This window comes from Bifidobacterium sp. CP2, assembly GCF_018555635.1.
Taxonomy (GTDB): domain Bacteria; phylum Actinomycetota; class Actinomycetes; order Actinomycetales; family Bifidobacteriaceae; genus Bifidobacterium; species Bifidobacterium saguinibicoloris.
In genome coordinates this window covers 1-57,671 of record NZ_JAFEJX010000005.1, presented here as the reverse complement: position 1 = coordinate 57,671, position 57,671 = coordinate 1, and the positions used below count along the sequence as shown (strand labels likewise).

Below are 57,671 nucleotides of genomic sequence, written 5' to 3'. Positions count from 1 at the left end.
GGCGCCGCGGTTGAGATCGCGCTGCATGGCCGACTTGTGGCTCCACACCTTGGTCCACAGCTCGTCCACCGCTTCCTGTTCGAAGCCCATGTCCACTCCTCCCATCGGCCTGCGGCGTTCGTCTCCCGACGCCATGACCGGACCTTCGCATCCGCCGCACCACACAGTACGACGCAAGAATATCTCACACTGGATAATATCTCGCACTATAAACAATCATCGGGCGACCAAAACGCGAGCGGGGCGGCCTCCCGCAAGGGAGACCGCCCCGTTCAGGCGATGCCGTCACGCATCAGTCGCGACGGCGACGCAGCGCGACCGCCGCACCGGCGGCCACCGCGAGCGCCACCGCGGCCATGGCCACGACGGTCACGGACGCACCGGTCCTGGACAGTCCGGTGCCGGGCTTCTTGGCCGCGGGCTTCGCACCGGGCTTGCCGCCCTGCTCGTTGCCGGGCTTCTCCGGCTGCGGCGCGGGCGCGGGCTCGGCGGCCTTCTTCACCGTCACGTCGAACGTGGCGGTGGCGCCGCGGTAGGAGACCAGCACGGTCTTCCTGCCGGCGGTGGCGGAGTCGAAGCCTTCGCCCACGGCCAGCTGCGGGTCGTCGAGGCTGACGGACTTCACCGTCTCCTTGCCGTCCTTGGTCCAGACGGCGTCCACCTTGAGGCCCTTGAGGTCGAGCTTGTCGCCGATCTCGTACGTGGTCTTCGCGGGCGCGGTGACGCGCAGCGTGAGCTTCGGCAGGGCGCCGTAGTCCACGACGTACGTGCGGGCCTTGCCGCCGTCGTTCGGGGTCACGGTGATGGTGGCCTTGCCGCCGTTCTCCGCGCTTGCCTGCTCGACCTTGACGTCGGCCGCGTTGTCGGCGGCGTAGGCGTCGATGTGCGGGTAGGTTTCGGCGTCCGCGGCGAGCGTGCCGTGGAACGTGCCGTCCTCGGGCAGCTTGTCCGGGTCGAAGCCGTCGAGGCGCACGCCGTCGGCGCGCAGTTCGCCGAGCGCGCTGTCCGTGGTGGGCAGCAGCTTGCCGGTGGGCGAGATGAGCTCGATCTCGGAGACGGAGATGTACGGGTGGGCGTCGCCCACGGTGTTCACGATGTTGAACCAGTTGCCGGTGATCGGCTTGTCGACCTTGATGACCGCGACCGGCGCCTCGTCGGCGGTGTCGGGCAGGCTCACCGCGCTGCCGAACGGCACGTAGGCGCTGCCGTTCCAATAGTTCACGGACACGCTGGCCGGCCACGTGGCGGAGCCGGCGTCCTTGTAGTAGTAGACGCGGATCTCGCTGACGGTCTGGTCGGTGGTGAAGCCGAACGTGGCGGTCGGGGTCTGGGCCTTCTGGGAGGCGTCGGCCTTCCACGTGGTCCAGCCCTTGTCGGTGAGGTCGCCGTTGATGGTCTTGGACGTGTCGGTCGTGTCGGTGTCGGTGTACGTCGGCCCGAAGGTGTCGGAGGCGACGTTGCGCGTCTGCTCGTCCTCGACGTACACGGTGAGGCGCACGTGGATGTCCGGGTACGCGGTCAGCGCGCCGGGCACCTGGATCGCGTCGCCGGACTTGGCCTTGGCGAGACGGTCGGCGAGGTCGGACGGCCACTGCCAGGTGACGGCGGACCTGATCGCCTCGGACATGCCGACGTGCGCGTCGACCTCGGCGGGCGCGGCGGCCTTGACGGACGCCTCGTCGGAACCGGTCTTCACGGTGACGGACGCCGGGTCGGCCACGGTGAGGTCGCCCACGTGCACGGTGGCCTTCACGTCCAGCTTGTTGCCGTACAGGTCGGTGGCCGTGGCGGTGGCGGTGTACGCGCCCTTGGCGGCGGTGTTCACGCCGCTGACGTCCCACTGGCCTTCGATGGCGGCCGGATCGCCGGCGCCCCACGTGTAGTACGGGGTCACCGTGGTGCCGAGGGCCTTGCGCACGTCGTCCGCGGAGGCGCCGACGGGCACCTGGACGCGCACGTCACGCACGCCGCTGGGCGTGGTGGAGCGCAGGGTCCAGCCCTGGCCGGTCATGCCCTTGGACAGGTCCAGCGTGGGCGTGCTGCCGGCGGCGTTGCTGTTCGCGGTGAGGGTCTTCGCGGCGGCCGCGTTGACGAGGTTGAAGTGCGTGCCGTCCTCGGTGTTGAGGATCCAGATGGCCGATTGGTCCTGCTTCGCCTGGTCGACGCTTTCGGAGACGAGCTTCACGTTCACACTGTTCGCGTTGACCACGCCGGTGTCCGCGCCGGCGTCGGCGTCGGACGTGTCGGCGGCGAGCACACGGCCGTCGGCGGTCTCGATGACGTAGCGCTTGACGGTGGGACGGGCGGCCTCGGCGGGCAGCTCGTGGAACGTGAGGTTCTGCTTGGCGGCGTCGTCGCCGGTGGCGGCGAGGTCCTGCAGGGTCACGTTGCCGTCGGCGTCCGTGGAGACGGTCTTGCCGGACCACTGGTTGACGAGCGCGTACGTGCTGCCGTCCGTGACGGACGGGGCGTTCTCGGACACGCCGGTCACGCCGTGCAGCTGCACGGAGGCGATGGAGCGGGCGGGCACGGTCATCGTGGCGGTCTTGTGCTTGGCGTCGATCGTCACGGAGCCGGCGGGCTGCTTGACGTCGCTGGACTTGTTCATCGTGTCCGGGGTGGCCGCGAACGCGCCCTTGTCCACGTCGTCCTTGGCGGATTCGGTGGTGAGGTACAGGTCGCCGGAGGCGTCGGCCGCGATGTCCTTGTAGTTGGACAGGTCGATGACGAAGGTCTGCGGCTTGTTCGAGCTGTTGGTGTGCACCACGGTCTGGGTCTTGCCGTCCTTGGACTGGGCGGAGAAGTTGGTGCCGGTGTCGCTGTTGGCGAGGATGGTGTCGCCTTCGCCGATGAACTGCGTGTAGGCGCGCATGCTGTTGTACTTCGAGTTGACGAGCACGGAGCACGGCTGGAGGCCCTCGGTCTTGCCGCCGTTGTTGTCCACGCGGCGCTTGGAGTACAGGTTGCCGTCCGCGTCGGTCACGTTACAGTCGAAGTCGATGAAGATGGTGCCCCAGTTGGTGTTCTCGCCGCCGGGGTTGAGCGTGTTGCCGTCCGCGTCGGTGGTGCCCTTCTCCATGTTGTAGAGGTCCTCGACGACCTGCCAGAAGTTGAAGTCCTGGGACTGCAGCTTGTAGACGTAGCCGTTGATCATGGAGGTGAAGCCGAGGGCGTTGTCGAAGCCGAACGGGTTGAAGCCGCCGTTCTGCCAGGAGCCGTCCACCTCGCTCATCGAGAGCTTCTTGCCGTCGCGCTGGGCCACGTCGCGCACGTTGCGCTCGTTGTAGGTCTGGTCGCCGCCGTAGCCGTGCACGTTGTACTGGCCCACCTTGGCGCGGTCCTCGGAGGTGTAGTTGTTGTACGTCTCCATGAACTGGTCGCGGAACTGGGCGTCGGTGGCGGAGATGACGGTGCCGTCGTTGCCCTGCAGGGCCTTGGACAGCGATTCCACGGCGCGCTGCTGCATGCGGCCGCCGTTGGCGTCCGAAGTGGAGACGTGCATGCCCTCCTGGGGCTTCTTCACCGCGTTGGAGTACGGGGTGATGGACAGGTCGGCGCCGTCGTAGTCGCCGGTGGCCATGTAGCGGTTGATGAGCTGCGCGTCGGCCGAGGAGGCATCCTTGGTGAAGTCGGTGGCGTTCTGCCACGGGGTGATCCACGAGCCGGACTCGGATTCGTTGAACGGCTCGACGGTGTTGAAGTTGACGCCGTACTTGTCCTCGAGGTGCTTGGTGACCTTGGCCATGTAGACGCCGAACTTCTCCGGATCCTTGAGGTTGTTGTCCCAGGAGGAGTTGCGGCCGCCGGCCACGTAGCCGCTTTCGGTCATGAAGTAGGGCGCTGAGTTGGCGAACGCCTCCCAGTGGGTGATGTCGCCGGTCTTGACGCCCTCCTGGATCCACCATTCCTGCGACTCGACCTTCTTGGCGGCCTCGCTGTCCTTGGAGGCGTCGCCCCACACGTAGGAGCTGTCGCTGTTCGGGTCGTAGATGGCGTCGAGCTTGTCGCGGTCGGCCTGCTTGGTGGTGACGGCGTTGCCGTCCGCATCCTTGTACAGCCCCTTGGATCCGTCCGCATCCGGGGCCCAGTAGCCGGGCACGGCGGCGCCCTGACGCATGAACGGATAGCCGTAGGCCACGTCGAGGCGTTGCCGCCGCCCACGTTGTAGCGGGCCTTGTTGAGATTGAGGCCGTTGGAGCCGAAGATGCTGTCGTAGAAGTCCTGACGGAGCTTGGCGCCGTTGGCGTTGGCCTTGGCGTTGAGCTCGGCGTCGGCGGGCTTGCCGTCGGCGGTGTAGTTCTGCTGGTTGCCGTAGGCGCCGGTGGCGTTGGCGAACCATGCCAGCGAGGTGCCCCAGCCTTCGAACGGGCCGTTCTGGTACCAGGGGTTGATGGTGACCGTGGAGACGTCGGCGCCGCCGGCCGCATAGGCCGTGCTGGCGAGTCCCCCTCCGAGCAGTGTGGCCGCGGCGGCTATGGCCGCCACGGATTTGCCGATGGTGTTCACTGGTGTTCCCTCCTTGTTCGCCCGTCTCCGGGCGATTCCTTCCGGGCCGACCCTCCTTGATCGGCCCCGTTCCGGCTGCCCGTTGACGGTGCCGCGCGGGGCTCTTCCGGACGACCTTGTCACCAGCCGTCCGTTGCCGGATGGTCGTTCAGGCTGCTCTCCGTCGGATGCGCCCCATTCCGGTCTCCCGTCATGAAGCCGACCTCCAAGGCGATCCTCGTCGGACGCGTCGCCTCACGGCGGCCCAACCGGCGGATGGCATCACGTCAGCCACCGGCTGGAGACCGCGTTCCGGCCCCGTCGCCCCGGTGGTCGAGCCCGGCTGCACCGTCACTGCGCAACCGGTTGTCATCCAGCGTGACAGCCTCCCCGACATGGACTCCCCACGTCGGGCGTCGAAATGTCCACTTATGGTAGCGTTAACATCCCAACACCAGACATTTTAGCTGGGAACCGCCTGCAACACACCTTGACAAAATGCGAAAGAATCTGCGAAAACGGCGTTGTTACAGGGTACACCGCGAAACCAGAAACCGCCGGACTCCATCATCCGGACATTGCGCGAGCACTGAACGAACAGCGCCCACATGGTGATATCGCAATCATCCATGACATGTCACCGTCCGATATGCGGACGCCGAGAACAGCCGCCCCGCGTCGCGAACAGACATCTCCGCGAAACAACCGGTCACGGTCCAGCCGCCACGCGTCGCAGAAGACCCCCTCAGCGAAACAAGTCGGCAGAAAACCACCGCGCCGCCTCACCAACCAATGTCCCAGCGAAACGGATTAGCGCAACCCCACCCAACCGCATCACAAACCACCTACTCAGCGAAGCAACCCGCCAGCAACCCGCCGAACCGCATCGCGGAACAGCCATCCAGCAACACAACCCGTCGGCACCACACCAAACTGCTTCACCAACCGGCGTCCCCGCGAAACAACCGGTCACGGTCCAGCCGAACCACGTCGCCCATACCCCTCCCAGCGAAACGGTCCGTCATGACCCGACCGAACCGCGTCGCGGAACAGCCACCCAGCAACGCAACCCGGCGCACCTCCATCGGACCGCTTCGCGGAACACCTTCCCAGCGAAACGAATCGACACATCCCAACCCAACCGCATCGCAAACACCGTCGCAACCGCCGGCGGCCGCTACGGCAGCAGGGCGAGCTCCTCCGACGTAAGCCGCAGATCGACCGCGGCGAAGGAATCACGGATCTCCCTCGGATTGCGCGCGCTGGGGATGGTGAACAACCGACCGTACCGGCTCAACTCCCACGCGAGCACCACACGCTGATAGGAGACGCCGCGGACGGCGGCCACCCGCTTGAACGGCTCGTAGGCTCGCATGTCGAACGGGTCGAGGAACCCGCCGAGCGGCGACCAGCAGACGAAATCGAGGCCGAGCGCCGCGCAATGCGCCATCGTGCCTTCCGGATCGGGGTGGGACGGCGAGAACTGGTTCTGCACGGCGACCAATCCGTCGCCGAGGATGTCGCGCGCCATGTCGATCTGCGCGTCGTTCACACGGGAGACGCCCGCATATCGGATCACACCCTCGTCGAGGAGGGTCTTCAATGCCCCCACCGTATCCTCGTACGGCACGTTCGGGTCGGGACCGTGCGCGTACAGCAGGTCGAGCGCGTCCACGCCAAGACGCAGGGCGGACTCCTTCGCGTCGCGGATCATCGTCTCGGGACGGGCATCGGCCATCCAGCCGTATCGGCTGCCCACGGCCTGCAGATGTTGACGGCGGGGAGCGGCTGCGGGCACACCGGCGCCAGCGTCCGCACCGACGCCAGCATCCGAACCGGTATCGGAGGAACCGCCGCCGACGGCCAAACCGTCAGCGGCCGCGATGCCGGGGGCTTCCGCACCGGCATGTCCCGCACCGGCTTCCGATGTCTCCTCCCCCACCTCGATGGTGCGGCGATAGCCGGTCTTCGTGGCGACGAGCACCTCGTCGCGCGGGCCGTCCCAGCTGGCGAGCGCGTCGCGCACCAGCAGTTCGCCGTATCCGAAATCGGCGGGGACGCCGGTGCCGTCCATACCGGGAGCGGTGGGCAGATAGTACGACCACGCGGTGTCGAGGTAACGCACGCCGGCATCGAGCGCCGCGCGGATCGTGCCGATGGCGGTGTCGCGATCCGGCCGGCCTTCGATGGCGAGCGCCATCGTGCCCATGCCGAGGCGAGGCACGCGCGGCTTGCCCGCGAACGGTACGACGGTGGGATGCTGATTGCTGCTGGGTGCCTGTGCTTCCATGCCTCCAGTATCCACTGTGCCCGGAATGAAAGATCACGCCTCACACACGCTCCGGGACGCGCAGCCTTGGGCCGGAACGCAGAACCGGGGCTCCCACGCACTCCGGGGCCACTCCAAACCACGGAACGTGCCACCGGAACACAGAATCGGCCCCCACAACCATTCCGGACCACACGCCTCCGGACCGGAACACGAGAACAGACCTTTCACGCACTCCGGGGCCACGGAACGTGCCACCGGAACGTGAAAACGGACCTCCACATCATTCCGGACCAACCACCCATGGGCCGGAACGCGAAAACAGGCCTCACACGCACTCCGGGCTCACGAACCATGCCACCGGAACGCGAAATCGCACCTCCACATCATTCCGGACCACACGGTCGTGGGCTGGAACGCGAGAACGGGGCCCACACACACTCCGGGGCCACGGAACGTGCCACCGGAACGGCAGAATCACACCTCCCGACCACTCCGGACCACACACCCACGGGCCGGAACGCAGAACCGGGGCTCCCACGCACTCCGGGGCCACCCCGAACCACAAACCATGCCACCGGAACGCGAAATCGCACCTCCACATCATTCCGGACCAACCACCCATGGGCCGGAACGCGAAAACAGGCCCCACACGCACTCCAGGGCCACGCACAACGGCAGACCCACACAACACACACAACAGCAGCCTCACACAACAGCAACCCCGCCCGCAACAACGGCGAGGGCCGCCGCCTCCGAACGAATCGGAGACGACGGCCCTTCAACCGTGCCGGATGCGGAAAGGAGATGTCGCACCCGACGTTTCACTGCGGCGGCGGTCCGCCGTCAGACGCGGCGGTCACGCAATCATGCGGAACCGTCACGCCTTGCGCTTGCGGGCGATGGTCACCGCGCCGGCCGCGGCCGCAAGCAGCGCGACCACACCGGCGACGCCGGCGACGGACGCGCCGGTCCTGGACAACGCGCCCGGAGCACCTGAACCAGCGCCCACGCCGGCGCCCGGCTTCTTGCCGGACGGCTTGGTTTCGGGCTTAGACTCCGGCTTGCCGCCGTTGTCCGTACCCTCGCCCTTGCCGCCATCGCCCGTCCCCTCACCAGAGCCGGAGCCCTTGGCCACGACGGTCACGTCGAACGTGGCGGTCACGCCGCGGTAGGAGACGGTGACGGTCTTCGTGCCCGAAGCGGCGGAGTCGAAGCCGGTGAACGCGAGGTCCTTGTCGTCGGAGGCGATGAACTTGCGCGCGGTCTCCTTGTCGCCGACCTTGTACACGGCGGTCACCTTGACGCCGGTCGGGTCGAACGCGTCGCCCTCCTGATAGGTGGTCTTGGTGACGTCCACGTCGAGCGCGGCGAGCTTCGGCAGTTCGCCGAACGTCACCGTGTACGTCTTGACGGTGCCGTCTTCGGCGATGACGGTCACGGTGGCCTTGCCGCCGTTGTCCACGTCGGCCTGTTCGACCGTGACCTTCGCCTTGTCCGCGTCGGCGGCCTTGGCTTCGACCTTCGGGTAGGCGGTGGCGTCGCCGGCGAGCAGCGCGGAGCCGTCATACTCGGTGGTGCCGGCGGTGAAGCCGGGCACGGTCGTGCCGTCGACGGTCAGGTCGGCGAGGTCGGCGTTGCTTGAGGGCGCGGGCGTGGCGTTTTCACGCTCGGCGATCTTCACTTCGGCGACCTTCGCGTAGTCGTTGCCGTCCGCGTAGGTGAGGTTGAGGCGCACGCCCTTGACGGCGGGCAGGTTGCTCAGGTCCACCTCGGTGGAGGCCCCGGCGGCGGTGTCCACGGTCACGGCCGGCACCTGGGCGTCGGACGCATCCACCCACGCGTCGGACGCGTCACCGGACGTGCCGTCGGACGCGGCGTCGGCGGGCAGGTAGGAGACGGTGAAGCTCTTCGGCGCGGCCTCGCCCTTGGCCTTGTCGACGGTGAACGTGAGCGTGCCGAGCTGGTAGGCCTTGCCGCCGAACGTGTAGCTGAGCCACGGCGTGGTGTCGCCGGTGCCCCAGTTGGACCAGTTGGTGGCGGGGTCATTGTCGCAGGTGAGGCTCGGCAGCGAGGCGGAGGCCCAGCTGCTGGCCGGCTCGTACTTGGAGGCCGCTGCGGTGGAGCAGTAGAGGCGCGCCAGGTCGCTTTCGACGGTCACGGTCACCGTGGCGGTGATCGTGGGGTCGGCGGCGAGTTTGACGGTGACGTCCTGCTTGCCGAGCTTGGCGGTGTCGAAGCCTTCGAGCGTGTATTCGCTCGGGTCGAGCACGCGGGTCCTGCCGTTGGCGAGCGTGGCGGTGACGGTCACATCCTTGGTGTCGAGGCTCTGGCCCTTGGCGATGGTGCCGGCGGGGCCTTCGGCCTTGATGGATTTGACGGCGGCGGTCTGCGCGCCGAACGCGGTGCCGTTGAACGCGACGGTGAGCGGTCCGACGTTGCTGTTGGAGGTGGCGAACACGCCGGCGTCGAGTCCGGTGGCGTCGGCGCCGGTGAGGGTCACCGTGGCGACGTCGTTCCATGCGGCGTCGGCGGCCGCGTCACCGGCGCGCCAGTAGCCCTTGATGGTGTCGGCGCCGGTGCGTTCCAGCTTGAGCTGGACGCTGTGGGTGGCGTCGAAGCCGTTGTCGGCGGCGACGTGCGTGGTTTCGGTGTCGATGTAGCCGTCGCCGTTGGAGTCGTATTGCATGTAGATGCCGCTCGGACTGGCGAGGAGGGTCGCGTAGCCCTTGCCGCCGTTGGCGGAGCCGAGGCTGTTGCGCACGATGAGGCCGGCGCGCGGATCGCCGTTGCCGCCCAGGTCGAGCGGCTTGACGGTGGTGACGAGCGTGTCGCCGGTTTCGAGCGCGTCGGGCTGGTAGACGGTGCTGCCTTCGTTGCGGTCGGTCCACACGCCGCGATCGGCGTTGGCGGTGACGGTGAAGTCGTAGGCGCCGTTGGAGGCGGCGACCTTGCAGGCGCTGCCGCCCTTCCAGTGGGCTTCCTTCCACGCGCCGGAGACGGGGGTGGAGCAGGAGACGGTGATCTGGCGGCGGAACGTGCGTCCGGGGTTGAAGTTCGCGTCCTCGGCGAGGGTTCCGGTGAGGGTGTAGGTGCCGGGCACGTTGAACGCGTAGGTGTTCGCCTTGCCGTCGACGGCGGTGCCGCCTTCGACGTTCCACGTCACCTTGGTCTTGGCGGTCGTGGCGTCCGACGCCTTGCCTTCGGTCACGTCGACTTCGGCGGGCAGGGTGACGGTGCCGCCGGTGGAGACGCTTTCGGGCAGGTCGTCGTTCACCTTCCAGTAGACGACGCTCCCCTTGGTTCCGCCGTGGTTGTCCCAGTAGTCGAGGCCCCATCCGTTGGGCAGGTCCTCCTGCGCCGGGTTGTGCATTTCGATGGTCTCGTTCTCGCCGATGGTGAGCGGCAGCCAGACGTACGTGGAGTCGGCCTTGCCGTCGTCCCAGCGGTCGCCGAGGTAGATGAAGTGGCCTTTGGCCTGGTCGACGGCGAGCACGCTGGCGGTCTGCGATCCGAACGTGGTGCCGCGGGCGTCGTTCACCGAAAGCAGGCCATCGGAGCCTTCGGGCATACTGTTGAACCATGTGGTCTCGTTGGCGTCGTTCTTTTCGACGCCGCGGATCCACGTGCCGAGCATGGAGCTGGCGGTGTAGTAGGTCTGCTTGTTGGGGCTCCAGCCGGTGGTGCCGGAGGCGATGACGTTGTAGCGTCCGTCATATTGGAAGACGGCCGACGCCTCGAGGCTGCCGTTCTGGCTGATGATCTGGAAGTCCTCGCCGCGCACGGGCGCGCCGGGCTTGCCGTCGGCCAGGATGTACGGGTATTGGCCGTCGGCGGAGTATTGCTTCTTGCCTTCGGACTGGTCCTCGGTGGTGGTCTTGACCACGTTGGTGTAGTCGTCGTTGAGTTTGGCGACGTACAGCGAGTGGTTGGCCTCGGTGGAGTACACCACGTAGGCGTTCCGGTCCTTGGGGTCGACGAAGACGGTCATGTCACGGCTGTCGCCGTTCTCACCCCAGTCGGGATTACCGGCCGCCTGCTTCCAGTTGTTCTGGTTGGGCAGGCGGTAGGCGCCCACCATGGTGAAGGGGCCTGCCGGATTGTCCGAGACGGCCACGCCGGCGAGGGCGCGCGCGTAGTTGGAGCCGCCGGGCGTGGTGCTGCCGTCGGAGTGCCACCAGAGCACGTATTGCTTGTTCTTCTCGTTGTAGATAATCTTCGGACGTTCGAAGATCGCCTGGACGCTGTCCTTCACGCCGTCGCCGTCCTGGTCAGGGTTGGTGTTGAGGTAGGGGAAGATGGCGTCCGCCTTGGCGGTGTCGACGCTGCCGTCCGACTTGGTGAGATGGTACGCCTTGTCGAAGTAGGCGAAGTCCTTGTTGGTCTTGTCCGTCAGCTGAGCCTTGCTGGTGACGGCCTTGAGGGCGACGCCGAGGTCGGTCCAGTTGTAGAGGTCCTTGGACATGTAGGCGTGGACGCCGGGGCTGTTGTCGTAGCCGTTGGAGCGGTCTTCGCCGTACCAGTAGTAGGCGTCACCCACCTTGACGACCTGTCCGCCGTGCGCCTGGATGTGGGTGCCGCCGTTGTCGTCGGCGTTCTTGGCGTACCAGTAGGGCTGGAAGTAGGTGTTTGAGCCGGTGCCGGGATCGGCCGTGGGCTGGAAGCTGGTGTAGGTGGGCACCTGATCGATGGTGGGCAGATAGTCGACGCCCGCCGCGGTGGCACCCGTGGCGGCCAGTCCGCATGTCAGGAGCGTCGCCGCCGCGGCGATGGCCGCGAGCAACGCCCCTGCCCGATGTGGTTGTGGTTGTGTCATTGCTGTGTGATTCCTTCCTTGATGGGTGGAGGGACCTGCATCCGTTGCATGACGTCGCATCACTGCTTACAGGCGTCCGTCGCCGACATGTCCCTCCGTTCGGGCCGTCCTTCTCGGCCCGCATCATATTCGCGATGTTATCGCAAACATAATGTTGCCCTTCATTCTACCATCAAAACCCTCATCGGTAACCACGAAATATGCGTGTCAACGCAAACAGGGCTGCTGCCCCAACCGCATCAGCCAACCGCATCAGCCGGTCTGCGCATCGGCAATGCACAACACGCGGCACACTCCAACCACAGCCGATGCCACCGGAACACAGAATCGGGCCTCCTGATCACTCCGGGACGCGCGACCTTGGGCCGCAACGCGGCACCGAGGCTCTCACACACTCCGGGCTCACGAACCGTGCCACCGGAACGCGGAATCGGAGCACACCCACACTCCGGACCAAGCGCCCATGGACCGGAACGAAAAATCGGACCACCAACACGTTCCGGAGCCGCACACGGAACCGAACCGTGCCACCGGAACGCGAGAACAGGCCTTCCAGCCGCTCCGGACCACGCGGTCGTGGACCGGAACACGAAAACAGACCTCACACACACTCCGGGGCCACGAACCACGCCACCGGAACGCGGAATCGGAGCACACCCACACTCCGGACCAATCTCCCATGGACCGGAACGCGAGAACAGGCCTTCCAGCCGCTCCGGGACGCGCGGCCTTGGGCTGGAACGCGAGAACGGGGCCCACACACACTCCGGGGCCACTCCGAGCCACGAACCCTGCCACCGGAACACAAAACCGGGCCGTCCACAGACTCCGGACCACACGGTCGTGGACCGGAACACGAAAACAGACCCCACACACACTCCGGGGCCACGAACCGTGCCACCGGAACGCGAGAACAGGCCTTCCAGCCGCTCCGGGACGCGCGGCCTTGGGCTGGAACGCGAGAACGGGGCCCACACACACTCCGGGGCCACTCCAAACCACGAACCACGCCACCGGAACGCGAAATCGCACCTCCACGCCACTCCGGACCACACGGACCTGGGCCGGAACACGAAAAACAGGCCTCACACGCACTCCGGGCTCACGAACCACGCCACCGGAACGCGAAATCGCACCTCCACATCATTCCGGACCAACCACCCATGGACCGGAACGCGAAAACAGGCCCCACACGCACTCCGGGTCCACGAACCGTGCCACCGGAACACGGAATCAAGCCTCACAGATGTTCCGGACCAATCGACCTCGGGCCGGAACTCAGAACCGGACCTCTCACACACTCCGGACCAATCGCCCACGGGCCGGAACACGGAACCACACCTCACCCACACTCCGGGCCCTCACACAACAGCAGACCCACCCCGCACAAACGGCGAGGGCCGCCGCCTCCGAACGAATCGGAGACGACGGCCCTTCAACCGTGCCGGATGCGGAAAGGAGATGTCGCACCCGACGATTCATTGCAGCGGTCCGATCGGACACCCCTCCGCCATGCGAGAGCATCGCGGACCGGGCGGCTCAGCTGCGGCGCTTGCGCAGCATGAGCGCGGTGGCGCCGGCGAGCGTCATGACCGCGGCCACGGCGGCGAACGCCGCCACGGCGGAACCGGTCTTGGACAGCACGCCGCTGCCGGAGCCGGGCTTCTTGCCGTCGCCCTTGTCGCCGGAACCGTTGCCGTTGCCCTCACCCGGACCAGGCTGCTGCTCGGGGCCGGGCGCGACGGACGTGGCCTTGACGGTCACGTCGAACGTGGCGGACACGCCGCGGTAGGAGACGGTGACGGTCTTCTTGCCGGCGGTGGTGGAGTCGAAGCCGGAGACGACGTAGCCGTCAGCGCCGCCGTCCGTTCCGTCCGAACCATCCGTGGCCTGGGCGAGCTTCTCCTCGTGGACCGTCTTGTCGCCGATCTTGTAGACGGCGGTGACCGTGAGACCCTTGAGGTCGAGCTTGTCGCCGATCTCGTACGTGGTCTTCGCAGGCCCGGTCACCTTGAGGGCGGCGAGCGCGGCGGCGTTGTACGTGACCGTGTAGGTCTTCGTGGCGGTGCCGTCGGCGGAGGTCACGTCGATGACGTCCTTGCCGCCGAGCGCGCCGTCCTTGACCGCCTCGCCGGTCACCTTGACGGTGGCGGCGTTGTCCGCGGCGAAGGCCTGGAGCACCGGGTTGGTTTCGGCGTCGTACGGCAGGTCGACGGTGTAGTCGGTCTTGGCCGGGTCGAAGCCGTCGATGGTCTCGCCGTCGAGGCGCAGGTCGCCGAGCGTGGCGTCGGCAGCCGGCTTCGCGGTGAGGACGGTGTCGTCCTTGGCGAACACCTGGATCTCGGCCACGTTGATGTACACCTTGGTGTCCTGCAGCGTGTTGGTGAGGCGGATGGCCTTGGCCGTGACCGGGGTGTCGAGGACGAAGTCGACGGTCGGGGTGTCGGCGTCGGTGGAGCTGTCGTTGTCGGCGGCGGAGGGCTGCGTGTACCAGCCGGTCTTGGTGTCGACGGTCTTCCACGTGCCGTTCTCGTCCTGGTATTCGAGCGTCTGGCTCTTCGGCCAGGAGGCGCGGCCGTCACGGTAGAAGAAGGTCTTCACTTCGGTGATGGTGCGGGCCTTGTCGAAGGTGAACGTGGCGACGGGGTCGATGGTGGAGGCGGTGGATGCCCACGTGCTCCAGCCCTTGTCCTTGGTTTTGCCGTCGATGGCGTTGGAGGAGGAGTTGCCCTCCTGGAAGTTCACGCTGAAGTTCGTGCCGCTTGCGGCCGCGATGTTCTTGACGCCGCCGACGACCGGGACCACGTAGGCCTCGAGTTCGGTGGCGACCATGTAGTCGTTGCCTTGCGTGTTGACGATGCGCACCTGGGTGGCCTTGAGGGAGCCGCCTTCGGGCGTGAACGTGACGGTCTGGCCGGCTTCGGGCTTGACTTCGGAGCCGAACTGCTTCCACGTGGTGCCGTCGGTGGTGTATTCCGCCTTGGCGGAGGCCGGGACGTGGTCGCCGTAGGTGATGGTGAGTCCGGCGACCTCACGCTCGGAACCGAAGTTCACGGTGGCGGTGGGTTGGACCGACCAGTCGTTCTTCGAGTTCCACGTGATCCACGCTTCGGCGGACGTGTCGCCGTCGGTGAGCTTCTTCCACTGGTCGCCCTTGTTGTATTCCGTCTGCTGGCCGGTGACGGTCAGGTTGGAGGCGGAGTCGGCCACGTTCTCCGGGTTGGCTCCGGTGACGTACAGGGTGGCCTTGGCGGGGAGGCCGGCGGCGGTGCCTTCGATGGCGATGGCGTCGCCTGCCTTGGCGTCCTTGAGTTTGGCCTCAAGGCCGGCGAAGTCCCACTTGACGCTGGCGGCGTCCACCTGGAAGGCGGGCGATGCCTTGACGTGCGCGTACACCTTGGCGGCGTTGATGGCCGTTTCGGCGGTGGCGGCGTCGGATCCGACGAGCACGGTGGCGGACACGGGGTCGGTCACGGTGTAGGGGCCGACGTACACCTTGGCGGTGACGGGGTATTCGTTGCCGAACAGGTCCTTGGCGGTGCCGGTGGCCTCGTAGGTGCCTTCGACGGCGACGTCCACCTTGGAGGTGTCCCAATCGGAGACGGAGGCCTGGCCTTCGCCCCACGCGTAGTAGAGGGTCGCCTCATCGGGCAGGGTGGGCGCGGCGCCGACGGCGGTCTGCACGTTGACGGCCTTGGCGCCGGTGGGCGTGCCGTCGCGCAGGGTCCACGTCTGGTTGGCGGACGGGGTTTCGCCGCTTGCCGAGGTGTACAGGCCCACCTTGGTCCCGGCCTTGGTGCCGGAGCCGTCGACGTCGAGGTTCTGCTTGGCGGCCGCGTTGAGCAGCTGGTAGGTTGCGCCGTCGGACGTGTTGAGGATCCACTTGGCGGCCGGGTCGCTCTTGGCGTCTTCGACCGATTCGTCGCTGAACGCGTTGGTGCCGTTCTTGGAGACGAGCACCTTTCCTTCGCCGTTGGTGATGACGTACGCCTTGAGGTCGGGGCGTTCGGTACCGGTCTGGTCGATCTGGGTGAACGTCCAGGCCTGCTTCTTCGCGTCGGCGAGGGTTTCGGCGGTGTCCGCGATGGAGAGGGCGGAGTCGCCGGAGGCGGTGGCGGTCAGCGTCTTGCCGGACTGGGTGCCGACGAGCTGGTACGTCTTGCCGGACTGCACGCCGGCGTCCTTGGCGATGCCGCTGACGCCCTTGAGCTAGATGGAGGCGATGGAGCGGGCCGGGACCGTCACGGTGGCGGTCTTGGCGGCCTTGTCGATGACGACGGCGCCCGCGGCCTGCTTGACGTTGCTGGTCTTGGCGAAGACTTCCGGCGTGGCGGCGTCGACTCCGGCGCTCTTGTCGGCGTCGGAGGTTTCGGTGGTGAGGTACAGGTCGCCGGAGGCGTCGTCGGCGATCTCGCCGTACTTGGAGAGGTCGATGACGAACGTCTGGGCGGTCTTGCCGGAGTTGCGGTGCACGATGGTCTGCGTCTCGGCGCCGTCGGCGCCGGTGGAGGTGGCGGTCATCGTGTTGTATTCGTCGTTGTTGGCGACGATCTTGTCACCGGCGTGGATGAAGCGCGTGATGGCCTTGACGCCGTTGTACTTCGCGTTGGCGATGACGGTGCAGGGCTGGAGGCCGTCGGTCTTGCCGCCGTTGTTGTTGACGCGGCGCTCGGAGTAGAGTTTGCCGTCGGCGCCGGCCACGGTGCAGTCGAAGTCCATGAGCACGGTGCCCCAGTTGGTGTTCTCGCCGGCCGGGTTGACGTTGGAGCCTTCCTGCATGTTGTAGAGGTCTTCGACGACCTGCCAGAAGGTGAAGTCCTTGGACTGCAGGCGGGTCACGTTGGCGCTGATGTAGCTCATCATGCCGAGCGCGTTATCGAAGCCGTACGGGTTGTAGGAGCCGGACTGCCAAGAGCCGTCGACCTCGCTCATGGAGAGCTTCTTGCCGTCGGCCTGGGCGATGTCGCGGGCGCGCAGCTGATTGCCGGTGGAGTAGGCGTGCACGTTGTACTGGCCTACGAGGTCCTTGACGTCCTGCGGATACTGGTTGTACGACTTGACGAAGTCGGAAGAGTTGGTGGCGTCGGTGGCGGAGATGATGGTGTCCGCATTGCCCTTGAGCGCCTCGGACAGGGCCTTGATGGTGGCCTGCTGCTCGGCGTTGTTGACGTGCATGCCCTCCTGCGGCTTCTTCAGCGCGTTGGAGTACGGCGTGACGGTCTTGTCCTTGTCGGAGTAGTACTTGTCCCAGTAGTTGTTGATGAGCTGAGCGTGGGGCTTGATGTCGGCGTTGCTCTCATCGGTGTAGTCGGAGGCCTTCTTGCTCGGAGTGCCCCAGTAGCTGGTCTCGGATTCGTTGAACGGTTCGACGGTGTCGACGTTCGTGCCGAGGCTTTCGAGGTGTTCGACGTTCTTGGCCATGTACTGGGCGAACTTCTCCGGGTTGGCGAGGTTGTTGCTGCCGGAGTTGTAGCCGCCGGTGGCGTAGCCGCTGTTGGTGAGGAACCACGGCGCGGAGTTGGCGAACGCCTCGACGTCGGTGATGTCCGGGTTGTCGCCGGTGGCGCCGCGGGTGATCCACCAGTCCTGGGCGGAGGACTTGCTGAAGTCGTACTGGCTGTCGTCGGTCGGGTCGAAGGCGGCGGCGAGCTTGTCCTTGTCGGCCTGCTTGGTGGTGACGCCGTTGCCGTAGACGTTCTTCGAGCCGTCGGCGTCATCCTTCCATGTGCCGGGCACGGCGGCGCCCTGACGCATGAACGGGTAGCCGTAGGCCACATCGGAGGCGTTGCCGCCGCCCACGTTGTAGCGGGCCATGTTGAGGTCGAGGCCGTCGGAACCGAAGATGGACTGGTAGAACTGCTCGCGCAGCTGCTTGCCGTATTCGAGGGCCTTGGCCTTGGAGGCGTCGTCGCCGAGGTTGGTGGTGATCGAGCCTTCCTCGCCCAGATTGCCGGTGGCGTTGGCGAACCAGGCGAGCGAGGTGCCCCAGCCGTCGAACGAGTTGGCGTACCAGGGGTTCGGCGTGACGACGGTTGCGTTATCAGCGGCGTAGGCCGTGCTGGTCGCAGCGAGCGTTCCTCCCCCTAGCAGCGTTGCCGCCGCGACCATTGCGGCGAGCGATTTGCCCAGGACTTTCATGTGTCTCCTTAGTTGTTCTCCTGTCGCCTTTTCCTGCAACTCCGTCTCGCTACATCGCGCGTTGACGTCGCTGTCCTCCAAGGCGATGCCGCCGGCTCCTTCATCCGGCGGACTGAAATGTTTACGCAAACATTCCGTTAGCGATTAAGGATACCATGAAACCGCTTACGGCGCCACCGGAGGCCCTCCGCCGACCACACCGCCCAAAACCACTCCGCCCGATGCGCTCCGCCGACCACATCACCCAGAACCACTCCAACCGATACGCCCCGCCGACCGCATCACCCGGCGACGGCAACGTCGCCATGCAGCCGTCACCCATCGGCACAACCCCAACCAACGCAACCCCAACCGTCACAACCCCAACCAACGCAAGCATCTGCAACATCACGCCACATCGGCAACAACACCACGGCCCCGTGGCACACAACGTCAAAACCACCTTCGACCCGTCAACCGTGCCCCGAGACATGCGTCGACCATCCGCTGAAACCAGACACTCCGATCCAACTACGCACCGGGAATCAGTGGCGCGCAACGTCATAACGCCCAGCCGCACAGTTGCGCGCCAGCGCCCCGCGGTACGCAACACCAGAACCTCCCCCAACCCCGTCTGCATACCGGAAGCCAGTGGTGCACAACACCGAAAACGGCCAAGCGCACGGCTGTATGACAGGAATCGGCGGTACGCAACGTCGAAATGGCCAATCACATGGTTACGTACCAGCGTCCCGTGGTACTCAACGCCAATACCGCCCCCAATCCGCTTGCGACCCATTCGCAGACCCCTCGGAAAGCTTGAAATTCCAACGTTCCCGGAAAACCAGTACGACACGCCCCTCGCAGAGCGATTGGTACACGACGGGGAAAGGGCCCGGAACCGCATCACATACCACGAATTCCTGGTACGCAACGGCTTCACCACTGCAATCATGATTGCATACCACTCCCCGGGCCGCGAAAGGTACGATGCACCGCCCCGCATCGGACACGTCGCCACCAGCCCTCCCCCTATCCGGCGGACGCCTCGACCGATCGCGACACCCGAAACCCTCCATCGCATCACAATCGGCGAAAACAATCACAAATAACCGAAATTGAACATGGCATGAGCGTTTCAGCACATAGAAGAGCACACTTTTCAGCGCGGCACACGTAGAATGGTGTGATTTACCTTACAAAACCTCGAAACCCCCTTGCAGCCCCTAGTCTTCAGGACCCCAACGGCGTACACTGAATTCCACGTACGGCACGGAAGCCTACGTACCCAAGGAGGGGAAGGGAACCATGGAACGGAATATTTGCTGCATAGCAGGATGCACCCACGAAGCCCAAGAGGCGGGTATGTGCAACGCACACTTCACATCGGCACTCGTGCACGGCACGCTGCAATACGTCACACCCAGCGCACGCCCGGCACGGCACCTCGCCACCTGCTGACGCCGTTCCATCTCGCCGGCCCACGCAATGACGACGCGGACACCGCGGAGGCATCGACGCCGGAAGGCGAGTCCCGGGACTTCAGCGAGGCCACCGGCAACGTACATGGCGACGTCGAACGCCGCATAATCGAACATCGGGCTGCCGCAGGACGCCACGGCGCAACACGGCGAGCCGCATCATCGAAGGAACCTAAGATGCCCGCACACGGCGGGATCTTAGGTTTTCGTGTCTTTACAGGTGTAACAGGGGCAGCGGGGGCAGCGGCCGATAATCGCGACAACACCGCGGCCACCGCGACAAGCGACCGCTGGGCAACCCCCAAAGGCCGAATATCGCGACAGAGACAACTCCACCGCGGCAATCGGCCGCCCAGCACCGTTTAGCGGCCGAAAGTCGCGGTCAACAAGTCCCCGGCCGCGACAAACGGCCGCTGGCTAATCCCCAGAGGCCGAATATCGCATCAGCACCAAGGCCATCGCGACTAACGGCCGCCCAGCACCTCTCAGCGGCCGATGGTCGCGGCCAACAGTCCTCCACCGCGGCAAGCGGCCGCTGATCAACCCCCAGAGGCCGAATGTCGCAGCAGCGCCAACCCCACCGCGACTAACGGCCACCAACCACCAACCGCGACCGTCAGCCAACCACCAACCGCGCGTCAGCCAACCGCGAACCGTCAGCCCAACGACGAGCGACCGGCGCCCAACGCAGCCTACCCGCGCAGCGCGGCCTTGAGATCGCGGTTCTGGAAGCGGTCATGGAGCAGACAGTATCCGCCGAACACCGCCAGCCACACCAGCCCGGCGACGCCGGAGCCGATGGTGTCGTCCGCGAGGAACAACGTCACATAGATGAACACGAAGAACACGATCGCGAAGGTGTTCGTGAACTTGTACGCGGGCATCACGAAGCCATCGCCGATGAAGTCGGCGGACCGACGGTACTTCTGATGCGCGAGCATCGTCAGGATGTAGATGAAGATGATCACCGCGGACGAGGCGGACGAGAACAGCACGAACGCGCTGTGCACCTGCGGGAACGCGTTGATGACGGGCGACATGAGCACGCACGCCGCCGAGATGAGGATCGCGCGAGCCGGCACACGGCGCTTCGACACCACGCCGATCTTCGAGAACACGGGCGATTCGGATTCGCTCGCCAGCTGGTAGAGGTGGCGGCCGGCGGAGTACAGCAGCGAGTTGAGCGACGAGGACGCGGCCGTGATCACCACGAAGAACACCAGTGCGGACGCCCAGTTCAGCCCCGCATACTGGAACACCATGATGAACGGAGACGCGAACGAGCCGTCCTTGTTCGGCTGGAACGACGTCCACGGCACGATGCACATGATGGCCAGCAGCGCACCCACGTAGAAGATGAGGATGCGCATGATGATCTCGTTGATCGCCTTCGGCAGCACCTTGCGCGGATTCTGCGTCTCGGAGACGGTCACGCCCACGAACTCGATGGCCTCATAGGCGAAGAACACCATCTGGAAGCTCATCAGGAACGCCAGCCAGCCGTTCGGCGCGATCGAGAAGTTGTCGAACAGGTTGGCGAGGCTTGCGGAGCCGGCTGGCGAGACGCCGTCATGGCCGGGGATCTGCACGGCGTTGTAATGGTATCCGATCACCACCATCACCACGGCGGTGACGATCATCGCGCAAATCAGCGTGATCTTGATCATCGAGAACCAGAACTCCGCCTCGCCGAACGCCTTCACCGCCACCAGGTTGATGGTGGCGAGCGCTACGAGGAACACCAGCTCGATGAGCCATTTCCATGGCGTCAGGTCGATGCCGAACGTGTTGAAGAACGTGATGAAATACGTGGACACGGCGGTGATCTCCGTCATGCCGATGAGCACGAGCACGATCCAGTACGACCATCCGGCGAATTTGCCCCATCCGTTGCCCAGATACCGGGTGATGAAGTTGATGAACGTGTGCTGGCTGGGGTCGCGGTACATCATTTCGCCGATGGCGCGCATGAGCATGAACATCACAAGGCCGACGCCGATGTACACGAACACGATGCTCGGACCGGTCAGCGCGATCGACTTGCCGGAGCCCAGGAACAGGCCGGTGCCGATGGTGCCGCCGATGGCAATGAACTGCACGTGGCGGTTGTTGAGGCCACGGTCCATCTCGTTGGCCTGGTCGAGGGACTCGACGGACTCCAAGGTGGAGGTGGCGGATGCGGCGGTGGCGGGATCGCCGGCGTTACTGCTGCCGGGCGCGCCGGCCGCGCCCATACTGCTTGTGCTCTTCTCGTCAGACATAGTCGGCGAGTTTACCTTGCGTTTGTTTCGTAGGGAAGAGGCTGCCTCATGCTTTGCGACTTCCCGCTTGCGACGACTTCCACGCTGTCCCGCCCACGCCCACGTCCGACCACGCCCACATCCACACCCGCCCCGTCCACGTCCACGTCCACGTCCACGTCCACGTCCACGTCCACGTCCGCTTCCCGCTTCGCCTACTCCACGCTTTTCAGCGATACCGCGGGGTCGATGCGGTCGAGCACCGGGTTGGTGAGCAGTTGGACGAGCAGCGCGAACGCGAGGGTGACGGCGGCGGCGATGAGATAGCTCGTGGGATGCACGTGGACCTCGAAGTACATGCCGGGCATGGCGAGCGCGGCGGTGAGCAGTCCGCCCACCCACCTGCCGAGCGGCAGTCCGGCCAGGATGCCGACGCCCGTGAGGACGAGCATCTCCTTGTTCACGTAGACGTGCACTTCGCGGTCGTAGAAGCCGAGGACCTTGAACGTGGCCATCTCGCGTACGCGTTCGGACACGTTCGTGTTCGCGAGCGTGAACAGCACGACGAGTGCGAGCCCGCCGGCCAGCCCCACGATGAGCGCGACCACCGCGCCCATGAGTGTGAATTCGAAGCTGCGTTCGAGTTTCGCGGTGCTGACGGCGCTCAGGATCTTCGCGTCGCGCCCCAGTTTCGCCGCGTAGGCGATCTGGCCGTCCGCCGAGCCTTTGAGGTTCGCGTAGACCGCGTTGAGTTCGACGCCGTCCGATTCGGTGCCGTCCGCACCGTCCTCGCCGAACAGCGCACGGTAGTACGCGGTCGTCAGGTACAGGTCGGAACCGATGACGGACTCGCTGACCGCCCGCACGCGCGCCGTGGCGCGCGCCGAATCGCCGTTACGCAACTCGACCTTGTCGCCCGCCGTGACGCCCAACGCGTTGGCGGCGCTGCGCGAGACGACGACGCCGGCGTCGTCCGCGTCCGTCAATCGGATCGTCGTGCCACCGTCGACGTCGCGCAACGCGGCGATGTGCGTCACGTCGGCCGCGTGCGGCACGGTGACGAGCTGCACGGTGGTCGATTCGTCGTCGGCGTTCGTCATCTCGCCGCTTTCGACGCGGGCGGACGTCACGTCGCCGGCGAGCCGGCCGTCGTCGCGCAGGCGTTGTTCGACGGCGGCGAGGTCGTCGTGGTCGGTGACGACCATCAGGTCGTACTGGTAGATGTCCTGGTACTGGCGGGCGGGGATCGCGTCGACGCTGTCGTTGATCGCGAGGCCGCACACGATGAGCGCGGTGCAGCCTGCCACGCCGCCGACCGTCATGACGAGACGCGACTTGAAGCGCATGATGTTGCGCACCGTCACCTTGTTGAGGAAGCCCATGCGTCGCCACAGCGGGCGGATGCGTTCCAGCAGGACGCGCGTGCCGGCCTTCGGCGCCTTCGGACGCATCAGCGCGGCCGGCGTCTGCCTGAGCTCGCCCGCGCACGCCACGACGGTCGCGGCGGTGACGCCCACGACGAACAGGGCGATGCCGGCCGAACCGTACAGCCAGTCGTATTCGAGGCCGACACCCGGCACCGTGTACAGGCCGTTGAGCACGACGAGCAGGAACGCGGGGATGCCGAGGAATCCGGCGAGCAGACCCAGTCCGCCGCCGATCAGGCATGCGAGCGCGGCGAACAGCACGTAGCGTGCGGCGATTGCGGCCGACCCGTAGCCGAGGCCCACGTACGTGCCGATGAGGCCGCGTTCCTCCTCCACCATGCGGGTCATGGCGGTCAGGCTCATCAGCACGGCGACGGTGAGGAACACCACCGGGAACGCGCGTCCGATCGATTCGATGGAGCTCACGTCCGATTTGAGTTGGCTGAAGCCGCCGATCGCGGAGCGCGTGCGCACGTACCAGCGGGCCTGCGGTATGTTCTTTTCGACTTGTTCGGCCTGTTCGTCCAACTGTTGCGTGGTTTCGGCCTTCTGCGCATCGAGGTCCGATTGCGCCTGGTCGAGTTGCGTCTGCGCCTGTTGGAGCTGCGGGCTTTGGCTGATGATGGTCTGGCGGAGTTCGGGGGTGATGGCGGTGGTTGCGGTTGCGGACGCGGAGGTTGGGGTTGCGGCGGCGCGGCCGGCGGACGCGGCGGCGGACCGTGAGCGCAGGGCTTGGGCGGCGAGGGCGTCGACCTGTTGGTTGAACTGGTCGCGCTGTTGGTCGAGCTGGGTCTGGGCTTCGGCGAACTTGGCGTCCGCCTCCTTGCGGGCGTCCTCGATCTTCTGTTTCGCCTCGTCGACGAGCTGTTGGCGACGGGCCTTCTGCCGCTTGGCCTGGATGGTGTCCGCGATGCGGTCGGCGACGGTCTTGACGGTGTCGTCATACCGGTCGGAGAACGTGTCCTCGGCCTTGGCGCCGGCGACGGTCAGGCTGATGGACGTGTAGACGTCGCCGGACGAAGCGTCGGCGAGCACGCCGTCGGTCAGACTGGCGGACGGCGCGAAGAACACGTAGTCGGCGGCCGCGTTCTGCCGGAACGCCTCGCTGCCGATGCCGTCCGGGTTGCTCAGGTCGTCCGGGTCGAGCACCTCGCCGGTGATGGTGAGCTTCACGGCGGAGTCGGACGAACCGGACGAAACGGACTCGTCGGGCACGGACGAAATGTCCGATTCTATAGAATCGGACGCCGCAGCCCCACCAGACACGGGAGGAACACCCGATTCTATAGAATCGGACGAAACGAAGGCCCCCGACACGGACGAAACGTCCGAACCTACAGAATCGGATACATCCAGCGCATCGGACGCCGCCCTAACGACCGAATCTATAGAATCGGACGGAACAAGGCTCTCAGAACCCGACGAAACACCAGATTCTATAGAATCGGACGAAACGGACCTACCAGACGCGGATGAAACGTCCGAACCTACAGAATCGGGCGAGGAGGCGGGCGTGACGGTGAGGACGTCGCCCACCTTGCGGCCGCTGTCCATCAGAAACTTGCGCGTGACGGCGATCTCGCCGGACTTCGCGGGCATGCGGCCGGACACAAGATACGGGCGGTCGAGCGCACCCGAACCGGCGGAATCGGATGCAGGGGACCCGCCGGAACCCGACGAAACGTCCGAACCTATAGTTTCGGACGAAACAGACGCACCGGATACGGGAGAAACACCCGATTCTATAGAATCGGACGAAACGAAGGCCTCCAACACGGACGCAACGTCCGAACCTATAGAATCGGATGCAGGGGACCCGCTGAAACCCGACGAAACGACCGATTCTATAGAATCGGACGAAACAGGCCCGCCGGAACCCGACGAAACATCCGATTCTATAGAATCGGACGCCACGGAACTCCGGGAACCCGGCAAAACGACCGAACCTGCAGAATCGGACGCGACGGACGAACCGGACGAACCGGAACCGGGCGCATCGGCGATTCCGGTGACCGTCACGGTCTTCTCCGCGCCGTCGATCGGCACCTTGACCGAACGACTGCGCACACCCTGCGCCGCCTCCACACCGTCGACCGCACGCAGGGCGGCCACGTCGTCGTCGGTCAGACCGAGCGTCGAAACGACTTGGATGTCACGCAGGCCTTGCGCATCGTAGAAGCGGTCGGCGCCGAGGAACATGTCACGGCACCCGGCATAGATGCCGGTGAGCACGGCCACGCCCAACAGCGAGATCACCGCGATCGAGACGAACCGCTTCCACGAACGCAGCCAACAGCGCGTCATGTCCTTGACGAACGCACGGGAGAGGCCGCTCCCGGACCGCTTCACGGACGGCTTCCCTCGGAGGGAGGGCTCCGCCGTCTCCCAACCTCCAGGGTCCGAGGTCGTCCCTGTAACGGCAGCGCGGAACGTCTCACGGGACGTGCGCCCCGCCCCGCGTGTGAGCCGCCGCGCCTCGCGGCGTTGGTGCTTCACCGAATGTCTTCCGGACATCGCCATGCACCGCCCCTCACCATTCGATGTCAGCGATGGGCGTGGGATGCGCGTTCGTCTCGGCGCTCATGACGCGGCCGGAACGGAAGTGGACCACCTTGTGCGCCATCGGGGCGAGCGCGGAGTTGTGCGTGATGATGAGGACCGTCATGCCTTGTGTGCGGCAGATGTCCTGCAGGAGCGTCAGCACCTCCTTGCCGGTCTCGTAGTCGAGCGCGCCGGTCGGCTCGTCGCACAGCAGCAGCTTCGGCTTCTTCGCGATCGCGCGGGCAATGGACACGCGCTGCTGCTCGCCGCCGCTCAACTGGGCCGGGAAATTGTCAAGCCGCTCCCCCAACCCGACCTTGCGCAGCGTCTCCGCCGGGTCGAAATGGTCCGGGCAGATCTGGCTCGCCAACTCCACGTTCTCGAGGGCCGTCAGGTTGGGCACGAGATTGTAGAACTGGAACACGAAGCCGATGTCGTTGCGCCGGTACGTGATGAGATCGCGTTTCCTGAGGTCCGTGATGTCGCGTCCGCCGACCACCACACGGCCCGACGTGGCCGTATCCATACCGCCCAGAATGTTCAGGGCCGTGGTCTTGCCGGCGCCGGACTGGCCGAGGATCACGGTCAGCTCGCCCTCGTCGGCCGTGAAGCTCGCGCCGTCGAGCGCGCGGATCGGCTTGCCGCCGCCGGTTGGATACTCTTTGACCACGTCGTCGAATTCGATGTACGCCATGTCGCTCACCTCGCCAATCGCATCTGTCATCGCGACGGTTCGCGGCCGTTCCATCGGCCTGCCGTCCACGGCCCACACGGTTCGCCGTCGAACCATCGCCTCCTTCTCCCATTTAACTCCATCTCGCTGGGTATCGGACGGGCGAAACGCTCACGGCGTCATCGGACGGTATCGGACGGACGGCATCGGACGCCGTCCCTCACCTCACCGTGGGACGACCGCGCGAACCGCAATCGGACGGGCATACAATACCGTCCATCGCGCCCGCACGGGATTCCCGCCGGACGTGCGTCATATCGGAACGAACAAGAGAGAGAAGTCATGGCTTCCGAAAACACGGCCAAGAAGCCGCGCGAAACCGACGACGTGCCGGTGCCGGCGACGTTGCGCAAATCGCTGAAGAACCGCCACATCCAGCTCATCGCACTGGGCGGCGCCATCGGCACGGGCCTGTTCTACGGCTCGAGCGAATCGATCGCGCTGGCCGGACCGTCCATCCTGCTCGCCTACCTCATCGGCGGCCTCGCGATCTTCATGATCGTGCGCGCACTGTCCGAAATGTCGGTCGAAGACCCGAAGGCGGGCGCATTCAGCTACTACGCCACGCGATACTGGTCGAAGCGCGCCGGGTTCATCTCCGGATGGAACTACTGGTTCAACTACATCCTCGTCTCCATGGTGGAGCTCGCCGTGGTCGGCTCGTTCGTGAACTACTGGTTCCCGGCCATTCCGACGTGGGTGTCCGCCGCCGTGTTCCTCGTGGTGATCTGCGCGGCCAACCTGCTGGGCGTCTCCAAGTTCGGCGAATTCGAATTCTGGTTCGCAATCATCAAAATCGTGGCCGTCATCGCGATGATCCTCGGCGGTCTCGCGGTCATCGTGTTCGCTCTGCCCACCGATTCCGGCGCGAAGGCGACCTTCGCGAACTGGTTCGCCGTGGACGGCGGCTTCTTCCCGCACGGACTCATGGGACGCGCGTCCGACGGCTCGTGGACCGGCCTGCTCATGGCGCTCGTCGTCGTGATGTTCAGCTTCGGCGGCACCGAACTCATCGGCATCACCGCGGGCGAGACCGAGGATCCGAAGACCACGATCCCGCGCGCCACCAACGACATCATCTGGCGTATCCTCGTGTTCTACATCGGCGCGCTCGGCGTGATCATGGCCGTGGTGCCGTGGGACCAGATCGACGGCAAGTCCAGCCCGTTCGTGCAGATCTTCGACTCCGTGGGCGTGCATGCGGCCGCCGGCATCCTCAACTTCGTGTGCCTCACCGCCGTGATGAGCGTGTACAACTCCGGTCTGTACGCCAACTCGCGCATGCTGTACTCGCTGGCCAAACAGGGCAACGCGCCCGCGTACCTCGGCCGCCTGAACAAGCATGGCGTGCCGGTGGCGGGCGTGCTCACCTCCGCGGTGATCACCGCGATCGCCGTGGTCGTCGTGTTCGTGTGGCCCGAGTTCGCGTTCAACTATCTGATGTCCATTGCGACGATCGCGGGCATCATCAACTGGACGATGATCATGATCACCGAGATGAAGTTCCGCCGCGTGGTCGCCGCCGGCGGGGCTCCCGCGGATACGGCGCTGGCCGGGCTGTCGGGTTCGGAGGCGCTGGACGCCATCCACTTCAAGCTGCCGTTCGCACGCGTGACCCCGTGGGTGGTGCTCGCGTTCCTGGCGCTGGTGGTGGTGCTCATGTGCTTCTCCCCCAGCTACCGCGTGGCCGTGATTGCCGGCGTAATCTGGCTGGCGATCCTGTTCGTCGCGTATCAGCTCACCCAGGCGCGGAAGTAAGGCCTGCGCACGGGCGACATCGCCCACGAATGCGAAAACCGCCGCTCCGGACGAATCCGGGCGGCGGTTTTCACGTTACGTAACGGGCTCAGCTCAGTCCAGCGGTCTCACGGTCGAAGCCGAAACCGAAACCGGAACGAAGCCGAAACCGTCTCACTGCACCTGGGCACGGGCGATCTTGCCGGTGAAGGAGTTGGCCTCGTCGGCGTCCTTGACGCCGTCCTTGTTCCAGGAGAACATGGCGCGCAGCTTCGGGCCGACGGTCTCGATGCGCTCGTTGGAGTACTTCTCCTGCAGCTCCTTGAAGTGCGGGGCACCGGCGTCCTGATCGTCGATGAACTCCTTGGCGAAGGAGCCGTCCTGGATACGGCCCAGGTGGTACTCCATGCGCTGACGGCAGTCCTCGTTGATGACGGTGTTGGTGTAGTCGCCGTACTGGGCGGTGTCGGAGCAGGACCAACGGGCCTTGTTCAGGCCGCCCTCGTTCATGAGGTCGACGAGCATCTTGAGCTCGTGGCAGACCTCGAAGTAGGCGATCTCCGGCTGGTAGCCGGCGTCGGTGAGGACCTCGAAGCCCATCTCGACGAGCTTGTTCACGCCGCCCATGAGGACGTTCTGCTCGCCGAAGAGATCGGTCTCGGTCTCCTCCTTGAAGGTGGTCTTGATGGCGCCGGCGCGCAGAGCGCCGAGGGCCTTCGCGTAGGCGAGGGTCAGGGCCCAGCCGTCGCCGCGCGGGTCCTGCTCGACGGCCACCACGACCGGGACGCCACGGCCGGCGGCGTACTCACGACGCACGATGTGGCCCGGGCCCTTCGGGGCGACCATGAAGACCGGGTGGTCCTCGGACGGCTTGATGTAGCCGTAGTGGATGTTGAAGCCGTGGGCGAACGCGACGGCCGCGCCCGGCTTGATGTTCGGCTCGATGTCGTCCTTCCAGATGTTGCGCTGGTACTGGTCGGGCGCGAGGATCATGATGACGTCGGCCTCGGCGGCGGCTTCCGGCACGGACTTGACTTCGAGGCCCTGCTCCTTCGCGAAGTCCACGGACTTGGAGGTCGGACGCAGGCCGACGACGACGTCGACGCCGGAGTCGCGCAGGTTCAGCGCGTGGGCGTGGCCCTGAGAGCCGTAGCCGATGATGGCGACCTTCTTGCCTTCGAGCACGGAGAGATCGCCGTCGTTTTCATACCAGATCTGTGCAGCCATGTAGCACTCCTTGTACTTGCGTACCGCCCGTGACGTACGTTCCGCACGAGCCGGCACACGGTGTTGTTGTGGTTGCGCATTGCGCGCGTTTGGCACCCGATTCCGTCCGCTCCAATTGATTGCCTTGCGGCGGCGGGATGGCGCCCAGCGTTGAGGATTGTGTCCTCGGAACTGTGACTTATCCTACAGATGATGCCCTCGTCGCCGCCTGTCCGTCCATAACGTGGGCCGAATTCCGCCTTTGCGAACCGAATCGTGGACGCGCCAGCCAGACCAGGACGAACGAAGCCGGCCGGTCCAGATAAACGAAACCGGCCGGTCCAAGACGACCGAAGCCGGACAAGGACAAACGAAAACCGCCACCCCGTGATGCACAGATGCACACGGAATGGCGGTTTCGACACAACGATGCAATCGTCGCTCACGCGGTCAAGCTCAGGACCGCGCCCACATCACTGGACCTGGGTACGAGCGATCTTGCCGTTGAAGGACTCAGCCTCGTCCTGATCCTTGGCCGGGCCGTTGTTCCAGGAGAACATGGCGCGCAGCTTCGGGCCGACGGTCTCGAGGTGCGGGTGGGAGAACTCCTCCTGCAGCTTCTTGAACTTCGGGGCGCCGGCGGCCTGATCATCCATGAACTCCTTGGCGAAGGAGCCGTCCTGGATGCGCTTGAGCTGGTACTGCATGCGCTTCTTGGTCTCCTCGGTGATGACCGTGGAGGTGTAGTCGCCGTACTGGGCGGTGTCGGAGCAGGACCAACGGGCCTTGTTCAGGCCACCCTCGTTGGCCAGGTCGACCAGCATCTTCAGCTCGTGGAACACCTCGAAGTAGGCGATCTCCGGCTGGTAGCCGGCCTCGGTCAGCACGTCGAAGCCCATGTCGCACAGGTGGTTGATGCCACCCATGAGGACGTCCTGCTCGCCGAACAGATCGGTCTCGGTCTCCTCGGTGAAGGTGGTCTTGATGGCGCCGGCGCGCAGGGCGCCGAGGGCCTTCGCGTAGGCGAGGCACAGCGGCCAGGTCTTGCCATCCGGATCCTGCTCGACGGCGACGACCACCGGGACGCCACGGCCGGCGGCGTACTCACGACGCACGATGTGGCCCGGGCCCTTCGGGGCGACCATGAAGACCGGGTGATCCTCGGACGGCTTGATGTAGCCGTAGTGGATGTTGAAGCCGTGGGCGAAGGCCAGGGCGGCGCCCGGCTTCAGGTTCGGCTCGACGTCGTTCTTGTACACGGCGGCCTGGTACTGGTCAGGCAGCAGGATCATGACGACGTCGGCCTCGGCGACGGCTTCCGGCACGGACTTGACTTCGAGGCCCTGCTCCTTGGCGAACTCGACGGACTTGGAGGTCGGACGCAGGCCGACGACGACGTCGACGCCGGAGTCGCGCAGGTTCAGCGCGTGGGCGTGGCCCTGGGAGCCGTAACCGAGGATGGCGACCTTCTTGCCATCGAACACGGACAGATCGGCGTCCTTCTCGTACCAGATAGTTGCTGCCATGATTGGCACTCCTTTATGTTGTTCGGTATGCCGAACGAAAACTGCACGTCCGACAATCGGTGAGATTGCTGACGGCCTTCGGCGGGAAAGGATTGTGTCCCTTGGCGTTGAAAGTCATCGATCACTGGGGTCTATTTCTAGTCCCGCAGTGGGTGACGTGGTCCCCCACGTCCAAATATTGAGTTGCGTTTTTCAGTTATGAAATCTGAGGGGACTACGGCTGGAAGATTCGGCTGTTTTCCAACGTTCCGAGCGTCCCAACGTTCCGAGCGTCCCAACGTTCCGACAGTTCCGAACGTCCCAGCCGTAGTCGGTGCGGCGACCCGAAGGCCGTCACTTGGTGAAGTCGCGGTTCGGCAGAAACCTGCCGTGGACTTTACTTGGTGAAGTCCACGTCCTTAGTCTCCCGGCAGGAGAGCACGGCGACGAGGCAGCACACGGCCATCACGCCGAGGTACAGGCCCACGGAATGCACGCCGAAGTGCGCGCTCAGCCAGGTGGCGATGGTCGGCACGAAGGCCGCGCCGACGATAGCGGCGAGGTTGTAGCCGATGCCGGAGCCGGAGTAGCGGACGTTGGCGTCGAACAGCTCGGGCAGGAACGCGCCAATCGGGCCGAACGCGGTGCCCATGAGGGCGAAGCCGACGCACAGGAACACCATGTTGGCGAAGAAGTTGCGCTGGCCGACGATCTGGCCGTTGAGCAGGAACGGGAACAGCGCGGCGAACACGACGAGCAGCACGGACGAGGTGATGATCACGCGCTTGCGGCCCCACTTATCGGCGTTGACGCAGGAGATCACGATGAACGCGGCGAACACGCAGATGGCGATCATGAGCATGAGCAGGTATTCCTGGTTGGTGAAGCCGAGGCCACCGCCGCCTTCGCCCTGCTCCTTGGTGCCCCATGCGAGGGACCAGGTGGCGAGCGTGTAGAACAGCGTGTAGGTGACGGCCACGAGGAAGGTGGCCTGCAGGACCTGCTTCCAGCTCTTGCGGAAGACCTCGACGATCGGGGCCTTGACGACCTGCTTCTTCTCCTGGGCCATGCGGAAGATCGGGGTCTCCTCCATGTGGACTCGCACGACGAGGCCGACGATCACGAGCACGGCGGAGAGCAGGAACGGCACGCGCCAGCCCCAGGCGAGCATGGCGTCGGAGTCGTTGAACGTCTCAAGCAGGAAGTAGGTGCCGTTGGACAGGAAGAAGCCGATCGGGGCGCCGAGCTCCGGGAAGGAGCCGTACAGGGCGCGCTTGTTCTCCGGGGCGTTCTCCGTGGCGACCAGGGCCGCGCCGGACCATTCGCCGCCGAGGCCGATGCCCTGGATGAAGCGCAGGAGGCACAGGATGGCGACGGCGAAGACGCCGGCCTGGTCGTAGGTGGGCAGGCAGCCGATGAGGAACGTGCCGACGCCCATGGTCATCAGGGAGACGACCAGCGTGGTCTTGCGGCCCATGCGGTCGCCGAAGTGGCCGAACACGAGGGAGCCGAGCGGGCGGGCGATGAACGCGATGGCGAAGGTCAGGAGGCTCATCAGCAGCGCGACGGTGGGGTTGTCCTTCGCGGAGAAGAAGATGTGCGGGAAGTAGTTGGCCGCGGCGGTGCCGTAGGCGTAGAAGTCGTAGAATTCGATGGCGGTTCCGACCATGGAGGCGGCGATCACGGTCTTGACGGAATCGCGGGCCATGGCCTGCAGCTTGCCTTCAGCTGCGGTCTCAGTCGTTGTCTCGACTGCACTCATGGGATGTTCTCCTGCAAATGGGTTGGGGTGTTTCTCTCTCTTTACTGCGGAATTCACGGCCGGCCGTGGTCTTGTGGACCTTGTGGCGGGCAATGAAAAAGCCCCGCGGTTGCGCAGGGCTTGAAACGTGGATCCGCTCTCCGCCCTGCCTTCGCCGGCGGGGCTCAAGCTTGGACGCTCGAATCAGTCCGCCAGCGAAGACGGGATAATAATTCGTGCGGACAGCAGAGCGACGTCAACGGCGGTCAGAACGGAACCGTTGGCGGTGGTGTGGGCAGTGTATCCAGTCATCGTGGCGAACCTCCTTTCGATGTCGAAGTCTTCCATCGGGCTTGTATCGCTCGATCTGTGCAGACAACTTAGGAGCGGCCATTCCAGCAAACCAGCAGGGTTTCACTATGTGAACAGTTTTACCTGACCGTCGATTTCGCGTTACGTCCCGTTCCGCCGGTCCGGCTCCGCCCGCCCGACGACGTACGCCGCGCGACGTTCAGCGGGTGGAGTCGCCTTTGCGCAGGGTCAGCGGGACGAGTTCGGTGACGGATCCGAGCAGGCGTCCGTCGCCCACGGAGACGGACGATGCGGCGGGTTCCGCCGTCGAATCCGTCATGGTCTCCGATGCCGCGGCCGACGACGCGGCCGCGTCCCGCGCACGCGTCCCGTCGCGGCCGCTCTCCCCTTCGATGAGGGCGGTCATGCGTGCGGCCACCGCGGCGGCGAGCGCGTCGACGTCCTGTCGGACGGCGGTGAGACGTACGCCGGCGATGTCGGCCAGATACGTGCCGTCGTAGGCGACGACCTGCAGGTCGCGCGGGATCGCCGCGCCGCGTCGGATCGCCTCCTGCACGCACAGGGACGCGCCGATGTCGGAGCTGACGACGGCGTCGACGTCGTCGTACCGGTCGAACAGGTCGCGCATCGCGTCGGCGTACCCGGCGAAGTCGGAGACCTCGCCCGCCTCGACGTAGTCGTAGCGTACGCCGGCGGCGGCGAGCGCGTGTTCGAGCGTCAGGTAGTAGCGGACCGTCGGGAAGGTGGTGACGCCCGCTTCGGCGAGTTCGCCGGCGTCGAACGCCCCTTCCGCGTCGAGATCGTGGAATTGGGAACGCGGGCCGCCCACCATGACGACGTGTTTCGCGCCGGAGTCGATGAGCGCACGCGCGACGAGACGGCCGCCCTGCTCGTGGTCGGATCCGATCGAGGGGATGCCGGGGCCGAGGTAGCGGTCGAACGCGACGACGGGCCGGCCGATGCCGGTCCAGTAGCCGGATGGGTGCGCAGTGTGGGCGGCCATGACGATGCCGTCCATCATGTGCCGTTGGAGCATGTCGACGTAGTCGGCCTCGCCTTTGTCCGAATCAGCGGTGGAGCACAGCATGGTGCGCAGGCCGCGCGCGGAGAATTCGCGCTGCAGCGCGGCGGTGAGGGTCGCGAAGAACGGGTGGCGGATGGTCGGCACGATCACGCCGATCATGTTGGTGCGGTTGTGCGCGAGGTTGCGGGCGAGCTCGTTGGGGATGTAGTCGAGCGCGCGCATGGCCTCCCGCACTTTGGCGCGCATGTCGTCCGACACGTATCCGGTGCCGTTCACCACGAGCGACACCGTGCTCAACGAGACTCCGGCCTTCCTGGCCACGTCACGCATTCCCACCATGGTGCAATCCGCCTTTCATCCCACTATGCATCCCACTGCGTATTCCACCGTCGACGCCGTCTCGCCGTCTTACCGTCCGATTCTATAGAAACGGACGTTTCCGGGCCTCACAGCCTCGCCGCAACACCCCATTCTGCAGAATCGGACGTTTCCGCACCTCAGACCGGACCGCAACCGTCCCTTCCTTAAGAATCGGACGTTCGCAGGGTTCGGACCGGCCCCATAACGCTCGATTCTATAGAAACGGACGTTCCCGGACCTCACAGCCTCGCCGCAACATCCCATCCTGAAGAATCGGACGTTTCCGGACCTCAGGCCGAACCGCAACCGTCCCTTTCTTAAGAATCGGACGTTCCTGGACCTCAGGCCGGACCACAATCGCCCCTTTCTTAAGAATCGGACGTTGCCGAGGTCCTGAGCTCCCCCGTAACGTCCGATACTGAAGAATCGGACGGCGGCCGGCCCTCACTTGCGCGCAAGGAACGCCGCGACGGCGACGCACACGGCAGCCGCCGGGAACAGGGCCACGTATCCGAGCGAAGCCGGCACCAGCATCACCACCACGGCACCGACGACCACACCGAAGGCCAGGCCCCAAGGCTTGGCGGCCGCGTAGACGCCCAGGTCGCGGCCCGCGGCACGCGGATCGGGCAGGGCGGCCACCACGAGCGGCTGGACGAGCACGTCGATGAGGCCGAACGCGAATCCGGTGATGAACGAGAACACCATAAGACTGCGCTCCCCGCCGACGGCCACGATGGCGAGGCCGGCGAGCAATCCCAGCACGTACAGCACGCAGGCCATCATCACGGCCACGCGCGAATCGCGCCACCATGCGCCGAACCCCTCCTCGAGCTTGTCGGTGATGGCGCCGGCGGAGAACGTGGCGAGCAGCGCTCCGGCGAACGTGGCGAGCGCCATCAGCGCGACGAGCATGCCGGCGGGCAGCGTCATCGGGGCGGACGTGAGCTTGGGGTCGTCGCCGTAGACGGCGAACCGCACGATGTACCACAGGTAGGCGCCGGTCATGCCCACGGCGGCCATCATGAACATGCGGGACCAGACGAGCCTGCGGAACGGCTTCGACTCCGGGCCGGACGGCATGCGCACGGCGGCGAGCGCCATCGTCCAACTGAACGGGGTGTGCGGCTGCTCCTCGCTGGAGGGTTCGCGCGGCCAGACGAGCACGGTGGCGAAGCCGGCCACGGCGAACAGCACTGCGGCGCACAGGAACGGGTTGAACGCGCCGAACGCGATGGCCAGGCCGCCGATCACGCCGCCGGCCGCCTGTCCGGCGATTACGCCGATCGCGTTCCAACGTTCGATGACGTCGCGGAACTTGTCCGGCACGCGTTCGGACAGCGCGGAGGCGAGCGGTGCGACGAGCATCGCGTACGAGAACTGGAGCGCCACCCAGAAGACGATGAGGCCGGCCACGTTCTGCAGTGCGCCGAGGGCCAGGGTGAGCAGGGCGCTCAGCACGCCGCCGACCACCAGATACGGGGTGCGGCGTCCGAACCGGACTCGGGTGCGGTCGGACAGGGCCGCCACGAGCGGCGTGAAGAACACGGAGGCGATGGCGCCGAGGCACACGATCGAGGCGAGCGCGGGCGCCAGATGAATGGCGGAGACAGAGGCGGCCGAGACGGCGGACGGGCCGGATGCGCCGGACACACTGGACGCGCCGGACACAATGCCGGCCAACGCGGCCTTGGTGTCGATGCCGAACGCCAACGCCACCTGGTTGGGGATGGCCACCAGATTAAGGGCGGCCCACGGCGCGGCGATGAGCATGGATCCCGCGGCGAACGCCCACTTGAGACGCGTCACCTGCGCGGCGTCGGGGCGTTCGCCGTCCGCGGCGACCATCGGGTCGCGCATGTCGAGGAAGGAGGAGGCGTAGTCGGGCACGGCGGTGTCGACCGCGGCGGCGGCCGCGACGGACGCGGTGCCGTCGGCGGCGAGACGGGCGGTCTGAACGCCCGGCTGGTCGGCCGAGGCCTCCGGAGGCAGGCGCTTCGGGTCGGCGGCCAAGCGGGCGACGGCGCTCTTGTCCTCCTTGCTCAACGCCTTGTCGTAATCGGGCCTGTCATCGATGCCCGGACGCACATACGGTTCCAACATGGCTCGCTCCTTGGTCGTCCCAACGTCTGGTTCTCTCTGCGGCCATTCTATCGCGTATCGAACCGGTACGGCATCCTCCCACCGCCCTTCCCCGGCTCGCGGGCTGGACCGCGCCGACGTCACGCGACGCCAGTCGGGAGAACGGCTCCCGGCGGCCGCGACGACCGCCTCCATCGGCCTGGTTTCACAGCATGCTCCCAGCTTCAGGCAAGACAACGCACACGATTGCCGATGTAGTGTCTTACTGTTGAACTGAAGATTGCATCAGTGCCCGCCGCCATCGCCATACGCACCGCATCAGGCGCGCGCGAAGCCGCGGATGCAGAGAACCGGAACTAGGGAACTGGAGAAGTAACGCATGTTCGTTCTCACCAACGCCTGGCGCGCCGTGACGCGACGCTGGGTGACCTCAGCGCTGACCGTGGTGGTCGCGCTCCTCGTCTCGTTCGGCAGCATCGTCTCGCTGTCCGTGCTGCAGGAGCACTCCGACGCCCACGGCACCGACTACAACGCACAGACCCCCAACGCCGTAATCAGGCCCACCGCCGCCACGAAGGCCGACATGAAGGGCGACGACGCCTCCATCACATCGAAGTACCTCACCATCGAGAACTACGGCACCTACGCCACCGCCGCACAGACGCAGGGCGTCTCGTTCACGTACACGCTCGCCCAGAGCGTGCCGGTCCGTCAAAGCAGCAGCATCAAGGCCATCCCCGGCAGCGCGGACGAATCCGCCGACAAGACCGGCGGCGAATTCACGCTGCTCAGCATGTACACCGGCCAGGCCAAGAAGGCCAACGAGTACGGCAACTACACCGTGGTTGAGGGCAAGAAGCTCAACGGCTTCCAGGACACCACCTCCCAGAGCGCGCTCATCTCCAAGAGCGTGGCCGAGAAGAACAACCTCAAGCCCGGCGACAAGTTCAAGGTGGGCGACCCCTCCGACTCCTCCAAGACCTACGAGTTCACCGTCCGCGGCATCTACGAGTACGACGACGACTCCGACGGCGGCAACGGCACCTACTCCAAGGCGCTGCCCAAGCTCGCCAAGGACAACCGCGAGAACGTGATCTACACGACGTACGCCGCCGTCTACGGCAAGGGCCTCGACCCGCAGGACGTCAAGGACGGCAGCTGGTCCAAGCCCGACCTCAACGTCATCTTCCAATTCACCGACGTGGCCACGTACAACAAGTTCGTCAAGCTCGCGAAGAAGGCGAAGCTGCCGAAGGGCTATGAGCTCACCTCCCCGATCCTCGAATCCTATGAGGCGTCCGTCGCGCCGCTCGACTCGCTCGCCGCCAAGGTGCGCCCCGCCCTGTGGGTGCTGGCCATCGGCGGATGCGTGGCCCTGCTGGCCCTGGCCGTGGCGCGCAGCTGGTTCGGCCGCACCGAGGAGATCGGCATGGCGCTCGTCTCCGGCGTCACCAAGCCGCGCCTCGGATGGCAGTTCATGGTCGAATCGTTCATCCTCACCGTGATTCCGGTGGCCGTGGGTCTGCTGGCCGGCGGCTTCGGCGCGAAGGCCATCGGCTCGGCGCTGGCGTCCGGTCACGCCACGCCCGTCACGTCGTCCATCGTGTGGACGATGGTGTGGGACGGCCTCGCTTTGATCGTGGTGCTGGCCGTGGTGGCGATGCTGCGTCCGGCGACGTTCCGCAACGCGGCCCTGTTCCAGGCGGCCGACGCCGGCAAGGGTTCCGTCGGAAAGGCCGATTCCGCGGACAAGACCGCCGAAAGCGACGACAAGACCGAACGCCCGTCCGCGGGTGACGCTGCGGACGAAGCCGACGACAAGGACGCACAGCACGAGGAGGAGCAGGCATGAGCGACGCCGACAAGACCGAGAACACCGAGGACCTGACGGCCGAGGCCGAAGGCCAGGTCGCGGCGGACACCGCCGAAGACACCACGGAGGCTGCCGCCGAGGACCAGACCGACGAGACCGACGGATCCGACGAGACCGACGACAAGGACGCGGCCGACGAGCAGGTCTCCTTCAGCGTCGTCTTCGACGACGACCCCGCCGTCGCCCTGCCTGAGGACGCGCTCGAGACCGAAACGGACGAGACGGACGCGGACGCCGACACGGCGGACGAATCGGGCGACACGGCGGACGACACGGACGCGTCGGAGACCACGGCATCGGCCGACGACGAACCGCACGTCCCGCAGGAAACCAGCGTGGAGACGGCCAAGCGGAACGCGAAGCGCGTCGACGCGACCATCGCCCTCGCGGCGGACAAGCTTGCCGACACACAGCCGGCCGACCCGAACGAGATCCCCGCGGCGACGAAGGCGAACGCGACCTCCACGCATGACATCCACGTGGCCGCCGCGCAGTCGCACGCACGGCTCGGCCGCCAGGTGGACGACCGCGTCCTGCTCAAGTCGTACCCGAACTTCTCCCTCAACCACGCCACCACCACGAACCGCAAGTCCGGCCGTCACGTGCTGGACAACGTGTCGATGGCGTTCTACGCGGGTTCCCTGTACGCCATCCGCGTGCTGGACGACGAGGACGACCCCGAACAGCGCGTCACCCTCATGCAGGTGCTCGGCGGCTTCGTCATCCCCACCTCCGGCGCGGCGATGACGAAGAGCTCCAACCTCGCCGAACTCGAGATCAACGAGCTGCGCGGCCACCGGCTGGGCCTCGTGCCGCAGCGCTACGCGGTGCGCGGCGACCTCGACGCCGAAGCGAACGTGCTGTACGCCATGAACGCGTCCGGACGCACCTACCTCAAGCCCAAGCCCATCGCGGCGCGCGAGTTCCTCGCGCGCACCGGCTTCGGCGAAGCCACGAACGGTAAGAAGGTGGGCGAGCTGTCCCCGCTGGACCAGAAGCGCGTCGCCATCGCCCGCGCCATCAGCTGCGAGGCGGACACGCTCATCCTCGACGAGCCCACCAAGGGCCTCGACGAGCAGGACGCGAAGGCCGTCCTCGCGCTGCTGCGCACCATCGCGCACGGCCGCGACCCGAAGCGCGCGGTCATCATCGTCACCGCGCAGGACGACGTGGCCGAAGCAGCGGACAAGGTGTACACACTGGAGGATTGAACGCAACGACATTCGCGGACCGCGGTGAGGCCCGAGAATATCGAAGCCCCGGAGAGCCCGAACGGAAATCGGTCCCTCCGGGGCTTCACCGTATCCGGCGATGACGGTCAGATGACGACCATGTGGTATTCGGCGGCGAGCGGCTCCACGTCCACCACGCCGTACTGGTCGAGCAGTTCGAGCCAGCGGCGCTTGTTCTCCTCGCCGAAACGCGCGGCGCGCCTCGTGTACGAGGCGGCGGTGACGAACTTCGGCGGCAGCGACTTGCTGTTGTACTTGTCGGCCACCATCACCGTCTCCTGCTCGAGGTTCACCGGCACGTAGTCGGCCGGGGGCAGCGGCAGCTCCTGACGGATCACGTCCTCACGCGTGAGCCCCACGCCGGTGTGGTTGCGGGCGAACTGGGCGATCTCCTCGTCCACGCCGTTCTCCAGCAGGTACTCGTAGCCGAGCAGCCCGTGCTTGATGTACTTCTTGCCGGCGAACTTCAACGGTTCGCCGTCTGTGCCGTCGTGCTTGAGCACGCGGTACGTGCCGATGTCGTGCAGCAGACCGCCGATCGTGACGAGATGCTCGTCGATGAGCCGCGACGGCACATGGCCACCGGTCACGCCGTCGGACGGCGGCACAGCGAGCAGGTTCGCCGGAGCGGCGGTTGCGGGGGCAGCTGTTGCGGGCGAGTCGGACGGCCCTGCAACCGTTCCAAGCCCGGCGAGCACCGCCTCCGCACCGGCCGCGGACGGGGCGCCCAGTTCCGCCGCATCCTTCGGCAGCGTGCAACGGCGGGCGAACAGCATGTTCTGGCGGTGGGCGAGCATGCGGGCGATGCGCGCGACGATTACGCAATGCGTGTGGATCAGGTTGTACGCCTCCTCGGAAGGCGCGATCTTGTGGTGGAGCTCTTCGATCTGCTCAAGCGTGGGAACCATACCGCCATTGTATGGCGCGCATAGGGCGGGCGCGGAACGCTCCGGCCGGCACGCGCCGACTCCCAGGCTGGGCGCTCAGTCGATGGAGCGGATGGACCATTCGCCGGTGCGGTTGGAGGCGACGATCATCTGGTCGTTGCCGAGCTCCTCCCAGCCGTCGGCCTCAGCCTGTTCGAAGCCGGAGGATGCGACGACGATGCCGGCAGGCGCACCGTCCTCGTTGGTGAGCGCGCGGTAGCGCATCACACGGTAGTCCTGCGCCTTCTCCCCCTGACCGTACTCCTCGTAGATCTCGACGATGCGCGAGGAGGTGCGTTCGCGTCCGGCCGCGTTCAGGGCGATGAACTGATCCTGGGACTGGATCATGCAGTTGTAGCTCGAGCGCGGGTAGGCCTGGCGCAGTTCGCGTACCGCCTGCGCCACGGCCTCGTCGAGGTCGTAACCGAAGCCGATGTATTCGAGGATCACGGCGAAGAAGATGGCGGAGTCGGAGCGACCGCCGGTGGACAGGAACACGCTGTGGTTCACCGGATACTGCTTGTTGGTCACGATGTTGCGGCCGTGCGAATCGGAGATGTCGCCGTTGTGGATGAAGCTCAGGCCGTTGGCGAAGAACGGCTGCTGGTTCTCCAGGATGAGCGGCAGGTTCGAGGAGGCGAGGCGCAGGTGCCACAGGGCGCCACGGGCCGGTTCGGAGGCGAGTTCAGGGAACACGGGGTCGAAGCGCGCGGCCACCGTGGTCTTGTACAGCTTGGTGCCGGTCTCCGGCGCGGGGGCGCCGCCGTCCTCGGTGCCGGGGGTCTCCACCGGCTCGTACAGCATGGCGCAACCCCACCCGTCGTTGTGGATCTCGCTCATGTCGCGGTAGTCGCCGACGGCCTCGGTGCCCAGGATGGCGTCGAGACTGAGGTTGAACCCGGCCGTGGCGTATCCCAGTAATCTGCACATAGTTGGCTACCATAATGCGGTCTCGTCGCGACGCGCCTTTTTCGCTATAAGTGTTGCCTATAGCGCCTCGACGCACAGGTTGTCGACGCACAGCCGCGCGACGACGCCGACCGCCACGATTGCCGACGGCTCCCGCCGACACCGACCACCACGACCGACGCCGATCCTCACAATGTGACGGCGGGGATGCCTCCGGTCGGCTGCCCGTCGCGCCCGCCGCCGAACCTGGCGCTCCGCCCCCGTCCGGGCGAGAGTTCGACGGGCTCGCCGATGCGCTTGAGCCGCGGAGGCCGGCGCGTGGAGACGAACAGCGGCTGCACCTCGACGAGCGGATTGTACGGAGCCAGTCCGAACCATTTGACCGGCGAGCCGGCCAGATGACGGATGGCGTACTTGGTCTGCAGCGAGAGCGCCCCGCGGGCGGACACCTTCGATTCCGGCATGAGTGCCTTGTGGATGAGCACGTAGCGGATGGTACCGATGTTCGGATCCGCGTCCACCTTCGGGTAGATGGATTTCTGCTGGGGCAGTTCGCCGCTCTTGGACAGGTCGTGCATGATCTGATGCAGGTAGGCGGGGATGGACTGGGAGACCTTGAATCCGAGGCGGATGCGCACGCGGAACAGGAAGTCGGTGCCGAAGTTCTCCACCTCGTATTCGCGGGTGAACGGGTTGTCGGTGGTCTCCACGCTCACCGCCCACCAGGCGCGGGCGCGTTTGGGATGGTCGGCGAAGATGGAGAAGAAGATGTCCGTGTCGAGGCGCTTGGTCTCATTATCGGACGTCAGGTACACGATGTTGTCCGCGAAGTAGGGGATGCGGAAGTCGCCGTGCAGCTTCTCCAGGGTGGGCAGGAAGTCCTTCGTGCGCATGTGGCGGCGTTGCGCGCGTTCCAGCTTGGTGCCCTCGTCCCACGTGTACATGACGAACAGGATGGCCACGGTGAGCAGCATGGTGAACCAGCCGCCGTGGAGGAACTTCGCCATGGAGGCGATGAAGAACATGCATTGGATGGCGAGGAACACCAGGAGGAACACGATCGCGCCGAGCCGCCGCCCCGTGTACCAGATGTATACGGCGAGCAGGATGGTGGTGGTGATCATGGTGATCGTCAACGCCAGACCGTAGGCGGCGGAGATGTGTTCGGAGTCCTTGAACATGGCGAGCACGAGCAGCGTGGCCACGCACAGCACGCCGTTGACGACGGGGATGTACAGCTGGCCGCGCGTGCGGGCCGGATAGCGCACCTGGAGGTGCGGCATCCAGTTGAGGCGCGTCGCCTCGGACACCATGGTGAACGCGCCGGTGATGAGCGCCTGGGAGGCGATGACGCCCGCGGTGACGGACAGGACCACGGCCACGTAGCGCACGTTCGGCGTCATCATCTGGAAGAACGGGTTGAGCGACGCCATCTTCATGTAGCGGGCGTCATGGTGGTGGGCGAGGATCCACGCCCCCTGTCCGAAGTAGTTGCAGACGAGCGCGATCTTGATGAACGGCCAGGTGAAGTAGATGTTGCCGCGTCCCACGTGGCCCATGTCCGAGTACAGGGCCTCGGCGCCGGTGGTGGAGAGGAACACGGTGCCCATGAGCGCGATGCCGGCCGCATTGTGCGGGCTGAACAGGAACCGCACGCCGTACACGGGGTTGAGCGCGGCGAACACGGTCCAGTCGTTGGAAAGGTTCGCAAGCCCCACCACGGCGAGGAACGTGAACCAGATGAGCACGATGGAGCCGAACACGCGTCCAATGCTTTCGGTGCCTCGCGACTGCACCATGAACAGCACCACGATGATGCAGACGGTGATCATCAGGGTCAGGCTCGGGTCCTCGTCGAACACGTGCTCGAGCGGCGGCAGCGTCTGCAGGCCCTCCACGGCGGAGCTGATGGACACGGCCGGGGTGAGCACGGAGTCGGCGAGGAACGCGGCGCCTCCCACCATGGCGGGGATGGCGAGCCACGCCCCGCGGCGTCGGATGAGCGAGTACAGCGCGAAGATGCCGCCTTCGCCGTTGTTGTCGATCTTCATGGCGATGAACACGTATTTCACGGTGGTGATAAGCGTGATGGACCAGAAGACGAGGGAGAGCATGCCGAGCACGGCCTCGCGGTCGGCGTTGGCGATGCCGCCCTGTCCGGAGAGGAAGGTCTGCGCGGTGTACAGGGGCGAGGTGCCGATGTCGCCGTAGACCACGCCGAGCGCCACGATGGCCATCGTCCAGGTGATCTTGTTGGGGCCGGACTGCAGTTTGGCCCACCATCGCCCGAACCGTCCCTTGGCGGCGGCGGTGGAGAGCTTTTCGGCCTCCTTGTTGCGGGCTTCGGCCCGTTTGACGAGCTCCTCGCGTTCCTCCCGGGTGAGGGTCCGGCGGGAGACCTTCGGCGCGTTGGTGAAGGTGTCGGCGCGAAGCAGCGCCTCCTTCTCCTCCTTGGCCCGTTCCTCCTTGGCCTTCGCCGCGGCGGCTTTAGCTGCTGCGGCCTGCCGCGCCTGTTCGCTCGATGTGGTCTTCCCTCCCGATCTGCGGATGCGTCCGCCCTTCGGATTCGAATCAGCCATGCGCTCACCTCCATGCGGAGCGTCCCACCGACCGCCCTCGATGTTGTCTCCTTATGCGTCACACTCGCGATTTCGAAAAGACATGGTAGCGCCTTGACGAAATCGTCACAACTTCTCTCAAGGCCACCTTATCCCTGCGCATGGCCACGCGGCTTCGCGTCCTGCGGCTCACACCCCGTACACGGCCCTCGTGGTCCTGCGGGTGCCGCGTGCCACCTCGGCGAGCGGCAGGTCGAGCGTGTCGGCCATCGCGCGCAGCGTGTACGGGATCATGTACGGCGCGTTCGTGCGGCCGCGGTACGGCATCGGCGTGAGGTACGGCGCGTCGGTTTCGACCATCGCGTGGTCGAGGCCGACGATGCGCAGCGATTCGCGGATGCCCTCGTTGCCCTTGTAGCTCACCGTGCCGGAGAAGCTCAGGTACCAGCCGTTCTCGCGCGCGATTTCGGCCATTTCGGTGTCGCCGGAGTAGGAGTGGAAGACGGTGCGTTCGGGGGCGCCGTCGGCGAGCAGCGTCTCGATGACCTGTCGGTGGGAGTCGCGATCGTGGATCTGCATCGGCAGGCCGAGTTCCTTGGTGAGCGCGATGTGCGCGCGGAACGCTTCGCGTTGCAGTTCCAGCGCGCCTTCGCCGGTACGGTAGAGGTCCATGCCGGTTTCGCCGATGGCGACGACCTGGTCCGGGTGCGTGCGTGCGAGGCGTTCGACTTCGGCCATGGCCTCGTCGAACGGCACGTCGTGGTACGGCTTGTAGGTGACGTCGAGTCCGTCGGGTCCGGCGACGGCGCGATGGCCGTGGCGTACGGCCTCGTTCGGGTGGATGGCGATGGCCGCGTGGACCTGTCCGGGGTGTTCGACGGCCATCGTGACCGCTTTGGCGAGGTTCGGGTATTCGCAGCCGCAGTCGATGATGCCGGTCACGCCGACCGCCACCGCCTGCGCGAGCAGCTCGTCGACGTCGTAGACGGGGACTTCCGGCTGTCCTTTGGCGACGGCCTCGTGGCTCATCGCGCGTGCGAACGGCACGACGGAGGCGACGTGCGTGTGGTTGTCGATGACGTGGGCGTCCTCCGGCAGCGTTTCGGGTGCGGGCGCCCAGCTGCGGTCGCGATGGTGGTGCTTGCTCATGGTTGCCCAGTGTAGTTGCGGCGACGGCGTACGGTTTCCACGGTCATCCGCGACGGCGCCGTCGGCGACGTACGTCCGGCCTACCGCCAGCAGTCGTCGTAGTCGAGTCCGGTGAGGCGTTCGACGACGGACCGCGTCTCCGGTGCGACGTCGGCCTTGGCGCCGCCGTTGCGCAGTCGGGTGATCTCCTTCAGCACGATGCCGTCGGTGCGTTTGCTGATGTTGAGGTGGGCGGAGACGATCCAGCAGATGGCCATCGCGCACGCGAACCAGCCGAGCAGCACCGCGCCGAGTCCCAGCCGGGCGGCCGGCGTCTGCATGTCGCGCGTGGCGTCGAAGCCGACCGCGCCGAGGATGACGCCGACGGCGATCGTCGCGAGTCCGGAGCCGAGCTGCCGGAACGACGCCTGGATGCCGGAGAACGTGGCGGACCGGTAGCGGCGGGTGACGATCTGGTCGATGTCGGCGATGTACGGGAACACGGCCCACGGCAGGTAGCCGCACAACGATTTGAACGCGAAGAACCACAGGGCGCCGGCGAGCGCGAACACGGTCCACGCGCCTCCGGGAATGCGCCCGGCCAGAGCCCATGCGGCGCACAGCCATGCCGCGCCGATCAGGCAGCCGGTGAAGTTGATGGCGTACAGGCGTTTCGGCCCGATCTTCGTCATCGCCCAGCCGAACACGGGCATGAGCGGCAGGGAGACCACGGCGCAGCCAAGCAGCAGCGAAGCGAACGCGGCGGTGCGGTTCCAGTCGTAGACGACGAAGAACACGAAGGTCTGGCCGAACACGTCCATCGAGACCTGCACGAGCAGGTAGATGGCGAGGTGCTTGCGGAATTCCTTGATGTGCAGGGTGGAGGCGTATTCGCGCAGCACTTTGGCTGCACGGCGCATCCACCGGGCGGCGCCGATATGCCCGTCGCGTCCGCCACGCGCGTAGGCGCCGAATCCGGCGGCTTCCGGCGTCATCTCCCATGTGGAACGCCAGCAGGCGAACACGGCTACGGCGAAGATGACGGTGGAGCCGATGGTGAAGATCATGTAGCCGCGCGGCGTGGTCTCGCCGGTGACGGCGAGCACCAGTCCTCCGGCCACGGGGATCGCGGTGCCGATGCCGGTGGAGATGAACAGGCGCACGGTGGACAGTTTCGCGCGGCTGTTGAAGTCGGGCGTCATCTCGCCGGGCAGTGGGTTGTAGGCGGTCTGGAACGCCTGCGCGAGCACCACCCAGAACACGTAGGCGGCCGCGTACACGGCGAGCGGGAGTCCGGGGATCCAGAGGAACACGCCCAGGAGGATGAGCGGCCCGATGACCATGAGCAGGAGGCGTCGACGTCCGAACCGCAGGCCCAGGTCGTAGCGGTAGAGGTTGTCGTCGAGCACGCCGAAGACGAGCGCGGCCACGGCGGAGATGAGCGCGCTCAGGCCGATGATGGTCTGCGCGGTGCCGATGTCCATGCCGCAGAAGCGCGTCCAGAACAGGGAGAGGTAGGTGGCGATGAGCGTGAGCTGTCCGCCGCCGTAGCAGTCGCCGACGCCGAAGCCGATGGCCTGGCGCATCGTGATCTTGCGCGGTCCGGTGCCGCTCATCGCCGCGCGCAGCGCCTTGCTGTCGATGTCCGACATATCCCCAGATCCGCCTTCCGACTGTCGCCAGCGTCGTCGTCCGTTTGCCGTCCGCCGGCATCGGCGCCTTGCGGCGCCACTCCCGACCGCCCATGAACGATTCCGATCGGGAATGAACGATTTCGCACGTTACGGCTTCCAGCATATGGGTCACAATCGACGCGACGCGTCCACCGACCACGCGTCGCACAACGGCGACGCCCCGTGGAGCCCGAGCCGAACACGCTCCCCGCCGTTTCGCCGATCCGGCTACAGCAACCCGGCCATGTACAACGGCAGATACCGTCGATCGCCTTTCACCTCCAACGGCTTCGGATGAAGAACGTATTCCAATCCCACCCGCTGCTTGAACTTGCTTCTGAACTTGTCGAGGGACACGGTCCGGTAGCGGGTTCCCGATTTGACTTCAACAGGGCTGATCCGAGGCTTCATGGCGGCGTTCGGATATCGCGCGACGATGAGGAAGTCGATCTCCATGGTGCTCGAAGCATCATCACGGCTGCTGCGGGAATAGAAATACAACCGGTGGCCGCCAGCGTGCAGCAGCTGAGCCACCACATTCTCCACCAGCATCCCCTCGTTGACGGCGATTCTGCCCAGCAGCACGTCACGATAGATGTCATCCGCTCATGCTTCGACAGCTGCGACACCAAACCATCGAACAGCAGGGTGACACGCCTTCTGGCCGATCCGGCGTGCTTCGCGATGTCATCACGGTAGAGCTTGAGGATGTCGCGTTTCACCTCGTCGACCCGCTGGAAATCACGCGTTTCGACATACGTCTCGACCGCCTGCGGCATACCGCCGACGAGCATGTATTCCCGGAACAGGCGCATTGCCTTGCGATGAAGCGAATCAGGCAGCGGCCGTCTCGCACCCTCGACAAGCATGGCGGTACGACCCTGCGACCGTCGCTTCCATTCCAACAGCCGCTGATATGCCTTACGTTTCAGCATAATGATCTCCCATCGTTGCAAAATCAGGGATTCTCACGAAAACAGCGATTATAGAATCACTGAATTTCACGAAAACAAGGCTTTCGGAACCGCATAATTTCACGAAATCAGCGTTATCGTCGGCACCGAAAAGACGAGCGGAACGATGACGGCACACATCCAGCTGCAGACCCGGACCATTGACGGCCATTCCGGAACGGCCGGGGATATGAAGAAGCCCGGCGGGGTGTCCGCCGGGCTGAGAGAGAAGAGAGAAGAAGGGTTCAGTTATGGGGTCCGGGAAGAACCTCGCCGGCGATGTTCACTTCGGGAAGAACTCCCAACCGCTGACATGTCTTATATAACCGCCGCCCCCTTGGAGGAATGATGCGCGTTCCTGAGAAACCGCTTGACGTGCTGTGACGGTTTTGTAACGTCGTGGCGACGGGGGTGCATTTCGTTCCCGCGGCGTCGGCGCGCACATACATACGACGAAGGCCGTGAAGCGCCCCATATCGGGGCCCTTCACGGCCTTCGCCCGTCGGATACGGCCTCCGCGTCGGCTTACGCGGCCTTACTCGGCCTGACCCAGCTTGGCCTTCTCGGCGGCGAGACGCTCGGCCTCGGCGGCGCGACGGGCGGCGAGCGCCTCGTCGAAGCGGGCCAGCTCCTCCTCCACGGCCTCCTTCGGAATCTTCGCAAAGATCGGCGTGGGCTTGGCCACGGGCGCGCCAACCTCGATCGGCTCGCTCTCCCACGGGTGGACGGTCTCGCCGAGCTTGTAGTCGCCGGTGATGACCGGGTAGCGGAAGCCCGGCTTGTCGAGGTCCTCGACCTCCTCGAGGCGCGGCAGCGGCGAGAACACGCCCTTGCCGCCGAGGGCCTCCCACACCTTCTGGGAGGCGTGGGGCAGGAACGGCGCGAGCAGGTGGTTCGCGTCGGACACGGCCTGCGCGGCCACGTGGAGCACGGTGCCGAGACGCTTCTCGTCGTCCTTGATCTTCCACGGCTCGGTGGCGGAGATGTACTTGTTGATGTCGCCGACCACGCGCATCGCCTCGATGAGCGCGCCCTTCTGGTGGTGGTTCTCGATGTAGCCGCCCACCGTGTCGAACGCGGCGCGGGTCTCGGCGAGCAGCGCACGGTCCTCGTCGGTCATGGAATCCTCGTCGAGCGCGGGGATCTCGCCGAAGTTCTTGGCGATGAGGTTGGCCACGCGGTTGACCAGGTTGCCCCAGGAGGAGGCGAGCTCCTCGTTGTTGTGGCGCACGAACTCGGCCCACGTGAAGTCGGAGTCGGAGCTCTCCGGACCGGCGATGGAGATGTAGTAGCGCACCGCGTCCACCGGGTAGCGGGAGAGGATGTCCTTGACGTAGATGACGATGCCGCGCGAGGAGGAGAACTTCTTGCCCTCCATGGTCATGAACTCGGAGGCGACGACCTGCTCGGGCAGGTTGAGCGGGCCGAGCGGGCCGGTCTCGCCGCCCTTGGAACCCTGGCCGTTGTAGGCGAGCATCTCGGAGGGCCAGATCTGGGAATGGAACGTGATGTTGTCCTTGCCCATGAAGTAGTAGCCCGGGGTCTTCGGGTCGTTCCACCAGGCGCGCCACGCCTCCGGGTCGCCCTTGCGGCGGGCCCATTCGATGGAGGCGGACAGGTAGCCGATGACGGCGTCGAACCACACGTACAGCTTCTTGTTCGGGTTGTCGATCCAGCCCTTCACCGGCACGGGGATGCCCCAGTCGATGTCGCGGGTGATGGCGCGCGGCTTGACCTCCTTGAACAGGCCCTTGGAGAAGTTGATGACGTTGGTGCGCCAGCCTTCACGGGTGTTGAGCCATGCGAGGTTCGCCTCGGCGAGCGCCGGCAGGTCGAGGAAGAAGTGCTCGGTCTCCTCGAAGCGCGGGGTCTCGCCGTTGATCTTGGAGACGGGGTTGATGAGCTCGTCCGGGTCGAGCTCGTTGCCGCAGGCATCGCACTGGTCGCCGCGCGCGCCTTCGGCGTGGCAGATCGGGCATTCGCCCTCGATGTAGCGGTCCGGCAGGGTGCGGCCGGTGGACGGGCTGATGGCCACCTGCTGCGTGCCCTTGTAGATGTAGCCGTTCTCGAGGCACTGCTTGAACAGCTCCTGCACCACGTGCTCGTGGTTGCCGGTGGTGGTGCGGGTGAACAGGTCGTAGCTCAGACCCAGATCGCACAGGTCCTTGGCGATGACGCGGTTGTAGCGGTCCGCGAGCTGCTGGGCGGTGACGCCTTCCTTCTCCGCCTCGACGAGGATCGGGGTGCCGTGCTCGTCCGTTCCGGACACCATGAGCACGTCGTTGCCCTTCATGCGCTCGTAGCGCGCGTAGACGTCGGAGGGGACGCCGAAACCGGCCACGTGACCGATATGGCGGGGGCCGTTTGCGTACGGCCATGCAACATTGACCAAAATATGACTCATAAGCCCCGATTATCGGTCACACCGTGGATAACGCGCCCCGTCATCCACCGGGTTTTCCACAATCGCGGACGGCCGTCCACCGCCGGGCGACGCATCGGCCGCGGAGACCGTATCGTCGGAGCATGAACGACGCATCCGCATCCCGCCCGGCCCCGCGCATCGCCGCGGACGCCACCGCCATGCAGCCGCTCGTGCCGCCGATCCTGCGCGAAGGCGACCTGCCCGGCCCGTTGAGCCTGATCCGCCTGTCCTCGTTAGGCACCGTGCATCCGTTGGACGGTCGCAGCGGCTACTGGTCGGATCATGCGGACACCTTGTACGGCCGCGCGATGATCGTCCTCAAGGTCATCCCGTTCGCCACGAGCGCGTGCGCGCTGACGGCCCTGTGGGTGTGGATGGGCGGCGCGTTCCCGGACACGTTGGACGTGCTGTCGCACTCCCACTTCCGCACGCGCCCGCACGGCCGACGCATCCGCGCGTTCACGCGGAAGGTGACGGACCGGCATCTGACGCATATCGGCGCGCTGCGCCTCACCACGCCGGCCCGTACCGCCTGCGACGTGGCGTCGATGTTCCACGACCGTCCGGACGCGCACGTGCTCGCCGCGCACGTGGCCGACTGCATGGACGCCTACGATTTCTCGCCGGACGACTGCACGGCCATGCTCGACGAGAACCCGTGCATGTCGACCACGCGACGGGCCCGTGCGTTCTTCACGATGGTGGGACGGGCGTACGGCCGTCGTCCCGACGGACGCGTCGGGCACCCTCCCGCAAGGGACGACGCGGAGCCGTCGCCATGAGCGCGCGGCGTCGCACGACACGCGCGCGGACGGACCGGAGGTCGGCCGCGCATGCACCGACGGGCGGACCGTCGCGTCGACTGCGGTCCCTGGGCAGGGCGGACCGGCTCGAACGGCTCGCCGCGGCGGACGCGGGCGCATCGCGCGCGGACGGCCGGACGGCCGAGCCGCCGGAACCACCCATCGTCCTCACGCCGACGGTCGCCGCCGACCCGGACACGGACGCGGACGTGCTATGGCACATCGCCCGTCATGCGCCGGAGCTGCGGCGGTGGCTCGTCGCCAACCCCGCGGCGGACGCCCACCTGCTGGAATACGTGTCGCAGGCGGGCGGGCCGGGCGTCAGACGGGCGCTCACCGTGCTGCTGGACTCATTGGAGGCGTTGCGCGACGCGCGACGCGACCCGTTCAGCCCTTGAGCCGCAGCACCGCCTGATACACCTGCTTGCGGTTGGCGAGGGTGCCGTCGGGCAGCGGGTGCTCGCCCACCACCTGCGTGATGGCCTCCTTGATGCGCAGCCCGTCCTCGAGCGCCCGGTCGATGGCGAGCACGGCCAGGTCCTCCACGCTCAGTGTGCTCGGCGCGGCCGCGTTGGCCTCCTCGTCGGACGCGCCGGCGATGACGAGCACCATCTCGCCGCGCGGCGGGTCCTCGCGCACGCCGTCGCGGATCTCGGCGATCGTGCCGCGTCGGATCTGCTCGTAGTCCTTGGTGAGTTCGCGGCACAGCGCCATGCGACGGTCCGGGCCGAACGCGTCGAGCAGATCGTCCATGGAATCGGCGATGCGGTGCAGCGTCTCATAGAAGACGATGGTGCGGCGTTCCGCCTGCAGCATGCGCAGATGCTGCACACGTTCGGCGTGCTTGCGCGGCAGGAACCCCTCGTAGCAGAAGCGGTCGGTGGGCAGACCGGACAGGGCGAGCGCGTCGAGCACGGCGGAGGGCCCGGGCGCGCAGGTGACGGGCAGGCCGCGTTCGATGGCGCGGCGCACGATGGCCAGTCCCGGATCGTTGATGGTGGGCATGCCCGCGTCGGAGACGACGAGCACGGTCGCGCCCGTCTCGACGGTGTCGAGCAGGCCGTCGGCCTTGTCGCGCTCGTTATGGTCGTGGTAGGCGACGACGCGTCCGTTCACGTGCACGCCGAGCCGGTTCGCCAGGTCGTAGAGGCGACGCGTGTCCTCGGCCGCGACGATGTCGGCGCCTTCCAGCAGCGCCTTGAGCCGGCCGGAGGCGTCCCCCACGTTGCCGATGGGGGTGGCGGCAAGCACCACGGTGCCTTTCGGCACCATGGTTCCGCCGTTCGCGCCGTCGTTCATGTTCGTCTCGTCTGCGTTGCTCATGGTTCCAGTATCCCCCACGCCCCGAGTTCACTGTGGGTGAAATTCCGGAATGATTGGGGCCGGCGGGAATTGGGGGAAGTGAAAGGCGAAGGTGAGAGCCCCGGAAGGGGTTCCGGAACCGGCCACGATATCCGTCGCGGCCGCCGTCCCGGCTGGGTCGGCGGTTGGCCTCGGTAGCCAAGCCGCGTTCCCTCCTTGGTTAAGGAGTACCGATTATGGCGATGTTTCCGGCTTTGATGAATGACACGATGTTCTCCGATTTGTTCGACGACCCGTTCTTCGAGGGTTGGCGCAACATGGACTCTCAGATGGGCTCCATGATGCCGGCGAACACGATGGCGAACATGATGACCACGGATGTGCGTGAGACCGACAAGGGCTACGACGTGGACATCGATATGCCTGGCTTCAAGAAGGACGACATCAAGCTCGAGCTGAACAACGGATACCTGACTGTGTCCGCCTCGCGTTCCAGCGAGCATGAGGACAAGGCCCCGGAGTCCGCGAACGGCGCCGAGGGCAAGGGCGAGCAGTGCGCCTGCGGTTCGGACGAGTCCGGTCGCTGGCTGCGTCGCGAACGCTACATGGGTTCCTGCTCTCGTAGCTTCTACGTGGGCGACGAGGTGAAGGAATCCGACATCCACGCCAGCTACAACAACGGCACGCTGTGCATCCAGGTTCCGAAGATGCAGGCCCAGCCGCAGGTCGAGTCCAAGCACCAGATCGCGATCGAGGGCTGAATGAGGCGGTAGCCGAACGGCTGAGCCATACGGCGTCATCGTCCGGACATCCGCCGGCGGTCCGCATGGACCGTCGGCGACGGAGGTACGCCAAGCGGCTCCGGTCGGCGTCCTACGTCGCCCGTCACCATTCCCATTCCGGAGTGCCTGACGGACGACGGGAAACATGACCAAGCCTGAAACGGGGTTTGGATGGGATGAATCCCATCCAAACCCCGTTTTGCGTTTCGGGACGCGGCCGCGGACCGAACGCACACGCATCGGTCGCGACGGACGCGTCACTCCCCGTCGTCGCCCGCATCGTCGTCGCCATCGGACGGCACGGACATGTCGCTGGAACCGAACCGGGGGCTGCTGGTGGACGCACGACGGATCAGCTGCGGCGGGAACGCCACATGGGCCGGCATCCAATGCTGGCCGCCGTTGCCCATGTCGATGAGACGCAACGCCTCACGGGCCATGAGACGGCACGGACTACGCAACGTGGTCAGCTTGGGCGTGACGGCGACGCCCATCGGCGCGTCGCCGGAACCGATGACCCTCACCTCGTCCGGCACCGACACCCCCAGACGGTCCAACGCGAACAGCACGCCGGCGGCGACCTCGTCGGTGGCGCAGATAACGGCGTCCGGCCGGTCCCCCTTCGCGGTGAACAGACGCGTGGCCTCCTCATAGCCGCGCACCACCGTGCACGGGCCGAACGTGGTCCATCCGGCCTGGCTCATCAGGTTCATCAACGACAGGTTCGTCTGGAACGTGGTGAATAGCTCGGCGGCCTCGTCGGAGTCGACGTCGCCGCTCAGATAGGCGATGGACGTGGCGTTGTGGTCGGCGAGATGACGCAGGACGAGCTGCATCGACGCGGCCTCGTCCACACCCACCCAGCTCACACGGAACGACGTGGACCGGCCGGACACCTGCACGATGGGGGCGTCCCCGGCATAGCCGTCGAGGAAGACGGGATCCATGCCCTTCGGGGGGATGACCACCAGACCGTCGACACGCCTCGCAAGCATGGCGGAGACCCGCTCCTCCTGGACATGCAGGTCGTCGCCCACACCCACCAGCAGCTGCTTGCCGGCGCCGTTCACCTCAGGGTCGAGCGCCGCGAGCATGCGCGAGGCGAGCGGGGTCGCGGGATCCGGGATGATCAGGCCGATGGCGTTGGTCGTGTCGCTGCGTAATGCGCTGGCCGCCGGATTGGCGGCGTAGTTGAGCTTCTCCGCCGCATCCCGCACGCGCCGGGCGATATCGTCCTCCTTGGTCCGCTGTCCGGAAAGCACACGGGAGACCGTGGCCTTGGACACCTGGGCCATGGCGGCGACATCGGTGATGGAGCTCATCAGCTGGTTTCCTCGGTTCTCTTCGGTTGCGCCTCGGTCGGCCCCGACACTCCGGGGACGATGCATCGAACGCACTTTCCATTGTGCCGTTCCAATGCTTGCAATATGGCCAATATACCATATCGGCACATGTTTCAGAAATCGGTTTCCGTTGCGATTCCAGCTCTGATAGGTGTATAGTTATCTCTGTCAGAAACGGTTTGCCTGCGATAATGTGGGCGAATCGACGTTCACCACGAGGGTGAGGACAGCCACCAAGGAGGGCACATATGGCAGCGGACATCGACGGATTCCTTCCCGACAGCGCATTCCTGCTGGACGTTCCCGCGTCCGATTGGAAGGACGCCATCCGACTGGCGGGCAAGGGACTTGTCGCCGCCGGATTCACCACCGACGCATACACGGACCAGATGATCGACACCGTCGAGAAGATGGGCCCGTACATCGTCATCGCCCCCGGCCTGGCCCTCGCCCACTCCCGCCCGTCCGACGCGGTGCTGAAGACGGGACTGAGCTGGGTTCGCCTGAGCACCCCGGTCGAGTTCGGCAGCAAGACCAACGACCCCGTGTCGCTGGTCATCGGCCTCGCCGGACATGACGAGAACGAGCACATCGGCGTCATGTCCGCCATCGCCGGCGCCCTGGTCGACAAGAAGAAGACCGCCGATCTCGCCAAGGCCTCCACGCCCGACGAGATCAGGGCGATCCTCAAGCGCTGACGCGCGTCGTCGGTCCGGCCATCAGACCGGTCCGTTCGTCCGAACCGGACGAACGGACCGACGAACCGGGCGAACCTTCGGAAACCACTTACAAGACCACAAGGAATAGCAAAAGGAGAACAACATGAACATCCTGTGCGTGTGCGGCAACGGCATCGGCACCTCGGTGCTGCTCAAGGTCAATGTCGAATCGGTCGCCGCCGACCTGGGCATCGACGTGAACGTCACCACCTCCGACGCCGGCAGCGCCAAGGGCACCGCCAACATGAACGATCTGGTCCTCACCTCCGCCGAGCTCGCCCCGGAGCTGGAAGGCACCACCACCCCCGTCGAGGTCATCACCAACTTCATGGACACCGACGAGATCAAGGCCGCGCTCGAGAAGTACGCCGACTGAACCGGCCCCGTCCGTCCGAATGACCGATCGGTCGCCCGGGCGGACCTCACACGAACCATCGAAACCCGCGGGCGCAGGGCCCCACAAGGGACCGACGCCCGTAAGGCAACCAGAACAGATAGAGAATAGAAGGAAACCATGAACGTTGTCGTTCAAGTGCTGAACTTCATCAGCCAGGAGATTCTGAACGTGCCGGCGTATCTGATCGGCATCATCGCGGCCATCGGCCTGATCGCGCTGAAGCGCAGCGCCGGACAGGTCATTTCCGGCGGTCTCAAGGCCGCCATGGGCTACCTGATCCTCGGCGCCGGCGCCACCGTCGTGACGTCCGCCCTGGCCCCGTTCGGCGACCTGATCCTCAAGTCCACCGGCGCCCACGGCGTGGTGCCCACCAACGAGGTCATCACCGCGCAGGCCTCCAGCCAGTACGGCACCGCCTCCGCGTACATCATCGTGCTCAGCTTCATCGTGATGCTGCTGCTCGCCCGCTTCACCCCGCTCAAGTACATCTTCCTCACCGGCCACCACATGGTGTTCATGTCCACCATGCTGGCCGTGGTGCTGTCCGTGGGCTTCGGCAAGGACAACCAGCTGCTCATCATCACCATCGGCGCCATCCTCATGGGCGTCATCATGGTGGTCATGCCGGCGTTCGCCCAGCCGTTCATGAACCGCGTGACCAGCAGCGACAAGCTGTCCATCGGCCACTTCAACACGCTCGGCTACATCACCTCCGGCGCCGTCGGCACGCTCGTCGGCAAGAAGTCCAAGTCCACCGAGGACATCAACTTCCCGAAGGGCCTGAGCTTCCTGCGTGACTCCATGGTCTCCACCACGCTGCTCATGATGGTCCTCTACCTGGTGTTCGCCGTCTGGGGCGCCATCGTCCTGCCGGCCAAGACCGCGTTCAAGATCTTCTCCACCAACCCGGACAACTACGGCTCCTTCTTCATGGCCGCCTTCGCCCAGGCCCTGCAGTTCGGCATCGGCGTGAGCATCATCCTCTACGGCGTGCGCATCATCCTCGGCGAGCTCGTCCCCGCCTTCCAGGGCATCGCCAACAAGGTCGTCCCCGGCGCCCGTCCGGCCCTCGACATCCCGATCGTGTTCCCGTACGGCGCGAACGCCTCCCTCATCGGCTTCCTCGGCTCCTTCGTCGGCGGCCTGGTGGCGCTCACCATCATCGCCGTCTGGCTCGGCCCGGTCTGGGGCGTCGCCCTGATCCTGCCCGGCATGGTGCCCCACTTCTTCGATGGCGGTGGTGCCGGCGTGTTCGGCAACGCCACCGGTGGCCGTACCGGCGCGATCGTCGGCTCGTTCATCAACGGCATGCTCATCACCTTCCTGCCGGCCGCCCTGATGACCGTCATGGGCAGCTTCGGTCTGGCCAACTCCACCTTCGGTGACGCCGACTTCTGCTGGTTCGGCACCATCACCGGCAACCTCGCGCACCTCGGCCCGGTGGCCGGCGCCGTCAGCCTGCTGGTGTTCGCCGCCATCCTGTTCGCCGCCGCCTGGGTGTGGCAGGTGAAGGTCGTCAACGCCGGTTGGACCCCGGGCGCCAAGCACGCCGAGTTCATCGAGCAGGTCAAGGCCGAGGAGAAGGCCGCCAAGGCCGCCGCCCGCGCCGCCAAGAAGGCCAACGCCTGATGATCTGACCTGACCCCTCCAGCGCGTATAGCGCATACGACGGGACTCTAGATACGACGAAGCCCCCGGTGAGGTTCTCCTCACCGGGGGCTTCGTCGTTGTGGCGTCGCGTTGTGGCGTCGTTGTGGCGTCGTTGTGGCGTCGTTGTGGCGTCGTTGTGGCGTCGTTGTGGCGTCGTTGTGGCGTCGTTGTGGCGTCGTTGTGGCGTCGTTGTGGCGTCGGCTATCGGCGACGCGGTTTGTACCCTTTCTTGCGGCTGTGCGGTTTGAGCTGCTGGTTGAACGGCACTGCCTTGTAGCTGGATTGTGGATCGCGATGCGTGAGATGCCATGTCCCGCAATACTGGCACCGGTACACCCACAGTTCGGCACCGCGTTCGATGAGGCTCTGATCGGCGGCCCGCTGCGCCTGCGCCTTGTCGTGATACATGATCTTGTTCGACGTGGCGCAGCGTTTCGGTGTGAAGTAGTGCATGCTGTTCAGCATACCCATGCGTTGGAATACGCCGATGGACAGTTGCCTATACGACGTTGCGGCGCCAGAGGTTGGTTGGTTGTGGTTGGTTGTCTGATTTCCTCGCGACGGGTGCCGTGTGGGTTGGTGGGTGTGGTTCCGTCCGGGGCACGCGCGCGTGGTCGCGTGGGTTTGGTTGTGTGGGTGGCTTCGCTGCCGGTGCGTCGTGCGATGGTTGCCGGTTTCGTCGCGTTCGTTGCGGTGTGCCGGGTTTGGTGTCCGGTCGGCGTGTGTGTTTGGGCGTGTGTATGCGAAGAGGACCCCTGGGAGCGTGGTGCTCGACCGGGGGTCCTCGTGAGTATGGATGCGGCGGCGTGCTACTCTCCCACACCCTGTCGGGTGCAGTACCATCGCCGTGCAGGGCCTTAGCTTCCGGGTTCGGAATGGGACCGGGCGTCTCACCCTGGCCATGACCGCCGCAAATCTTCAA

The 57,671-nt window shown here is 65.9% G+C and carries 32 protein-coding genes, 1 rRNA gene and 1 pseudogene (1 of these 34 running past the window's edge); 9 read left to right on the top strand and 25 right to left on the bottom strand.

Annotated features, from left to right (window positions below):
- The 9 genes from JS531_RS05140 to JS531_RS05105 all read right to left on the bottom strand — a co-directional run.
- A protein-coding gene (locus tag JS531_RS05140) for a MarR family transcriptional regulator (RefSeq protein ID WP_214313911.1) crosses the window boundary here: on the bottom strand, nt 1-90 show its 5' portion. The gene continues 477 nt to the left of window position 1, outside the view; only the first 90 of its 567 coding nucleotides appear in the window; it begins with the start codon at nt 88-90; its stop codon lies off the left edge, out of view.
- 202 nt (nt 91-292) lie between these two features.
- Nucleotides 293-4,138: a bacterial Ig-like domain-containing protein gene (locus JS531_RS05135; RefSeq protein ID WP_346427761.1), complete on the bottom strand. Its 3,846-nt coding sequence runs from the start codon at nt 4,136-4,138 to the stop codon at nt 293-295.
- Between the two features lie 1,524 nt (nt 4,139-5,662).
- A complete protein-coding gene (locus tag JS531_RS05130; protein WP_240542064.1) occupies nt 5,663-6,694 on the bottom strand; it encodes an aldo/keto reductase in 1,032 nt (343 codons plus the stop codon).
- A gap of 940 nt (nt 6,695-7,634) precedes the next feature.
- Nucleotides 7,635-11,570 carry a bacterial Ig-like domain-containing protein gene (locus tag JS531_RS05125; RefSeq protein WP_214313651.1) on the bottom strand — a complete coding sequence of 1,312 codons (3,936 nt, stop codon included), beginning with the start codon at nt 11,568-11,570 and terminating at the stop codon, nt 7,635-7,637.
- Between the two features lie 1,539 nt (nt 11,571-13,109).
- Entirely contained in the window at nt 13,110-15,743 is a 2,634-nt protein-coding gene (locus tag JS531_RS11025; RefSeq protein ID WP_346427760.1) for a discoidin domain-containing protein, read from the bottom strand.
- A gap of 36 nt (nt 15,744-15,779) precedes the next feature.
- Nucleotides 15,780-17,708 (bottom strand): glycoside hydrolase, encoded by a 1,929-nt coding sequence (locus tag JS531_RS11020; protein WP_240542046.1) that lies wholly within the window; start codon nt 17,706-17,708, stop codon nt 15,780-15,782.
- Nucleotides 17,709-19,860: 2,152 nt separating this feature from the next.
- Entirely contained in the window at nt 19,861-21,402 is a 1,542-nt protein-coding gene (locus JS531_RS05115) for an amino acid permease (protein ID WP_240542062.1), read from the bottom strand.
- Nucleotides 21,403-21,623: 221 nt separating this feature from the next.
- Complete coding sequence (locus tag JS531_RS05110; protein ID WP_240542061.1) at nt 21,624-25,139, bottom strand: FtsX-like permease family protein; 3,516 nt, start codon at nt 25,137-25,139, stop codon at nt 21,624-21,626.
- Between the two features lie 226 nt (nt 25,140-25,365).
- Nucleotides 25,366-26,070: an ABC transporter ATP-binding protein gene (locus JS531_RS05105; RefSeq protein ID WP_214313909.1), complete on the bottom strand. Its 705-nt coding sequence runs from the start codon at nt 26,068-26,070 to the stop codon at nt 25,366-25,368.
- Nucleotides 26,071-26,391: 321 nt separating this feature from the next.
- Between JS531_RS05105 and JS531_RS05100 the strand changes: the two genes are divergently transcribed.
- Entirely contained in the window at nt 26,392-27,867 is a 1,476-nt protein-coding gene (locus JS531_RS05100) for an amino acid permease (protein WP_214313632.1), read from the top strand.
- 153 nt (nt 27,868-28,020) lie between these two features.
- On the opposite strand, the gene ilvC (JS531_RS05095) is transcribed toward JS531_RS05100, so the two are convergent.
- The 5 genes from ilvC (JS531_RS05095) to JS531_RS05075 all read right to left on the bottom strand — a co-directional run bounded on the left by ilvC (JS531_RS05095) (nt 28,021) and on the right by JS531_RS05075 (nt 36,097).
- Complete coding sequence (gene ilvC, locus JS531_RS05095; RefSeq protein WP_214313630.1) at nt 28,021-29,073, bottom strand: ketol-acid reductoisomerase; 1,053 nt, start codon at nt 29,071-29,073, stop codon at nt 28,021-28,023.
- Between the two features lie 452 nt (nt 29,074-29,525).
- On the bottom strand, nt 29,526-30,578 hold the full coding sequence (gene ilvC / locus JS531_RS05090; RefSeq protein ID WP_214313621.1) for a ketol-acid reductoisomerase: 1,053 nt from the start codon (nt 30,576-30,578) through the stop codon (nt 29,526-29,528).
- A gap of 376 nt (nt 30,579-30,954) precedes the next feature.
- Entirely contained in the window at nt 30,955-32,319 is a 1,365-nt protein-coding gene (locus JS531_RS05085) for an MFS transporter (protein ID WP_214313619.1), read from the bottom strand.
- 490 nt (nt 32,320-32,809) lie between these two features.
- Nucleotides 32,810-33,973 (bottom strand): LacI family DNA-binding transcriptional regulator, encoded by a 1,164-nt coding sequence (locus JS531_RS05080; RefSeq protein ID WP_214313617.1) that lies wholly within the window; start codon nt 33,971-33,973, stop codon nt 32,810-32,812.
- 465 nt (nt 33,974-34,438) lie between these two features.
- A complete protein-coding gene (locus JS531_RS05075; protein ID WP_214313615.1) occupies nt 34,439-36,097 on the bottom strand; it encodes an MFS transporter in 1,659 nt (552 codons plus the stop codon).
- 358 nt (nt 36,098-36,455) lie between these two features.
- Here JS531_RS05075 and JS531_RS05070 point away from each other — a divergent pair, with 358 nt between their 5' ends.
- On the top strand, nt 36,456-37,928 hold the full coding sequence (locus JS531_RS05070; RefSeq protein ID WP_240542045.1) for an ABC transporter permease: 1,473 nt from the start codon (nt 36,456-36,458) through the stop codon (nt 37,926-37,928).
- Nucleotides 37,925-39,160, top strand: a complete 1,236-nt coding sequence (locus tag JS531_RS05065; RefSeq protein ID WP_214313613.1) for an ATP-binding cassette domain-containing protein — start codon at nt 37,925-37,927, stop codon at nt 39,158-39,160. The genes JS531_RS05070 and JS531_RS05065 overlap by 4 nt, the downstream gene beginning before the upstream one ends.
- A gap of 107 nt (nt 39,161-39,267) precedes the next feature.
- Here JS531_RS05065 and JS531_RS05060 read toward each other — a convergent pair whose 3' ends face one another.
- From JS531_RS05060 to metG, 7 genes and pseudogenes are all read right to left on the bottom strand, one after another.
- Nucleotides 39,268-40,089 (bottom strand): HD domain-containing protein, encoded by an 822-nt coding sequence (locus JS531_RS05060; protein ID WP_214313611.1) that lies wholly within the window; start codon nt 40,087-40,089, stop codon nt 39,268-39,270.
- 75 nt (nt 40,090-40,164) lie between these two features.
- Nucleotides 40,165-41,037: a class II glutamine amidotransferase gene (locus JS531_RS05055; protein ID WP_214313609.1), complete on the bottom strand. Its 873-nt coding sequence runs from the start codon at nt 41,035-41,037 to the stop codon at nt 40,165-40,167.
- Nucleotides 41,038-41,204: 167 nt separating this feature from the next.
- Nucleotides 41,205-43,595, bottom strand: a complete 2,391-nt coding sequence (locus JS531_RS05050) for a KUP/HAK/KT family potassium transporter (RefSeq protein ID WP_214313607.1) — start codon at nt 43,593-43,595, stop codon at nt 41,205-41,207.
- 168 nt (nt 43,596-43,763) lie between these two features.
- Complete coding sequence (locus JS531_RS05045) at nt 43,764-44,723, bottom strand: TatD family hydrolase (RefSeq protein WP_214313599.1); 960 nt, start codon at nt 44,721-44,723, stop codon at nt 43,764-43,766.
- Between the two features lie 80 nt (nt 44,724-44,803).
- Nucleotides 44,804-46,354 carry an MFS transporter gene (locus JS531_RS05040; RefSeq protein WP_240542044.1) on the bottom strand — a complete coding sequence of 517 codons (1,551 nt, stop codon included), beginning with the start codon at nt 46,352-46,354 and terminating at the stop codon, nt 44,804-44,806.
- A gap of 249 nt (nt 46,355-46,603) precedes the next feature.
- Nucleotides 46,604-47,226 (bottom strand): annotated as a pseudogene (locus tag JS531_RS11300) (DUF4143 domain-containing protein); the annotation flags it as partial.
- A 637-nt stretch (nt 47,227-47,863) separates the two neighbouring features.
- On the bottom strand, nt 47,864-49,732 hold the full coding sequence (gene metG, locus JS531_RS05030) for a methionine--tRNA ligase (protein WP_214313597.1): 1,869 nt from the start codon (nt 49,730-49,732) through the stop codon (nt 47,864-47,866).
- A gap of 122 nt (nt 49,733-49,854) precedes the next feature.
- Between metG and JS531_RS05025 the strand changes: the two genes are divergently transcribed.
- Both JS531_RS05025 and JS531_RS05020 read left to right on the top strand, forming a co-directional pair.
- Nucleotides 49,855-50,535, top strand: coding sequence for a hypothetical protein (locus tag JS531_RS05025; RefSeq protein WP_214313595.1), 681 nt, complete (start codon nt 49,855-49,857; stop codon nt 50,533-50,535).
- Nucleotides 50,532-50,954 carry a hypothetical protein gene (locus JS531_RS05020; protein WP_240542042.1) on the top strand — a complete coding sequence of 141 codons (423 nt, stop codon included), beginning with the start codon at nt 50,532-50,534 and terminating at the stop codon, nt 50,952-50,954. The genes JS531_RS05025 and JS531_RS05020 overlap by 4 nt, the downstream gene beginning before the upstream one ends.
- Here the strand turns inward: JS531_RS05020 and rsmI are convergent.
- Nucleotides 50,944-51,879 (bottom strand): 16S rRNA (cytidine(1402)-2'-O)-methyltransferase, encoded by a 936-nt coding sequence (gene rsmI, locus JS531_RS05015; RefSeq protein ID WP_214313593.1) that lies wholly within the window; start codon nt 51,877-51,879, stop codon nt 50,944-50,946. The genes JS531_RS05020 and rsmI overlap by 11 nt on opposite strands.
- 215 nt (nt 51,880-52,094) lie before the next feature.
- Here rsmI and JS531_RS05010 point away from each other — a divergent pair, with 215 nt between their 5' ends.
- Nucleotides 52,095-52,619 (top strand): Hsp20/alpha crystallin family protein, encoded by a 525-nt coding sequence (locus JS531_RS05010; protein ID WP_214313591.1) that lies wholly within the window; start codon nt 52,095-52,097, stop codon nt 52,617-52,619.
- Between the two features lie 278 nt (nt 52,620-52,897).
- On the opposite strand, the gene JS531_RS05005 is transcribed toward JS531_RS05010, so the two are convergent.
- Complete coding sequence (locus JS531_RS05005; RefSeq protein ID WP_214313589.1) at nt 52,898-53,962, bottom strand: LacI family DNA-binding transcriptional regulator; 1,065 nt, start codon at nt 53,960-53,962, stop codon at nt 52,898-52,900.
- Between the two features lie 269 nt (nt 53,963-54,231).
- Between JS531_RS05005 and JS531_RS05000 the strand changes: the two genes are divergently transcribed.
- From JS531_RS05000 to JS531_RS04990, 3 genes are all read left to right on the top strand, one after another.
- Nucleotides 54,232-54,681 (top strand): PTS sugar transporter subunit IIA, encoded by a 450-nt coding sequence (locus tag JS531_RS05000; protein ID WP_214313587.1) that lies wholly within the window; start codon nt 54,232-54,234, stop codon nt 54,679-54,681.
- A 124-nt stretch (nt 54,682-54,805) separates the two neighbouring features.
- Nucleotides 54,806-55,078, top strand: a complete 273-nt coding sequence (locus JS531_RS04995; protein ID WP_214313585.1) for a PTS sugar transporter subunit IIB — start codon at nt 54,806-54,808, stop codon at nt 55,076-55,078.
- Nucleotides 55,079-55,216: 138 nt separating this feature from the next.
- Entirely contained in the window at nt 55,217-56,728 is a 1,512-nt protein-coding gene (locus JS531_RS04990; protein ID WP_214313583.1) for a PTS ascorbate transporter subunit IIC, read from the top strand.
- Nucleotides 56,729-56,950: 222 nt separating this feature from the next.
- Here the strand turns inward: JS531_RS04990 and JS531_RS04985 are convergent, their stop codons facing one another.
- Both JS531_RS04985 and rrf read right to left on the bottom strand, forming a co-directional pair.
- On the bottom strand, nt 56,951-57,202 hold the full coding sequence (locus JS531_RS04985) for a hypothetical protein (RefSeq protein WP_214313903.1): 252 nt from the start codon (nt 57,200-57,202) through the stop codon (nt 56,951-56,953).
- Nucleotides 57,203-57,545: 343 nt separating this feature from the next.
- A 5S ribosomal RNA gene (rrf, locus tag JS531_RS04980) occupies nt 57,546-57,662 on the bottom strand.
- Nucleotides 57,663-57,671 lie beyond the last annotated feature (9 nt).

What these genes read in the sequence shown, in the direction of transcription:
- JS531_RS04990 (WP_214313583.1), top strand. Translation starts at nt 55,217, where the DNA reads ATGAACGTTGTCGTTCAAGTGCTGAACTTCATCAGCCAGGAGATTCTG.
- JS531_RS11020 (WP_240542046.1), bottom strand. Translation starts at nt 17,708, where the DNA reads ATGAAAGTCCTGGGCAAATCGCTCGCCGCAATGGTCGCGGCGGCAACG.
- JS531_RS05130 (WP_240542064.1), bottom strand. Translation starts at nt 6,694, where the DNA reads ATGGGCACGATGGCGCTCGCCATCGAAGGCCGGCCGGATCGCGACACC.
- rsmI (WP_214313593.1), bottom strand. Translation starts at nt 51,879, where the DNA reads ATGAGCAACGCAGACGAGACGAACATGAACGACGGCGCGAACGGCGGA.
- JS531_RS05070 (WP_240542045.1), top strand. Translation starts at nt 36,456, where the DNA reads ATGTTCGTTCTCACCAACGCCTGGCGCGCCGTGACGCGACGCTGGGTG.
- JS531_RS05050 (WP_214313607.1), bottom strand. Translation starts at nt 43,595, where the DNA reads ATGGCTGATTCGAATCCGAAGGGCGGACGCATCCGCAGATCGGGAGGG.
- JS531_RS04985 (WP_214313903.1), bottom strand. Translation starts at nt 57,202, where the DNA reads ATGCACTACTTCACACCGAAACGCTGCGCCACGTCGAACAAGATCATG.
- JS531_RS05080 (WP_214313617.1), bottom strand. Translation starts at nt 33,973, where the DNA reads ATGGTGGGAATGCGTGACGTGGCCAGGAAGGCCGGAGTCTCGTTGAGC.
- ilvC (WP_214313630.1), bottom strand. Translation starts at nt 29,073, where the DNA reads ATGGCTGCACAGATCTGGTATGAAAACGACGGCGATCTCTCCGTGCTC.
- JS531_RS05040 (WP_240542044.1), bottom strand. Translation starts at nt 46,354, where the DNA reads ATGTCGGACATCGACAGCAAGGCGCTGCGCGCGGCGATGAGCGGCACC.
- JS531_RS05055 (WP_214313609.1), bottom strand. Translation starts at nt 41,037, where the DNA reads ATGTGCAGATTACTGGGATACGCCACGGCCGGGTTCAACCTCAGTCTC.
- ilvC (WP_214313621.1), bottom strand. Translation starts at nt 30,578, where the DNA reads ATGGCAGCAACTATCTGGTACGAGAAGGACGCCGATCTGTCCGTGTTC.
- JS531_RS05005 (WP_214313589.1), bottom strand. Translation starts at nt 53,962, where the DNA reads ATGAGCTCCATCACCGATGTCGCCGCCATGGCCCAGGTGTCCAAGGCC.
- JS531_RS04995 (WP_214313585.1), top strand. Translation starts at nt 54,806, where the DNA reads ATGAACATCCTGTGCGTGTGCGGCAACGGCATCGGCACCTCGGTGCTG.
- JS531_RS05105 (WP_214313909.1), bottom strand. Translation starts at nt 26,070, where the DNA reads ATGGCGTACATCGAATTCGACGACGTGGTCAAAGAGTATCCAACCGGC.
- JS531_RS05000 (WP_214313587.1), top strand. Translation starts at nt 54,232, where the DNA reads ATGGCAGCGGACATCGACGGATTCCTTCCCGACAGCGCATTCCTGCTG.
- JS531_RS05010 (WP_214313591.1), top strand. Translation starts at nt 52,095, where the DNA reads ATGGCGATGTTTCCGGCTTTGATGAATGACACGATGTTCTCCGATTTG.
- JS531_RS05100 (WP_214313632.1), top strand. Translation starts at nt 26,392, where the DNA reads ATGGCTTCCGAAAACACGGCCAAGAAGCCGCGCGAAACCGACGACGTG.
- JS531_RS05020 (WP_240542042.1), top strand. Translation starts at nt 50,532, where the DNA reads ATGAGCGCGCGGCGTCGCACGACACGCGCGCGGACGGACCGGAGGTCG.
- JS531_RS05115 (WP_240542062.1), bottom strand. Translation starts at nt 21,402, where the DNA reads ATGGGCGCGGCCGGCGCGCCCGGCAGCAGTAACGCCGGCGATCCCGCC.
- JS531_RS05085 (WP_214313619.1), bottom strand. Translation starts at nt 32,319, where the DNA reads ATGAGTGCAGTCGAGACAACGACTGAGACCGCAGCTGAAGGCAAGCTG.
- JS531_RS05060 (WP_214313611.1), bottom strand. Translation starts at nt 40,089, where the DNA reads ATGGTTCCCACGCTTGAGCAGATCGAAGAGCTCCACCACAAGATCGCG.
- JS531_RS05045 (WP_214313599.1), bottom strand. Translation starts at nt 44,723, where the DNA reads ATGAGCAAGCACCACCATCGCGACCGCAGCTGGGCGCCCGCACCCGAA.
- metG (WP_214313597.1), bottom strand. Translation starts at nt 49,732, where the DNA reads ATGAGTCATATTTTGGTCAATGTTGCATGGCCGTACGCAAACGGCCCC.
- JS531_RS05110 (WP_240542061.1), bottom strand. Translation starts at nt 25,139, where the DNA reads ATGACGCGCTGTTGGCTGCGTTCGTGGAAGCGGTTCGTCTCGATCGCG.
- JS531_RS05125 (WP_214313651.1), bottom strand. Translation starts at nt 11,570, where the DNA reads ATGACACAACCACAACCACATCGGGCAGGGGCGTTGCTCGCGGCCATC.
- JS531_RS05025 (WP_214313595.1), top strand. Translation starts at nt 49,855, where the DNA reads ATGAACGACGCATCCGCATCCCGCCCGGCCCCGCGCATCGCCGCGGAC.
- JS531_RS05075 (WP_214313615.1), bottom strand. Translation starts at nt 36,097, where the DNA reads ATGTTGGAACCGTATGTGCGTCCGGGCATCGATGACAGGCCCGATTAC.
- JS531_RS05065 (WP_214313613.1), top strand. Translation starts at nt 37,925, where the DNA reads ATGAGCGACGCCGACAAGACCGAGAACACCGAGGACCTGACGGCCGAG.